Raw genomic sequence first — 53,769 nt, forward strand, 5'->3', positions numbered from 1 at the left:
ATTACCCGCACCGCGGGTAATGCCCCCGGCAAGCCGGGGGCATAGAGCACGAATTGCGCAAGCGCAATTCGGAATTCCCGCGTAAACGCGGGAATGAATTCCGTAAACGGAATTCTAGAGCGAACCTCTTCGCGCAAGCGCGAAGAGGCGAGATTCCCGCAAGCGGGAATCCGGGCGTCCGCTGCGCTCCCGCCCTACCGGCTCCGCCGGGCAGCAAGGGGTGAGGCATCGCGCCCCGGGAATGCTGGCGGCTCCACTGCACTCCTGGAACGAGGCTTCTGTGGGCGGTCTCGCACTGTGTGCGGGGCTTTCGGGCCACGTGTTGCGCGGCTCGGGGCTGGCGGCACCAGGGGGTCTCGGGTCAGTCTTGTTCGCGCTTGTCTGGTGGCGTCCACGTCCAGGGCTTCGCAGGGGGCGGCGGCTCTTCCAATAGACTGTGGAACTTTTCCTTCAGGCTTTTTCGCGGGGCTTCCTTCTCTTCCTGCGAATGCACAAGCCGGGCCGTGGTCACCCGTATGTGGCACTCCCGGTGACGCTGCCTCACAAGCACTACCCACGCACCGTCTTGAGCGAGGAAAACATGCCGGGCCGGCTCATCCCCCGGCCGCGCACGCCCGGCCAGTATGCCCGGTATGTAGTGCAGAGCCGCATCCTCGGCCGCTGCGACCGCCTCCGCCTGATCCTGGCCGATGTGATGCGTGCCGACGAGCATCCATCGGTGCAGATGCACATCCACGCCATCGGGGTGCTCGATTGTTAGGGTGTCCTCTTCGATCAGGACGTACCATTCCGCAGTCATGGCGGGAGCCTATCTTCCTCGACTGGTCGAACCGCGACGCCCCATCTGATCGAGGAGCGTGCGATCTGATGGGGCCAATCTTCTCGAACGTTCCGGGCCGATGTGATGCAGTGTGTAGGGTTTGGGTCTAGGCATCACCACATGGGGTCGCCGGACCGGACAGGGTCCCTCCCACTCAGTCCCGCCATTTCGTGAAGGGAACCGAATGTGGCCGTGAAACTGCGTGACCACCAGATCGAGGCTGTTGACGCCATTGTGCGCGGTCTGGATGTCCCGCCGGGAGGGATCCCGTCCGACGGTCTGCGCGGGCAGGTGCACGCCGCGTGCGGAACGGGGAAGACCATCATTGCTGCGGTGTCCGCCAAGCGTCTCGTTCCTCGTGGGCGTGTTCTCGTTCTGGTACCGACTTTGGAACTGCTCACGCAGACGGTCAAGGCGTGGCGGGCTGCGGGCCATAACGGTGATGCGGTGGCGGTGTGTTCGCTGGAGGATGATCCCGATCTGTGGAATCTGAGGGTTCGGGCGACGACGAATCCTGTGCGGCTTTCGCTGTGGCACGGGAAAGGCCCGGTGACGATGTTCGGTACGTACGCGAGTATCGGTGTGCTGGCCGAGGCTTTCGAGGGTGCGTACGGGCAGGAACTAAATCCGCTGGATTTGGTGGTGGTCGATGAGGCGCACCGCACGTCCGGTTCGCTCGGTAAGAAATGGGCCATGGTTCATGACCAGGACGTGATTCCGGCGGCGCGGCGGTTGTATCTGACGGCGACGCCGCGGATCTGGCAGGAGCGGCTGGCGCATTGGGAGGTGCGGGAGGGTGTGCGGGATGCGCTTCCGGCTGAGTTCGCGGCCTCGATGGACGATGAGGGGATCTTCGGGCCGGTCCTGTACAAGCTGTCCTTGGCGTCGGCGGTGTCGCGGGGGCTGCTGGCGCGCTATCAGCTGATCGTGGCTGAGCTCACGGACCCTGTGGTGACTCCGGCGCGGCTGCGGGGGCCTGAGGCGCGTGAGGAGGAGGTGCGGGGGGAGCGGATGGGGGCGCTTCAGGCGGCGTTGTTGCGGACGATGGCGGACCACGGTTTGCAGACCACGATTACGTTTCATCATCGGACTGTGGAGTCTCAGGCTTTCGCGGAGGGTTTGAAGTCGGTGGCTGTGCGGCTTCATGCGAGTCAGCCTGGTAAATATCCGTCGCGGATCTGGGCTGACTGGCTTTCCGGTGAGCACGCTCCGGAACATCGTCAGGAAGTGCTTTCGGGTTTCGGGAGTACGGCGCGGCGGGCTGTTCTTTCGAATTGTCGTGTTCTTGGTGAGGGTGTTGATATTCGGGCGGTGGATTCGGTCGCTTTCATTGATCCGAAGGGTGCGCCGCATGACATTGTTCAGGCGATCGGTCGGGCGCTGCGGCAGAAGCCTGGTGAGGGGAAAGTGGCTTCGCTCATCGTTCCGGTTTTCCTGAAGTCCGGCGAGGCGCCTGAGGACATGTTCACTTCCGGTTCGTATCGCCCGTTGATTCGGGTGCTTGAGGGATTGCGTGCTCATGATGAGGAGGCTGTCGAGTTGCTGGCCATTCCTCAGGAGCCGCAGAAGGAGGCTGTTCAGCCGTCCATGGATATCGGTACTCCGCCTGAGGAGGGTGAGGAGGAATCGCGTCTGCTGTTGCGGTTTGCTGCTCCGAGGGATCCGGTGATGGTCGCGAACTGGGTGTCGTTCAACGTGATCGATACGGAGCGGCAGGACTGGGCTCGGGGGTGGGCGGCGCTGCGCGGGTATGTCGAGCGGACCGGCAGCGCCCTGGTTCCCTACGAGCACCGCGAGGGCGCGGCGCCGCTGGGGCAGTGGGTGGCAGAACAGCGGCGGGCGTACGGGGCGGGGCAGTTGTCGTCTACGCGTGCGGAGCGGCTCGAGCAGCTGGGCATGGTGTGGTCGGTCGCGGATGCCGGGTTTCAGGAGAATCTGGCGGCGGCGGGGGTCTACTACGAGCAGCATTGGACGTTGTGTGCTCCGCGTACGGCCGTGGCTCTGGACAGGCCTTTGGGTACTTGGTTGTCGAATTTGCGGAGGCCGGGGGCGTTGGCGGGGTATCCGGAGCGGGCGGCGGCGTTGGCGGAGATCGATCCGGATTGGAACCCGGTGTGGCCGGCGGAGTGGCAGCGGCACTACGCGGCGGTGCGGGAGCTGCTGCGCGACGAGCAGGACACGCAGATCCTGCCGGGGACCACGGTGCACGGGCTCGATGTCGGGCGGTGGGCCGCGCGGCAGCAGGAACACGCGGTGTGGCACGGGCTGATGGACGGCCAGCGCGAACGGTTGGAGCGGCTCGGGTTCACCCCGCGGCCCGCGCAGCCCGAGACGGCCGTGAAGGCCCGCAAGGGCGGCTCTGACGCATTCGAGCGGGGGGTTGCGGCTCTGGCGCAGTACCGGGCTCGCACAGGCTCTGTGACAGTCCCCAGAGCCCACGAAGAGACCGTGGTGATCGACGGTGTCGAGCACCTGGTGAAACTGGGGGTATTTCTCTCCAACAGCCGTTCCAGGCGGGGGAAGCTCACCGCCGAACGCCTCGCCGCACTCGCAGCCCTCGGACTGGACTGGGCGGGGGCGTGAGCTCAGGGGATTACCTGTTTGTCCGCCAGGACCAGGAGGTCACCGCCGTCTGCTGGTTCTGTGACGGTGTGTCCGAGCTGGACCAGCAGTCCCGAGACCGCGGCCTGCACGGCCGCCTGCATGCTGTCGCCCGAGGCTCGGGGCTGGTCTTTCGCCAGCGAGGTGAACGCATCCGAGGCGGTCCACCTCACCAGCACCCCGGCCGGCGCCGCCGTCACAGCGAACCCGGGCCTGCCGTCCTCTGCATCCCCGCCGACTAGTACTCCAGCTGTAGATCGTGATCTTCATGTCCGGCTGCGGCCGGTCGGCAGTAGAAACTGGTCTGCGATCGTGCCTGGCGGCGGCATCGCCAGTCGGACGGGCCGAAGCAAATTCCGACGGCCTCGACTTGCCACCCGGCCAGTTGGGGCCCTCGGCGCTCAGACCAGGTGGTGGGTGGTCAGCTTCCCGCCTTTCGTCCCGGCCGCGAGGAGAGCGCTTCCGTCCGGCAGAGACGCCGCGGAGACATAAGATCCGATGAACGTTTGTTTGAACGATTCGCCGGACAGCAAGTCCCACTGGCGCACCATGTCCTGGTCTGCGGTGAACAGCCGTATCAGACCCGACACGGTCGCCGTCGCGATCCTCACGAATTCCCCCTCGGCCGGAATCGGCGGGCCTATCTCCTCCCCTGTCTCGGCGTCCCAGCGGCAGACGACCTCGCCCTCCTCCACCACGCCGACGATCAGCGGTCGCCCGTCGTCGTTGTACGCCGTAGTCAGCATGCCGACGTGCGGAGCGTTGATCTTTGCGCCGAACGACGACTCGCAGAGGTCGCCCTGCCAGCGCCGTACTCCTTCTCCCCGTACACGCGCAGGCCCCTGCGACGCAGGCCCTCGGTCACGGTCAGCGGGACCGTGTGCAGGGCCGGGCGGGTACGCAGGAAGTCCCCGGCGCGGTCGAGGAACGCGTCGAGGTCCTGGGTGAGATGCCAGCCGTCGGGGCGCATGCCCCATCGTCGCGCGTGGGGACCGCCCGCCGCCTCCCGTTTGTCCGGCCCCTCAAGGCCGGTTCCGGTGCCCGCAAGAGCAGTGAAGAAACCAGGTGAATCAGCCGTGTGCTCTTCGATTCGCCGGGCACCAGGAGCAGCGGAGGTTGATAACTATGGTTCCCCTGCTTCTCGTTCTGCTTCTGGCTCTGATCCTCTTCGGCGCGGGCTTCGCGCTGAAGGCACTGTGGTGGATCGCTGTCATCGTGCTGGTCGTCTGGCTGCTGGGCTTCGTCATGCGCAGCGCAGGCACCGGCGGCCGCAAGGGCCGCTGGTATCGCTGGTAACCCGGCCAACAGCAGTTGGCCGGTGGGCCCCCGGAGGCAGTCCGGGGGCCCACAGCCATGTCCCGCCACGCCACATCCCTTCCGACAAACCGTGTAACGACCATCTTCCCGGGCACCAGACCCCATAGCTGGGGCCCGGTGAAGCAGCGGAATCTGCACCTCCAACCACCGGACCCCAGCCACACCCCGGCCAGCTGCACTCGAGCGCGTGGGATCACGAAGCGTGGCCGATGGCGGCGGGGCTGGCCTTGTCGGGGACGCGGTCGACGGCTGCTTCGGCCACCAGCCGGGTTGCACGGGTGCTGTTGGCCGCGGGCGCTGGCCACCGTGCTTCCGGCCTGGCCACCCAGCAGACGCGTCATCGTCGGGCAGCCCTCGCGTCCTTGATCAACGGAGAACGCCCCCGCAAGGTGAGGACCCTACGGCCCGGTTCACCGGCTCCGCCTTCCCCTGGAGCGGTGCGGTGCGGTGCGGTATACGAACCCGGATTTTGTTGACGCTGCAACCGCTCATGCGCTTGCGTGGGGGAGGACACCGACTCCGTTTCGTGGATCTCCGGAGGAAGAACGAGGTGGTCCCATGCACGTGTCCCCCCTGGCCGTCTCCCAGCACACCACCCCTGCCGGCGTGCACGTCCTGACATTGATCGGGGAGATCGACCGCAGCAGCGTGCCCTTCGTGGGCTGGGCGTTCGACAACGGTGCAGGCGAGAAATGCGCGCCCTGCACGGTCATCGACTTCGCACACGTCACGTTCATGGACTGCAGCGGCATCTCCTTCCTCCTCTACGCCCACCGTGCCGCGCAGGACAGCGGCGGCTGGCTCCGCCTGGCCAACGTTTCCGCGTCCGTGCAACGGCTCATGCGCCTCGTCGGCCTGGACGACATCGTGCCGGTGTACGCCACGCTCCAGGCCGCCCTCCCCTCCTGAAGAAGGAGACCAGGCGTCCCCATAGCTGCATGCGTCGCAAGGATTCCCTCGCGTGCCCTGCCGGCCCCGGCCCCGAGCTCCCGTCCCGGCTCAAGGCACGGGACGGAACGCAGACGGAACAGGGCCGTTCATTGTCACGGAACCACGCTGTGCCGGCGCCGAAATAGGGTCCTCAACGTGCGCGGCATAGGCTTCCAGCGGCCGCGGATCGGGCGGACACGGCAGACAGCTTGGCCCTCACGGCGGCCAGGCAGTGGGAAGCGCCGCTGCTTGGCCTACCGCCGCCCCGAACCGCAATCAACACATCACCGCTCGCGGGCCTGCCGCGCACTCCGCCTGGTCGCCCGGGTTCCGGTCATGCGGAAGGAAGATCGCCCAGACGCTCGGCCATGTTCAACTCGAAGTCCCTGTCCTTGCTGAAACCGGCGGCGTTCAGCTTCGGCATCATCGCCTGCGCTTCGGGCCAGGCGTCCACCCCGGCAAGCACATGGTTCGAGACCCAGAGATCCCCTTCCGAGGGGACGCCGGCGCGCGCGTTGACCAGCTTCTTGCCGGTCTCCAGCGCACGCTTCTCGAAACCGCTCACGCGCTCGGCAAAGGCGTCGACGAACGCGTCGAGTTCACCATCGGGAACAGATCGGTTGACCCAGCCGTAGCGTTCGGCGATATCCGCGTCGAAGTCGTCCGCGCCCAGGACGACCTCGAGGGTCCTCGAACGTCCGATCAGGGCGGCGAGCCATTCGACGCCGCCGCCGCCCGGGATGGAGGAGCCCGCGACCTCGATCAGCGAGAACACCGCCCTCTCCTTCGATGCGAAGCGCATGTCCATGGCAAGGGCGAACTCGAACCCCTGGGCCCGTGCGCGGCCGCGCACCTTGGCCACGCTGATCACGGAGGACTGCGCGAGTCGGGTCACGAAGGTCGGCCAGTGGTCGAACGACGCCCCGCCCGGCTGGTCCGCCGCCCCGTGGCCGCGCTCAAGGTCGTGGTGGTTGACGAAGAAGTCCTCATCTCCGCTCTCGAACACGACGATCTTGAGATCGGTGTCGCGCTCGATCTCGTCCATCAGGACATTCAGTTCCGCGAACATCTCCGGGTCGAAGAGGTTGAACGGGGGATTGTCGATGACGACGCGCCAGTAGGCAGGCGATTGCCGGATGACGCTGAGTCGGTTGGTGACGGTCATGATGTGAACTCCGTTCAGAGGATTGTTGCGGGCGGGCCAAGGCGAGCAGGCCGGCGCAATGGGTGCGCCCTGGGGAGGCAGAGGAGGCCGCTAGCAGCCGGGGTAGCTGATCAGGCTGGTCTTGGGGCAGGAGGAGCGGCTGCGGTCTTGCGCGCGGCCCCCGGTGTGCGCGCGTCCGACGTCATCCGGACGCTGGGCTCCGGCGGCGGGCGCGAAGGGGCGCCGAGTACAGGACGGATTCATGTCCTGCGTCTGCCGGGATGCTGGCTGGAGCGCCGGTTCAGGCGCCGGCCTTCGACAGTGCTTCGAACTCGTCGTCGGTGAGCTCGATGGTCGCGCCGGCGAGGTTGTCTTCCAGGTGCGCGACGCTCGATGTGCCCGGGATGGGGAGCATGACCGGGGAGCGCTTGAGGAGCCAGGCGAGAGCGAGCTGTGACGGTGAGGCGTCGTGCTGCTGGGCGAGTTCGGTGAGCGGGCTGCCTTCGCCGGTGAGCTGTCCGGTGGCGAGCGGGAACCAGGGGATGAAGCCGATGCCCTGCTCTGCCGACCAGTCGAGCAGTTCCTCCGACGAGCGGTTGGTGAGGTTGTAGAGGTTCTGCACGGAGACGATCGGCGCGATCTCCTGCGCTGCCTGGACCTCGGCGACGGTGACCTCGCTGAGGCCGATGTGGCGGATCTTGCCTTCGTCCTGGAGGTTCTTCAGTTCGCCGATCTGGTCCTCGAGCGGGGTGTCGGGGTCGATGCGGTGGAGCTGGAACAGGTCTATGCGCTCCACCCCGAGGCGGCGCAGGCTCAGCTCGGCCTGCTGGCGGAGGTAGGCGGGGCGGCCGACGGGCGTCCAGAGATCGGGGCCCTGGCGGGTGAGGCCGGCCTTCGTGGCGATGACGATGTCGTCGGCGTAGGGGTGCAGGGCCTCGCGCAGGAGGGGCTCGGCGACGTCGGGGCCGTAGCTGTCGGCGGTGTCGAAGAAGTTCACGCCGAGCTCGACGGCCCGCCTGAGCACACGCACGGCTTCCTTGTGGTCCTTCGGCCCGCCCCAGACGCCCTTGCCGGTCAGCTGCATCGTGCCGTAGCCGAGGCGGTTGATCTCGAGGTCGCCGCCGAGACGGAAGGTGCCTGAAGCCTCTGCCGGACGGGTGTCGGTTGCCTTGCTCATGGGGGTGGTCCCTTCGGATCGGATATCCGGACCGGTCGCGTACCCGTTCATGGCCGGGGCACGATGACCTGACCGTGTGCCATGACCCCACGATGCAAGGTTGACATTTATGTCAGGGTCAAGCCGGGCGGGGGTGACCCGTCTCTCGGCAGGACACGTACGGCTTCCCGATTGACCTTCTACCAGTGTCAACGTTTGACCTGATCTTCCAGGGCGTCGCGACCGCGAACAGGGGTCGAGCGAACCAGAGAAGGAGCAGAGCATGAGCGCGCAGCCAATCCGGGTCGGGATCATCGGGACCGGCTTATGGGCCAGCTACGGACACATCCCGGCGTTGCGGACCCTCCCGGAGTTCGAGGTGGTCGCCGTATCGGCGCGCCGGAAGGAATCAGCACAACAAGCGGCCGAGAAATTCGGCATCCCGCGCGCCTTCGATGACCCCCACGACCTGATCAGGGACCCAGACGTCGACCTGGTGGCGGTGCTGACCCCGACCTCGTCGCGCGTGCCGCTCGTGAAGGCTGCCATAGAGGCCGGGAAGGACGTCTACAGCGAGTGGCCGCTCACCACCCGCACGTCGGACTCGGAGTGGCCGAGGCAAGGGGCGTGCGGCACGTCGTCGGCCTCCAGCGCCGCCAGGGACCCGCCGCCCGATACGCACAGGACCTTGTGGCGCACGGATACGTGGGGGAGGTACGTGCCGCCCGCATCTCGGTCGGCGTGGACGCCTTCCCGCCCGTCATGCCGGAGAAGACCGCCTGGACCTTCGACGTCGACGCCTTCACCCACGTGCTCTCCATCTACGGCGGACACTTCCTCGACGTGCTGTTCCAGATCGTCGGGCCCCCCAAGAACCTCACCGCACTCACCGAGACCCAGTTCCCGGACCTCACCAGACCGGCAGGACCGTGCGGTCCGCCAAGCCCGACGAGGTCATGGCCATCGGCACCCTGGAGAACGGCGGTCTGTTCTCGGTCCAGTTGGAAGGCGCTCAGAAGTTCCCGACGGGCCTGCAGATCGACATCACCGGCACCGAGGGCGTCCTGCGGCTCACCAACGAACGCGCCTTCGAGAACACCGAGGACAACACCGTCCACGGCATCAACGGAGACAGCGGCACGGCCGCGCTCGCGGTGCTGCCCGTTCCCGAGGAATACCGGTCCCTCTCGGACGCCTCACTCGACGAGAGCGTGCAGGACCTGGCCCACCTGTACGCCGCGTTCGCCCGCGACAAGGCGAACGGCACCACCGAGGCGACCACGTTCGCCGACGCCGTACGGCAGCACCATCTGATCGACCGGATCCAGCGGTCGTCCGAGGAGTTCTCGGCGTAGCCAGACGACCGGCCACGCATCCGCTGGGCAGGCCGGCACCGCACGACCTGTTCTTCCCCGTCAAGGAAATCCCACGGGTACACGAAGGCCCTCGGATACCGTCACGCAGGGTCGGCTACCTGGACGTGGCCGCGATCGGCCGGGTCCGTTGCGATGACTGGGTGGCTACGCGGCGCCGGCGGCGGACCGTGTCGAAGTCGCTTCGTTGACGGCGCCGATGTAGCTGTCGATGGCGTCCCGGTTCCGGGTGAGGCAGTCGATGCGGTGCGTCATCCGGTCGCGCTCGACGGCTAGGAGTTCGAGCAGTTCCGGTTCGGCGTCATCAACGACGATCTTCAAAGGGCTGCCGAGGCACGGCAGCATCTGCTTGATGATCCGGGTGGGAATGCCGCTGTCGATCAGCCCGCGGATCTGGGTGACCCGGCCCACCAGGTAGTCGTCGTACTCGCGGTATCCGTTGGGTAGCCGCCGCGGTTCGATCAGCCCCTGCGCCTCGTAGTAGCGCAGTGACCGCGCGGGTGTGTCCGTCAGCTTCGCGAGCTCTCCGATGCGCATGTGGCCGTCCTCACTTCCCGTCTGCGGCTCAGGGTTTGACCTTGACATCAATGTCAACCATGCACGGTAAGGTTATGACTCAAGTACAACAGGCGCCCGCCCCCGTTGACCAGCCGGGGCGGCTTCCGCTCAGCGGTCTGCTCGCCCTCGCGGCCAGCGGCTTCATCACGATCATGTTGGAGACGATGCCGGCGGGAATCCTGCCGGCGATCAGCGGCGACCTACGGATCTCGGAGTCGGCCGCGGGCCAGACAGTGACCGTCTTCGCGATCGGATCCATCGTCGGCGCCATCCCGCTGATCAGCGCGACGATGGGGTGGCCGCGCAGGCGGCTCCTGCTCCTGGCGCTGGCCGGATATGCCGTGACCAGTGTCGTCACAGCCCTGTCCGGCTACTTCGTCCTCGCCCTCGCGGCCCGGTTCGTCGCCGGACTGTTCGCGGGCGTGCTGTGGGCGATCATCGCGCCCTACGCCCGGCGCATGGCGGCACCGCGCCAGCAGGGCAAGGCCCTGACCATCGCGCTGGCGGGCACCCCGATCGCGCTCGCGATCGGCACCCCCGTCGGAACGCTCCTCGCCGACCTGATCGGATGGCGCGCCACCTTCGGAGTGATGACGCTGCTCGCAGCTCTGGTGATCGTCTGGGTGCTCGCGGCCGTGCCGAACTTCCCCGGCCAGGCCAAGGGGGAGCGCACCCCCGTCGGCCGGGTCTTCACTATCCCCGGCGTGGTCCCGGTCCTCGCCGTCGTCTTCCTGTACGTGATGGCGCACAACGTGCTCTACACCTACATCGCCTCCTTCCTCTCGCCCGTCGGCCTGGACGGCAGCGTCAGCGCCGTGTTGCTCGTCTTCGGCGTCGCCTCTCTGGTCAGCATCTGGATCACAGGCGTCCTCATCGACCGCCACCTGCGGCTTCTCATGATCAGCAGTACCGGGCTTTTCGCGCTGGCGGTGCTCGCACTCGGCCTGCTGGTCTCCCTTCCCGTCGTCGTCTTCCTCAGCGCCGCGCTGTGGGGACTCGCCTTCGGCGGAGCCGCGAGCCTGCTGCAGACCGCCGCCTCCAACACGGCCGGTGACGCCGTGGACTCCGTCCAGCCGGTCATCGTGACCGTCTGGAACATCGGCATCGCCGGTGGCGGGCTCGTGGGCGGACTCCTCCTCGGCGGCCTCGGAGCCTCGTTCCTGGCCTGGGGAACCCTCGTGCTCCTGGCCGTCGCGCTCCTCATCACCGTCGCCGGACGGCGCCACGCTTTCCCCGCCTACCGCGGGTGACCCGAGTCCATGCCGCGCACCACACCCCGAAGGAACCTCCGGTAGGTCCGCACTCACGCGAAGGAGAAGCACCGTGACGAAGCAGATGCACAGCGAACCAGCACACCCGTGGCAGGACCGGCGGCTGACCCCGGACGAGCGCGCTCGGCTCGTCGTCACCGCGATGACCGAGGACGAGAAGTTCGCCTGGCTCTCCGGGCCGATCGCGGTCCCGATCCCCGGCCGCCCGCCGATCCCGGACGGGGCGCTGGGCTCGGCGGCTTTCTACCCGCCGATCGAGCGGCTCGGCATCCCGGGCATCCAGCAGTCCGACGCCAGCCTCGGCGTGGTCAACCCCGGCGGTGTCCGCGAGGGCGACGAGGCCACCGCGCTCCCGTCCTCACTGCTGCTCGGCGCGACGTTCGACATCGAGACCGCCCGCGAGACCGGGCGGCTCCTCGGCCGGCAGGCGCGGGCGCAGGGCTTCGCGGTGCTGCTCGCCGGCGGCGCGAACCTGGTCCGGGAGGCCACCGGCGGCCGCAACTTCGAGTACGTCAGCGAGGATCCGCTCCTCACCGGCAGGCTCATCGGCGCGTCTGTCGCGGCGATCCAGGCCGAGGGGGTGGTGTCCACGGTCAAGCACTTCTCCCTCAACGGGCAGGAGACCGGCCGGGTGATGGCGGACTCCCGCATCGAGGAGGCCGCCCACCGAGAGTCCGACCTGCTCGCGTTCCAGATCGCGATCGAGGAGGGCCGGCCCGGGTCGGTCATGCCCGGCTACAACCTCGTCAACGGCCACTACGCCGGGGAGAACGCACACCTCATCAACGGTGTCCTCAAGGGCGAGTGGCGCTTCGAGGGATGGGTCATGTCCGACTGGGGCGCCACCCACAGCACCGAAAAGGCTGCACTCGCCGGTCTGGACGTGCAGTCCGGCGCCGACTTCGATACCGAGCACTATTTCGGCGAACCGCTGCGCGCCGATCTGCACGAGGGCCGCGTCCCGCCCGAGCGCATCGACGACATGATCCACCGGCAGTTGAGGACCCTGTTCCGGCTCGGCGTCATCGACAACCCGCCTACGCCCGGCGGTCTGATCGACCTCGCCGCGGGCCGCCGCATCGCCCAGAGGGCCTCGGAGCGCGGCCTCGTCCTGCTCAAGAACGAGGCCGACACCCTCCCCGCAGCACAGGGGCTCGACCGCATCGTGGTCATCGGCCGCCACGCCGATATCGGCGTGCTCGCCGGAGGCGGGTCCTCCGCCGTCACGCCCGAGGGAAGCCTGGTCGAGCCCTCCGGCCTGGACCGAGTCTGGTCCGATCGCGTCTACCACCCCTCCTCCCCCTTGGACGCCATCCGGGCCGAGGGGGGTGCCAGGCGCGTGGACTTCCTCGACGGCACCGACCACGACGCCGCGGTCACCGCCGCCGATGGCGCGGACCTCGTCGTGATACTCGCCGAGGAGTGGCGCGCGGAGGGCCTCGACCGGCAGGGTGTCGGACTCCCCGACGGGCAGGAGGACCTCATCGCGCGGGTGGCCGCCGCGAACTCGCGGACCGTCGTCGTCATCGAGTCCGGCGGCGCCGTCAGCGTGCCGTGGGCGTCGAACGTCGCGGCTGTCATCGCCGCGTTCTACCCGGGCTCCGGCGGCGCGGAAGCGATCGCCGGAGTGCTGTTCGGCCGGGTCAACCCCTCCGGGCGCCTGCCCGTCACGTTCCCCGCCCAGGCCGGCCAGCTGCCGCGCCCCGAGCAGCGGGACCCGGCCACGACGACGTCCAACCCGAACCAGGAACGGATCGGGGAGATCTTCGAGGTCCCGTACGACATCGAGGGCAGCGGCGTCGGCTACCGATGGCTCGCCCGTGAAGAGCTCACCCCGCACTACCCGTTCGGCTGGGGCACGGCGACGACTGACTCGGCCACGTGCAGCTGATGACCGGACGACCGGCCAGCAAGATCGACAAGGCCGCGGCCGCCATCGGAAGGCGTGGGACCTGGTGCCCAGGCCGGTGGTGGTCGACTCAGGCGGCAGCGGCGCGGAGCTCTGGGTGTACTACCGTCCCTCCGCCGCCCGGCACCACCGGCACCACCGGCTCCGGCGGCTCCGGTGGATGGGCGCCAGCCATCGCGGCAAGCTGGACGCCGCAGCCTGTTTCGACGGCGAGGCGAGTCACCTGCAGGACTGGGCGAACCGGTACGCGCACTCGTGGAAGGCAATGCGCGGTGGTGGTCCGGTCCACATGGGACGCTTCCTGCGCCGTCTGGCTCGCCTGGAGGCCGGGCTGACCGACTGCGCCTACTACGCCAAGCCCGGGGTCCTCGCCGGGATCGTGGAAAAGGCTGGCCTGCCCTACGAGGGCCTGTCCGAGGACGTCGCCTACGCGATCGGCATGACGCCCCGACGTCCGTCGGACGCGGCAGAGCACCCGGGCACCCGGCTGTGCACGCTGTGCGGAGCCGGGCAGGAGTTGACGCCTCTACTCCGTGGCTTCGACCACATCACCGACTCCGCCCCCGACGACTCCTGACCCCGGCCGCCGCGCCGTCGGCGGCCTGGGCGCGGCCGCTCTGCCCGGCGCGCAACACCGGCGAGCGCGCCCCGATACCCGGCTGCGTCCGCTCCGCCTATCCCGCCCCTCCCACTCCTCAACTCCAGCCAGGGCATAGGCGAAGGGGGTCGCAACGGGGATGTCAGCGGCCCGACCACGCCGTACGCCCGTGGTGACCTGGGCGGACTCCAGGACGCTGTGAAGACCTGCGCAACGTCTACCGCAACACACAGTGCAACCCGGGGCCCTACTCGGTCGGGTGAAGACGTCGGGATAGGAGAACTTCTGCGGCTCGCGGCGCGTAGTGCCAGGCATGAGGGAGATCACTGACGCGCACGTGGCAGAGCCGGGCCTGGCTGTGGTGGAGGTCGCGGCCGCCGATGATGCAACCGCGCTCGCGGTTCAGGAGCTACTCGCCGCGCGGTGCGCGATCGCACCGGCGGACCGTACGGTCCGCGAGCCCGGAGAGCCCGGTGTACGGCTGCGCTGCTTCCTGGATCTGCGCCAGGAGCCCGGCGCGTAGCACGGCGGGCGGCAACGTCCCGCTGACCAGCCGTGGTCCGGGTCATGGTCGGGGTTGGCGGCAGCGTGGTCTGGGGTGTGGTCGGTCTGGCCATCGGTGGGGGCGGTCGTCCAAGGTGGGGCGATGAGCGAGCTCCGACCCGGTGACATTACTGACGAAATGCGGCAGGCCGTGGACACGGCCCGGCGGCAAGGACTACAGAAGGACCTGCGCACCCTCGCGGCCAGCATCCGCGCCGACGCCGAAGGCCGGACCGCCGGCGCGGAACCCGGCTGGCAGGCCGGAGTCGAGTGGACGCTGCCGTGGATCGAGAACACCGCCAGTCAGCTGACCGAGGGCAGGCCGTAGTGAGCCGGTGGCGGTGGCGGGTGAGCAGCGCGCTGACCTGCCGTGGTCGGCCTGATGGTCGGGGCTGTGGTCAGGGCGTGTCGCCGGAGTGGTAGAAGCGGCAGCTGACACCCGGGCCCGGCGTACGCGCCTCGACGGGGCGCGGGTCGTACAGCGACCGGCCGCCGGGGAACTGCCCGAGCTCGGTGGACAGGGCCACCCCGTCGTCGACTTCCACGGTCCGCCATCCGTGGATGTCCAGCAGCAGGCCGTCCAGCGGTCCGCCGACCAGTTCGGCGTAGGTCCGGTGCGCGAGCGGGCCGGGGTTGGGGCCGTCGTGGTCGTGGCCGTAGACCCGGCCGTGGCGCAGCTGCTCGTCTCCGTTCATCCGTCCAGCGTCGCAGCCGCCACCGACAACGCGGGCTGGCCAGGAGCACATCGGGCTGGCCCGCGCCGCTGGCGGAAGGACCGACCGGGTCAGGTGCGCCAGCGTCCGAGCCAGCCGCCGGCCTTCCGTGCGGCCTGCTCGGCTTCCACATCCTGGCGAAGGCGCTCCTGCTCCTGGCGCCCGCGTTCTTCTGCCTTGGCCTGCCACTGGGCTGCAACCGCCCGGCTCTGGCAGTCCTCGCACAGATGCGGGTGCGACTCGCGCGGCTGCCCCCAGTCCCGTAGGTCGACCGCCGTCCATCGGTCGTCGCTGAACTTGTTCCCGCAGTCCGCGCACACGGGACGCCGGGCTTCTCGTTCCGCGGTTTCCTGCGCCTCGCGGCGCTGCTGGAATTCCCGGGCTTCTTGGCGACGGCGGGCGAGGGCGGCTTCCCGGCGGGGGTTGCCGATCGCGTCCAGTAGCGGCTCGCGGTGGTCACGGCCGAACCGCTGGAAGGCGGGCCCGGCCGGACCGTGCTCGCGCAGCAGCTCCAGCGTGGTCGCCAAGATCGGGATGCGGCCCTGGTAGGAGCGGAAGCCGTCCTCGCGGTCCCATCGGCCATGCCAGTGCGGACGGGTGAGGTCAGCGACGTGTTCCATCTGCCTCTCGGGGGAGCGCTTGCCGACCTGGTGGAAGACGAGCAGCACCGGCGGGTGTGCATGCTCATCCGTGCGTGGTGCGGACCAGCGGGTGCGCCACATCGGCTTCTCGATGCCGTCGGTGTCCTTCTCCTTCCGGTGGAAGAACCTCATGTACTTGTCGAACTTCCCGGCGATCAGCACCGCTTCCTCGGTGCAGTTGTCGACCTCTATGAACAGCAGCGGCACCCCGGCACCCGGCGCGGTCAGGACGACGTCGGCGCGGGCACTGCCGATCGCGGGGTTCTTCCAGGTGCCCTTCACCGGAAGTGCGACCTCGGTGGCGTAGGAGGTGAGGGTGCCGATCCCGCCGGGTGCGTCGACGGCGGCCTGCGCGGCGGCGACCGCTTCCGCCGGCTCTCCCGCGATCAGACCCAGGTCGGGCTTCGGGCGGATCAGCGCGATGACCGTCTCGGTCACCGTCATTGCGTGCGAGGCGCCGGAGCGGCCCCCGCTCTTGGGCATGCCGCCCATCTCCTCCGGCTCACGGTCCAGGTCGATCGCGGCGGCGGCCAGCCCGGCCGCGGTGAGCAGCCGGACCTCTTCCCCGCCCCGGGTGCGGCCACCGTCGACCGCCAGGCCGTGACGCCGCAGGTCGTTCACCGCGCCTCGGTGGGAGGCGGTGCGTGCCTCCTTCCGCAAGGCGGCCGTCTTCTTCAAGGTGTGCCGGTAGGTCAGGTGCGGCGAGGCCAGCCGCTGGATCTGGTCCGCAGTCGCGATCTTGAGCACACCGAGCACGCACAGCACGTCGCTACGCAGGCCGTTCGACGATCCCGCCTCGTTCTCCTTGCGCTTGCCCGCCATCAGGCCCGCCCTCCCGCCGCACGCGACCGGCCACCGTCCGGGCGCCGACCCCCGGCCGCGGAGGGTCCCGGACCCCCGGACCCGATGATCTCCCCTACCACCGACAACCAACTCAGGTCATAGGGAAGAGAAGAGGGTTGTGACAATCCGGGAGCGTCCCCGAAAGCCGTGGTGACCTGGGGAAATACGGAGTGCGCGGGTGCCGGGCACGGAAGTGGCATCGGAAGGGGGACCGTAAGCGCCGACGGCAGGAGCTCACCCGGGCTTGCCCAGCACTCCAGGCGGCCACGGCCGGGCCGGGCAGCAGGGGCAGGGCGGTGTCCGGCGCTCCCCGGTCCTGGACGGGTACGGCGGCGGGAAGTGGCGACGGGGCTGGGCACGGGCGGCGTGGGCACGGTGTCCTCGCGTTTCTCCGGCACCAGGGCCGGGGAGGGCGGCTGTCGGTCCGTCCCACGCGTATCCGGCACGCGCGGGACGGATGCCACCCTGCGGGATCACCCCTTGTCCGCGACCTGTTCACTCCGGCCCGCGGTGTCCGTTATGCCCCTTGACCACCCCTTGACCGGACGGTTCGCCCGTGGCCGACGCCACACCGCCCGGTGGCAGCTCAGCGGGCTGGGCGGGTGTTGGAAGGCGAGGATCCCAGCCGCCAGTCCGAGGGCTTGCGGGAGCGGAACGTCTGCCCGCTCTCGATCCTGGCCTTGTTCCGCTCGAACTCCCGCTCCGCCGCCGACAGCTGGCGCGGAGCGCAGCCGGGGTGTCCCCAGGCCTCCCCCGCCTTCGTGATGACCGCGCCCTTGTCGTAGTCCTTGAAGCAGGCCGGGCAGGTGCCCGGATACGCGGCCCGGACCGAGCCGCGCGGCAGCGGAACCGCCTTCTTCGCCGCGGTCTTCTTCGCGGCCGGCTTCCCGCCGACCGCCTTCTTCTTCGCCGCCTGCGCCTGCTTGATCGCCTCGCGCTGCGCCTTGCCGGGCCTCTTCTTCGGCTGCTGCCCGCGTGCCGCCTTCGCGGCCTTCTGTGCCGGGGTCTGTCCCACGGGCGGATCGTAGAGCCACCGCGCCGGGCACGGCCGCGCGCCACGCGCACCGGAGACCCGAGTCCGCAGGAGCACTGGCGTCCACCGGTGCGCACCGGTGCGCGCGGCGCGATGAGTTGTGCGCGATGCAGCGCACTCCCCCACCCGATGGTGCGCATCCGGTGCGGTTCACTCCCGCACCCGGTGCGCACGATGCCGTGCACTCCCGCCAGGCGGTGCGCATCGTGATGCGGGGTGCGCACCACACCACGCACCCGTTCACCCAGCGTGAGGGACTCAAGAGCGGGCGAGGGAGGGAGAGTTCTCCCCCGGATGCACAGCATCGCGCCAAAATAGGGGGACGATGCGGGCGGTAGCGAACCCTGTCTAGGGGAAACGCTGGCAGATCCGATGTCGACAAGGGTTGATTCTCAACTCGACAAGGGGTGCAACATCCGGTGCGGCACATCTCGATAAGGGGTCCGCACCGACCGCACCAGCCCTGCGCACCGTCACCGTGAGTGTCTGCATCGCGGTGCGGTGCGCACCGCCGGGCTTCACCGTGATGCGCACGGTGCGTCGGCCGGGAGTGAACGTCATCGCCGGTGCGCACGATGAAGTGCACCGCCGACATCGCGTGCGCGCACCGGATGCCGGGAGTCCCGCACACCTCACCGGCCGGACCCGCCGGAGCGGAGTCCACCCGATGTCGCGGTGGAGTCCACTCCCACCCGGTGCGCTCCGCGATGGGCTCCACTCCCACCGGGTGGATCCCCACGGTGGGCTCCACCCTCCGGGCTCACATCGTCCATCGCGCCCACCGGGTGCGCGGTGGAGAGTGGCGGCGCAGGCTCGCTGCGCGCCACGGGTTCGGCCGGCCGCCGGGGTACTGCCGGGAGCGGCGCCGGACCGGCCGCGGCTTCGGCGACGAGTACAGCGCCGTCCGCAGCCGGCTGGCGTCGGCAAGGTGCTCCAGGCGCTCCCGCTGCTCCGGCGAGAGCTGTATCAGGATCAGGTCGACCATGGTTCCTCCTCGTTCACGGGGGCGGTCCCCGTACTCTCGCCGCGCCCCGATGCCTCCGGGGCCGAGGCGCCGGGTGCGTGCCAGGTGCTGGCGCGGTTGCTTCGAGCTGCGTCCCGCCGGGCGGTCACGGCCGGGGCCCGGGACTCTGGCCGTGACCGGGCTGCTGGTGCTGCTGCTCGTGCTCCTGGCGATGGCCGTCGGCGGGGGCATCGGGCGCGACCGGGGACTTCTTGTCCTCGTAGGCGCGGCGGCGGGCGTCGGCGGCGCGGGTGAAGGCGGCGAGCCGCTCCAGGTTCTTCGGCGTGCGCAGCCACGTCGCCGCGTCGGTCGTACGGCCACCGAGGTACTCCTCGGGCATCGCGGCCCGCTGATGGGCGTGGACGGCGTCGGCCCGCTGCGCCGGGGTGAGGGCGGCGTCCCGGCCGGGGTGGTCGACGGCGCGCGGCGGCTCTGACGCCTGGTCGTGGCGCTGGTCGTAGGTGTGCGCGGCGGCCGACGTCGCGGCCGGAGCGACTGCCTGCCCGGCGGCCGCGGTGCGAGCAGCACGGATCGCGTTGCGTACGGCGAGGCTGGCGACCCGGGCCCGCTCGTAGCGAGACGACTCCCGGGGCGGCTTGCCGTCGGTGCCGGCGATCCACCAGGGGTCGGGCTCGGGGAAGTCGGCGGTGTAGAAGATCTGGTCGGCGGCGGGGGCCCGGCGGCCGGGCTGGACAGCGGTGGTCTGGCGGCCGTGGTCGGCCAAGGCGCGGTTCGCGATGTAGTCGTCCAGGCCGCGCGTGAACTCGCGGCCGCGCAGGGTCTCCAGCAGGTGCCGGCGCGCTTCGGCCAGGACGTGGCGGCGGGCGAACTTGCCGCGCACGGTAAAGACGACCGCGGCGACGTCGACGGCGGCTAACGCGGCGTCGACCACCGGGTCCACCCGCGCCCGGATCGCCGCACCCGCCGCGCGACAGCGGTGCAGGAGCCCGTCGACCACCCGCTCGCCGAACTTCAAGAGCGCGGACGCCTTCCACCACGCGAGCAGGTACTCCAGCGGGCGCGGGGTCTTCTTCTCGGGGCGGGTGTCCTGCGCCGCCCACCACCCGAGGCCGTGCCGGGCCTTTTCGCCGGGCAGCCGCCCGTGCTTCTGCGCGTACCTGTAGGTCAGACCCTCGAGGGCGTCCTCGATCCGCTGGCGGCGAGTGGAGGTCCAGTCGATGAGCTCGGAGTCGACACCGGCTATCTCCATCACCGGGCGCAGGCCCGGCGTCACCTCCCGGGGCACGGTCGCCAGTCCCAGCTCCTCACACACCTCGGTCGTCATCGCGAGGGTGTAGAGCGTCCCGGCCGCCACCACATGGCGGTAGAGACGGCGGGTGTCCAGCGCGCCCCACTTCGGCTCGCCGTTGTCGTCCAGGCGCTGCACGCGGTTGAGGACCAGGCAGTGGTCGTGCAGGAGCGGGAATCCGTCGCGATTGTCGAAGTGCCGGAACGCCGCGACCACCAAGGCCGGCGTCTTCGCGTGGCCGCGGCCGGAGGACCACCGGGTCTCCGCGACGTCGTCCTCGAGCCAGCGCAGCGCCCTGGCGATGGCCCTCTCGTGGGCCCGCTCGATAGTCCGGCGGATCCTGTCGTCTCCCAGCGCCCACAGCACGTGCAGGGAAGCCTGCGGGCGGAAGGTGAAGTCGATGGCGAGCAGCGGGGTCTGCTTGCGGGCCTCGATCTCTTCGATCGGCTGCCCGAGCACGGTCGCCCGTCGCGCGGTCGCCGCATCGACGCCGTCGTCCAGGAGGCCGCGCTCGATGCGGTCGGCGTCCGGGTGCCGGCCCTGCCCGAAGACCAGCTCCATCTGGCGCTCGGACGCCTCCGCGCCCTCGGTGAGCCCGAGCGCGTCCAGACCGCGCCCCAACCACCTCCCGGGCGGGAGACCGGCCATCTCCTGGGCGGCCTTGAGGGACTGGCTGGCCGGGCGGCGGCCGTCCCCGAATGCGACTCCGCGCACGTAGTAGCGCCAGGCGTTACGCCTCTGAACCTTCGCGACACTCAGCATTCCCACAGGGGACAACGGGTCTGACCTGCGGAAAAGCGCGATCCCGTACGGCGGGAGAGTTCACCGGACCTTCACCGCCGAACCCGTCGGGCGGGCGTACGCGGCGACGCCGTGCCCGCCCGGCGGACACCACCAAGGCCATGCAAATGCTGCGCGGCCCCCAGTCGCACCCACCTCACATGCCACGGAAAGCACCAGCAGACGACTCCACCGTCAACGAGCGCACATCTACGTACCGCTCCCCCACCGATGGCCAAAGACGTATCAGCCCGCACCACGTCACCGACTCCCTTCCACCCAAGAGAGACACCCACTGCCCCCGGCGACAGCCGGGGGCTTCGTGCTTCCTGGAGAACCGACGTGCCCACCTACGAGTCCACGCCCCGCTTCACCGCCGACCATCACCGCCTCACCCCCGAACAGCGTCGCCGCTTCCGCCAGGCCGTGGTCGCCTTCGTCGACGACCTGCGCACCGGCCGTTTCCGCGCTGGCCTCCGCGTGAAGGGCGTCCAGCGCGCTCACGGTGTCTTCGAGCTGACCTGGGACGGCAACGGCCGCGCCACGTGGTCCTACGGGGAGGAGATAGTCCGCGGCGAGCAGCACATCGTGTGGCGCCGGATCGGCACCCACGACATCCTCACCGGGCCCTGACCCGTCAGCACGGTGTCAGGTCCCGATGGAGACGGCAGACACATTCCCCTAGAATCGGATGTGTGTTCGATGACCTGCCGGAGGACCTGCCCCGCCTGGAGACGCTGCGGGTGTGGCACACCCTGTGGCTGGGCCGCATCGATGCGAAGATCGCCGCCGTGCAACAGCGGCAGGCAGAAACCGAGCAGGGCCGGCGCCGCCGCCCCGAGCCCCCGCAATGGACGGTCGAGCTGGGCATCGGCACCGGACGCCCGCCGATCCAGGTCCACACCGGTGACTGCCATATGGCGGGCAAGCGGCGCCGTCCCGTCGACCGTGACGAAGCACGCCGCCTCCTCACCGACGGCCTGCGGCCCTGCACCCACTGCCGCCCCGACACCCAGCTCGACATCCCCGCCTTACCCCGCGGCACCACACCAGCCCTCCCCCACCGTCCCCTGCCGCAAGGACACCGCCTCCAATGGGCACTCTCCCACCAGCGCCTCCCCTCGCAGACCCTGACCCGTCCGCGTTCGTCTGCCTGGGCAGCCAGGTCGGCCCCTGTGCCGCATGCCAGCGCAAGACCCACAAGTACGGCCACGGCGGCAGCCCCCTCTGCCAGTGGTGCATGACACCCGTTCTGCAAGGCTGGGGACTGACCGCCCGCCACACCAGCACCCGCGCCTAACCGGTCAGCGCAACCGCCGCGCCTGTGTCCGGCCGTTCGTGGCGCAATCGAGACGGCATGGCCGTCCGGTGGAAGAGATCTCCAGTGACGTGGCACCTGCCACAACCGATGCTGACCACCCCGGCCGCCGACCCCGCCCTGCCGCCCGGCTGGGTAGCGGAGCCGAAGTTATGGCGGGGGTTGGCAGTTGTCCGTTTGTCCACGGTGCCGCGAGCTGGAGTGCAGCGTCACCCCAGCGGTCTCGCGTAGCTGGCTGCGTATCTCTTGGTGGACTCACCGACAGAGCCACGCGTAGACGGCTGCGCTGTCCTGGCCTCGATATCGGTAACTGATGGTGCCGCTACGCAGCAAAAGTTGCCGCAGATCGACTCGCGCCGCTCGTGGATCAGTCGGGTGTCTCGGCCGAGTCGGCGGGCTGGGAGTCGGTGGCCGGCGCGGTCCGCTCGATGTCGTCGTTGGTCGCGGCCCAGCTGGCGAGCAGGTTCAGGGCGTCCTGGGTGGGTGAGTGGGGCTCGGGGGTGTAGGTGAGGAGGAACTGACTGGGGCCGTCGGGGAGCGGGAAGGTCTCGAAGGGCAGGTCAAGGTCGCCGACGACCGGGTGATGGAGGAGTTTCACGCCGGTGGTGTGCATGCGGACGTTGTGGGCCGCCCAGCGGCGACGGAATTCCTCGCTGCGGGTGGACAGTTCCCCGATCAGGTCCGTCAGCCGTCGGTCGTAGAGGTCGCGGCCGGCTTCGGCGCGCAGCATGGCGACCGTGTCATTGGCGACTTCGTCCCAGTGGCGGAAGAACTCGGTCGCGTGCGGGCTGAGGAAGACAAACCGGGCGTTGTTCGGCGGCCGTGCAGGATCGGCGTAGATGGGAGAGAACAGGACGCGCCCGAGGTGGTTGGCGGCCAGGATGTCCCCGCGTCCGCTGAGGATGAACGCAGGTGTGCCGGCCATCGAGTCGAGGACGCGCTGCACCGTGGGCCGTACGCGCTGCTGGGCCGGACGGCGGCGTGGCGGGCGGGTCGTGCCGGCGCCGCGCAGGAGATCGAGCAGGTGGATGCGTTCGGCCTCGTCGAGCTGGAGTGCCTGTGCGATGCCTTCGATGACGCTTTCGGAGACTCCGGTGGCGTTGCCGCGCTCCAGCCGGGTGTAGTACTCGCTGGAGATGCCCGCGAGGAGGGCGACCTCCTCGCGACGCAACCCGGTGACCCGTCGGCGCTCTCCGCCGTACAGGGGCAGTCCGGCTTGTTCGGGGGTGACCCTGGCCCGGCGCGTGCCGAGGAATTCCCGGATCTCCGCACGGAAATCATCGCGGATGTCGCGGTTGGTGCCTTGTGGGTCGTTTCTGCCTGCCATGCCTTTCACTCTACGAGTGCTTCCGCCGGGTTGGGGGGCCCTGTCAGTGACCCCCTCAGCAGGGACTCCCACACGCGCGTGACAAGCGGTTTTGTTGGTGGTGCACCGCCCACGGCGGTGTGAACCGTCCGGACGGACGGTGCTTGTGCCGCCGGTCCCAGCCCCCTCCGTGGCGCTGTCGGCGCCGCTTGCATCACGAACCTCCCCCGCAGCTAGCGGGAGCCGGATCACGGCGCCAGAAAGGAAACCCCCCATGAGCAAGGTCATCTTCGTCACCGGTGCCGGACGCGGTCTGGGCACGGACATCGCCCGCGAGGCCCTCGCCGCAGGCCACCGGGTCGTCGCCACCGGCCGCCGCCCCGAAGAAGTCGAGAAGACCCTCGGCGGGCCCCAGGACAATCTGCTGGTCACCAGGCTCGACGTAACCAGCCTGGAGGACGCCGAGGCCGCCGCGCAGGCAGCCGTCGACCGCTTCGGCCGCATCGACGTCCTGATCAACAACGCCGGGAACCTCTTCACCGGCTACTTCGAGGAGATCTCGCCCGCGCAGATGCGCCAGCAGTTCGAGACCAACCTCTTCGGCCCGATGAACGTCACCCGCGCCGTCCTGCCCATCCTGCGCAAGCAGCGTGCCGGCCACGTCATCACCATCACCTCGACCGCCGGGCTGGTCGGTATGGAGTTCACCTCCGCCTACGCCGCCTCCAAGTTCGCCGAAGAGGGCTGGATGGAGTCCCTGCGCTACGACGTCGAGCCGTACAACATCCACACCACGATCGTGGAGCCCGGCTACTTCCGCACCGAACTCCTCGTGGACGGCTCCACCAACTGGCCCAAGCTGTCCATCGACGACTACGCCCCGCGCACCGCCCCCCGGATCGAGGGCATGAAGAGCATGAACGGCAAGCAGCCCGGCGACCCCGCCAAGCTCGCCCGCGCCCTGCTCACCATCGCCGGACAGGACAAGCCGCTGCTGCGCTTCGTCGCCGGTGCGGACGCCATCGAGGCCGCCGAGGCCAAGGCGAAGGAACTCCTCGCCCAGGCCGAAGCCTCCCGCGAACTGGGCGACAGCCTGGCCTACGACGACACCCACGCCTGAGCACCATGCCCCGGCCGAGGCCGGAAGCCGCCGGGTGCGCCTACGGCGCTGATCCGCCACCTGGCAACGTCGCCCGCGCCGGCGCCGCGCGGCCCACCAGTTGGTGGCGCACCCCCAGACCATGACCACCGACCGGCCTGACGGCCGTCACGACAAGGAGTGTCTGATGAAGCACGTATCACTGGGCGGGCTCGATGTCTCCCGCATCGGGCTGGGAGCCATGACCATGGCCGGCACCTACACCACGGGCGGAGGGCTCGACGACGCCGAGTCGATCCGTACCATCCACCGTGCGCTGGACCTCGGGGTCACCCACATCGACACCGCCGAGATCTACGGCCCCTTCCACAGCGAGGAACTCGTCGGCAAGGCCATCAAGGGCCAGCGGGACGACGTCGTCGTGGCGACGAAGTTCGGGCTCGTCTCCCACGCCGGCGACGGCCCCGGCGTGATCGACAGCAGCCCCGAAAACGTGAAGGCCGCGGTCGAAGGCTCGCTCAAGCGGCTCGGCACCGACCACATCGACCTCTACTACCAGCACCGCGTCGACCCGAACACACCCGTCGAGGCGACCATCGGCGCGCTGGCCGAGCTGGTCGCCGAGGGCAAGGTACGCCACATCGGCCTCTCCGAGGCCGGTCCCGAGACGATCCGCCGGGCGCACGCCGTGCATCCAGTGGCCGCGCTGCAGACCGAATACTCGCTGTGGACCCGCGACGTCGAGGCCGAGATCCTCCCGCTGCTGCGCGAGCTCGGCATCGGATTCGTTCCCTACTCCCCGCTCGGCCACGGCCTGCTGACCGGGCAGATCCGCACCGTCGACGACTTCACCGACGACGACTGGCGCAAGACCAACCCGCGCTTCACCGGCGAGAACTTCCAGCGCAACCTGCGCATCGTCGACGAGGTACAGGCCATCGGCGCCGAGATCGGCGCCACCCCGGCCCAGACCGCGCTGGCATGGCTGCTGACCCGTGGCGACGACATCGCCCCCATCCCCGGCACCCGGCGGGTTACGCGCGTCGAGGAGAACACCGCCGCCGACGCCGTAGAACTCAGCGCCGCGCAGCTCGACCGCCTCAACAACCTCACACCGGCTGCGGGCGAACGCCACGACGAGGTCAACATGGCCAGCATCGATCGCTGACCGCCGGCGCCCCTGCGCCCGGATCAGCTCACGCGCCTGGACCTCGCGAGGGACTGACGCCCCGGCGAAGTCCCTGGCCCGTCGCACTTGACCAACCCGCATCCGTTCACCCATTTCACTGATCACTGAAAAGGTTCCTCATCATGTCCAAGGTTCTCCTTGTCGTAGGCCATCCGGACCTGTCGCAGTCGAAGGCCAACGCGGCGCTCGTGGACGCCGTCCGCGATCTGCCCCATGTCACCGTGCACGACCTCTATGCCACCTACCCCGACTTCCGGATCGACGTCCCAGCCGAGCAGGCGCTGCTGGCCGAGCATGATGTGATCGTCTTCCAGCACCCGGTGTTCTGGTACAACACCACCCCGCTGTTCAAGCACTGGCAGGACACGGTCTTCACCCTCGGCTGGGCCTTCACCATCGACGGATCCGCCTCGCAACTGGCCGGCAAGAAGGCCGTCGTCGCCGTCACCACCGGCGTCCCCGCCGACCACTACACCCCCGAAGGCGCGAACAAGACCACCATCGAGACCCTCCTCAACAACTGGGAGGCGACCCTGCGCCTGTGCCAGCTCGACTTCCAGCAGCCGATGTTCAAGGTGTACGGAACCGCCTTCGGCCTCTCCGACGAAGACCTGGCCACCGCCGCCAAGCAGTACAACGAACTGCTCGCCTCCTACGCTGCCTGACCACACCCCCCACCACTGCGACCCCTTGCCCTCCAGGTGCCGCGGTGGTGATGGGGCACACCAGGTCTCCGGTTTCCTCGATACCGGGGCCGCTTACGCCGTACTGGTCCGGCCGCGGTACGCGTCGGGCGGTCGCACGCAGGCGGCCCGCGCCACACAGTGGCGCTGACCGGTTCTTCCCGATTGATCAAGGAGTCACCCGATGCCAACGATGTCCGCTCCCCAGGAACTGGCCGCCATCGCACCGAAGCTGGTCGAGGTCAGCAACGAGGTCCTGTTCGACGATGTCTGGCAGCGCCCCGGGCTTTCCCCGCGGGACCGGAGCCTGGTGACCGTCAGCGCGCTGGTATCCCTCTACCGGGGTGAACAGCTCGGCTACCACCTCGGTCTGGCCATGGACAACGGGCTGAGTGTGGAGGAGCTGTCGGAGGCGATCACCCACCTGGCGTTCTACTCCGGATGGCCCACCGCCATGAGTGCGGTCACCCAGCTCAAGAAGATCGCCGAGGAACGCGGTGATCTTGCGGCCTGACTGCTGGCCCGGCACCCCGCCCCTCCCACTCCACTCGCACGAGACAAGGAACGACCATGGAGCTTTTGAGTAAGCAGCCGACGCTGAAGCTGCCGGAGAAAATGTTCACCGGCGATGCCTGGGCCGATGTGATCTACCGAGGTGAGGAGCCTTCCCGGGCCCGTGCGAACGCGGTCCGTTTCGCCCCCGGTGCCCGTACCGCCTGGCACTCCCACGGCCTGGGTCAGACCCTCTACATCGTCGAGGGCATCGCCCTGATCCAGTCCCGGGGCGGCGACATCCTCGAAGCCCACCCCGGCGACGTGGTCTGGACCCCGCCGGGCGAGGAGCACTGGCACGGTGCCGCGCCCGACCACTTCATGGTCCACATCGCCTTGTGGGAGACCGACGAGGTCGACTGGCTCAAGCACGTCACCGACACCGAGTACGCCGGCCCGCGCCGCAGCACCCGCACCCCCTGACCCCGGGCCCCTCGATTCCTCGGCCGGCTCTTGCCTGGGCAGAGACACGGAGCCGCTTTCCGCACAGCACAGAAAGGCAGCCTCACTATGCGCGGAGCAGTTCTCTACGCCCCCGGCGACGTGCGCTTCGAGGAGCGTGACGACCCGCAGATCCTGAAGCCGACCGACGCGGTCATCCGCACGGTCGCCACCAGCGTGTGTGGCTCGGACCTGTGGAGCTACCGCGGCGTCAACCCGGTCGAGGAGCCAGTGCCGTTCGGGCACGAGTACGTCGGCATCGTGGAGGAAGTCGGCGCCGAGGTCGCTCGCATCAAGCCGGGCCAGTTCGTCGTGGGCTCGTTCTTCGCCTCGGACAACACCTGCCCGAACTGCCGCAACGGGTACCAGACCAACTGCCTGCACCGCGAGTTCGTCGGCGCGGGCGGCTGCCAGGCCGAGAAGATCCGCGTCCCGCTGGCCGACGGCACCCTGGTCGCCACCCCCGACCTGCCCGCCGAGGAGCACATCGCCAGCCTGCTGGCGTGCTCCGACGTCATGGGCACCGGCTGGTACGCCGCCGTAGCCGCCCAGGTCCAAGCCGGTGACACGGTGGCCGTGGTGGGCGACGGCGCGGTGGGCCTGTGCGCGGTTATCGCGGCCAGGGAACTCGGAGCGGAGCGGATCATCGCCATGTCCCGCCACACATCGCGGCAGAATTTGGCCCGCAAGTTCGGCGCCACCGACATCGTCGCCGAGCGCGGCAACGAGGGCGTGGCCCGGATCAAGGAACTGACCGGCGGGATCGGCGCGGACCGCGTACTGGAGTGCGTCGGCAGCGCCCAGTCCATGCAGCAGGCCCTGCACGCCACCCGCCCCGGCGGCAACATCGGCTTCGTCGGCGTGCCCCACGACGTGCAGATCGGCGGCACCGAGCTGTTCCACTCCCACGTCGGCCTGCGCGGCGGCCCGGCCCCCGTCAGGGAGTTCCTGCCCGACCTGATCGACCGGGTCCTGTCCGGCCGCATCAACCCAGGCAAGGTCTTCGACCTCCAGCTCCCGCTGTCGCAGGTCGCCGAGGGCTACCAGGCCATGGACGAGCGCCGCGCCATCAAGGCCCTACTCACGCCCTGACCCGCTCAGACTGGTCGTGGTGCGGCACCTGTGTCGCACCACGACCGACCCTCCATTAATTGGCACATGACGCGAGGAGTCCCATCGTGCACACGCGCACTCTCGGGCAGGGTCTTGAGGTCTCGGCCATCGGCATGGGATGCATGGGGATGTCGCAGAGCTACGGCCCCAACCCCGGCGACCGCAGCGAGATGATCGCGGTCCTGCGCGGCGCTGTCGAGCAGGGCGTCACGTTCTTCGACACCGCCGAGGTCTACGGCCCCTACGTCAACGAGAAGCTCGTTGGGGAAACCCTCGCGCCGGTCCGCGACCAGGTGGTGCTCGCGACGAAGTTCGGCTGGCGCATCGAGAACGGGGCCTCCACTGGCTTGGACAGCCGCCCCGAGCAGATCAAGCGGGTCGCCGACGCTTCACTGCGGCGGCTGCGCATCGAGACGATCGACCTGTTCTACCAGCACCGGGTCGACCCCGAGGTGCCGCCTGAGGAGGTGGCCGGCGCGGTCGGGGAACTGGTGCAGGCGGGCAAGGTCCGCCACTTCGGCCTCTCGGAGGCGGCCGCGGCCACCATCCGCCGAGCCCACGCCGTGCACCCGGTGACCGCGGTGCAGAGCGAGTACTCGCTGTGGACCCGCGACCCCGAACCCGAGGTCCTGCCGACACTGGCCGAACTGGGCATCGGGTCCGTGCCCTTCAGCCCGCTGGGCAAGGGTTTCCTGACCGGGACGGTGGATGCCGGGACCGGGTTCGCGGAGGGCGACGTTCGCACCACGATTCCCCTCTTCAGCGCGGCCAACCGGACCGCCAATCAGGCCCTGGTCGACCAGGTCACCGCCCTGGCCCAGGCCAAAGACGCCGCCCCCGGGCAGGTGGCGCTGGCCTGGCTGCTGGCCCAGCAACCCTGGATCGTACCGATCATCCCCGGCACCCGCCGCATCACCCGCCTCAAGGAGAACGCGCAGGCCACCCAGGTGGCACTGTCCGCCGACGAGAAGGCCGCCCTAGACCAAGCCGCAGCCCGCCTGGGCGTGCACGGCGACCGCTACAACGAGCAGCACATGAACCTGGTCGGCAAGTAGCCAGCAACCTCCTGGCCGCACCAACCGTCCGCCCCGAACAGAGTGGGTGAGCCGCCGCAGGGCCGAGCAACGACCATGCCCAAGAGTCCATTCGTCCCGGGCTAGCGCACACCACCGACGACCCGGCCGCGCTGATCGTCGCGAGCCAGGTCACCCGCCAGCGGAATCAGCAACTGCCCGGCCACCGTGGTCACGATGTCGGTCTTGGCGATGCCGTGCTGGCACTGCGGGTCGAAGACAGGTGACCGTTCGGCGCTTCGGACCCGGGAGCGCCGACCGTCCCACTCGATGTGTGGAGAAGCCATTCAGCCAGGGCCAAGACGCTGGGTCGCCGTGGTGACACGCCGCTCGACCGCTTCGGCGATCGCACGGTACTCGGCCTCGCAAGAACTCACTTGTAGCTGCTCGTAGGTGCAGGTGGTGAAGCGGAGTTCGATGAGGCCTGTCCGGGCTGTGTCGTCCAGGCGGATCCAGTTCTCCATGGTCTCCGGTGGATAGATGGCATCCAGGTGATCAGCTCGGGTGACGGGCAGCCCGAACTCCGCGTCCGTGACCGCTTCGATCAAGGCTTGCTTGCGGCGCCGGATGCCGGCTCGATGGATGATGTCCAGGCACCAGCGCACCGGGCCGCTGCCTTCGTACCCGTTGATGCCTAGCCCCTTGTAGCCGGTGACAGCGTCGGCCGCAGTGAGGGTGTGGAAGAGCCCGAGACGGCGCAGCAGGCCGCTGGCGCTCCACGCTCCCGCCTGGAACTGCCGCGCCCACTCCCCCGTGTTCCATTCATGCTCGAAGGCGATCTCTTCCGCCGACCAGCGCTCCGGGCCGCGCCACAGTGCCTTCCATCCCCGGTCCGCGACACGTTCGAGGCTTTCGGTCTCCGCCCCCTTCCATGTCTCGCGGGGCGGGCCGGTCAGCCATGCGGAGGTGCGCTGGCCGGCAAGGTGCAGTTCCACGCCTCTCGTCGTGCGCTGCCGGATCCGAAGCCCCAGCAGGCCGTGGACTTCGCCGTCGGGCTCATAGCAGGGCAGCAGCCATGACAACAGCCTCCTGGCGCACTGCTCACTTTCGACGACCAACTCGATTGTGCCGGGCTGCGGACTGACGCGCCGGATGCCGAAGGGATAGGCGGTGAAGTCCCGGTTCGACTCGAGGAGCTGGTAGAAGAGGTCGGCCTCGAAGTTCCGCTGCTCGACGCAGTCCGCATCCGGGATGGGCGGACGCCCCGGGCGGAGCAGGTTGTGGGCCTGCTGGTAGGTCTCGTTGGTGTACTGCTGGCGGCGGGCAGCAAGTCGGCTGATTCGTCCACTGCGCATGGGAGGTCCTGATTCTCCGTACCAGTCGGCCCTCCGGTACGGCGATCGGGCCGTCAGCCGGGTTGATCGTGCGCGTGGTTGCAGTGTGAAGCTGAGCTCCTTCGCTGCCCGTGGATGAACGCCGGTGGGCCGATGGCGTTCAAGGGAGCACGGCCTTGCCGCTGCCGTTTGAGGGGGAGCATAGCCAACTCGCTGAGCGAATTGTCCTGGTGTCACTCGATCGTGGGAGCGTCGAATCGCAGCGCGTTCTTTGGCCTTCCCGGCGTGTGCCTACGTGTGGCGTGCGGTGTGCAGCAGCGTGGGAGAAGTCGAAGCGCACAGGGATGGTTTGGCTTGTTGTCCGCGGACAACAAGCGACGTTGATGAGGCCCTTGCTGTCCAAGCAACGCAGAGGTAAGTAAGGTAGCGCCATGACCGCTCCATACGACCCGAGTGATCGGGAAAAGGTAGTAGCCAAACTGCCTTCTGAGCTCCGGAAAGAGCTCAAGGTCCGCGCTGCCGAGCTGGATAGCGACATCCAGGACGCCGTGACTCAGGGCGTGGAAGCGTGGAGAAAGACCAGGAGCCGCCCCACCGTTGACACAACGGGCGGCACTTCGTTCGCGACCTACCTGCCAGCCGGGCTGTACGACAAACTCAAGCTGGACTGCAAGTCCCGCTCGATCACGTACAACCAGGGCATCGCCCAGTCGGTCCGGCTGTGGCTGGACGAGCATCCTTCGCCGCGGCCCAAGCCGCAGCGGGTCACAGGGGCGCGGCGCATCATTTTCGGCAATCAGAAGGGCGGTGTCGGCAAGACTTCGGTGTCTGCTGGTGTCGCTCAGGCTCTGGCGGAGTCCGGACAGCGCACTCTGCTGATCGACTTCGACCCGCAGGGCCACCTGACCAAGCAGCTCGGCCATCCGCTCATCGAGATCGACAGCCCGAGCCTGGCCAAGCACATGCTCGGGGAGGTCAAGGACGGCGCGCTCGCAGACCTCCTGGTGCCGATAAAGGGTGGCGACTTCGAGGACCACCTCTGGCTGCTGCCTGCTTGCAAGGACGCCTTCCTGCTGGACGCCAAGCTGGCCACGAGCCGTGTTGTGCGGATCAAGGAGACGGCGCTGGAGAAGGCGTTGGAGCCCTTGGAGCACGACTTCGACTTCATCGTCGTGGACTGCCCTCCGAGTCTCGGCTACAGCATGGACACGGCCATCTACTACTGCCGCACCCGGGACGGTGAAGACGCCGACTCGTCGGGCATCGTCATCCCGGTGCTGGCGGAGGACTCGTCAGCTGACGCCTACGACATGCTCGAGGAGCAGATCCAGGATCTGATCGAGGACCTCGACATCCGCCTTGCCCAGCTCGGTTTCGTGGTCAACATGTACGACAGCCGCAAGGGCTACGTGGCGACTTCGTCCCTTGAGGAGTGGCAGAAGATCGGTGAGCCGTCGGTGCTGGCCATCGTCCCGGAGCTGAAGGACCAGCGGGAGGCGGTCCGGGTGAAGGCGCCCCTGCTGGCGCACGCCCCCTACTGCGAGCAGGCAGAAGCAATGCGGACCATCGCACGGAGGATCAGCGGATGAGCGTCGCCGACCGGCTGGGAACCGGCTCTTCTTTCACTGAACGGCGCGGCCGCAGCGCCCGCGGCCGCGCGAAGGCAGTGACCCAGGGAGACGTCCCCGTTTACGAGCTGGTCCGGCTACGGCTGGACGAGGTCTCCCCCACTCCCCTCAACCCGCGCCGCAACTTCGGCACCGACGAGGACAAGACGCGCTTCGGCGAGGAACTGCGCCACGCCCAGCTGGCCGCGTGCGTCGCCGTGACCCGGGCCGCCTATCTCGCGCTCTGGCCCGCCCACGAGGAGCGGATCGGCGACGCCGCTCATGTCCTGGTCAACGGTGAGCGGCGCTTCCAGAGCGCTGTGCACGTCGGTTTGGAGGCGCTGGACTTCGTCGTCCGCGACGATCTGGCCTCAGACCGTGAGGCGTTCATCAACCACCTGCTCAAGGAGAACCTCGAGCGGGAAGACTTCGACGTGATCGAGCGGGCCCGTGGTGTGGAGCAGCTCGTGGCTGTGTGTGCCGAGACGTCGGAGCGAGGGGCCCGGACGCGGGCAGCGGAGCAGCTCGGCAAGGACCGCTCGTGGGTGACCAACCAACTGGTGCTACTGGAGCTGCCGGCGGAACTGCAGGCCATGCTGAGCGCAGGGTCGCTCCCTGAGCGTGATGGGCGATCGCTCGCCCGGCGTGCCAAGGACAGCCCTGGATTGGGGGCGGCCGCTCTGCTGGAGCATCTGCGAGCGGAAAAGGAAGCAGTAGCCCTGGCCAAGGCGGAGGAACGCCAGCAGTTGCAGACGCTGCGTGCTGCGGGAGGCGCCGCTTTGTTGTCCGCGGACAACAAGGTTGACGGTCAGGAGCTACCCGCCGCGGTCGCCCCGCCGGCTGCTTCCGTAGCAGGCACGACTGACCGGAGTTTGTTGTCCGCGGACAACAAGAGCGGGGTGCGGCCGGCGGGCTCGCAGTCCGGTGAGGGTTTGTTGTCCGCGGACAACAAACCCGTCGAGACGCCTGCTCAGGATGTGGCCAAGCCACCAGCCCAGCGACGGTCCGCGTCGGAAGGCGTCAAGCCCGCTAATCCCGAGCCCGTAAGTGCCACGAGGACGCACTCTGACGAAACAGGGTCCACCGGAGAAGAAGGGCAGGGACAACCCCGTCAGCTGCCGTATGACGACGCCTTCTACGTCGTCAATCACTTGCACCGAAAGATGGAGCCGCCGGTCTTCGCAAAGAGTGCTCGCCTGTGGCTTGAGATCCTGCGCGAACAGCAGCCGGCCGCGTACAGCGCACTGCTGGACGACCTGGTGCGTCAGGCAGAGCACACCTCAGCCTGACCTCGTGCCTCAAAACGCAAAAGGGCCCCTCCGCTGAGCGGAGGGGCCCTTTTGCTGTGCAGGGTGGTCAGGTGTGGTCGGGTACCGGGTGGGTGTAGCGGATCGGCTTGCCAAGGCTCTGGGCGTAGGCGATCTCGCGGCGGGTGCTGTCGCCGATGTAGCCGCCGGGGTTGACGATCAGGACGTCGTCGGCAAGGTCGATCTTGCGCAGGTGAAGGTCGCCCAGGAGGCGCTTGAGCCGGTCAGCGCGGGCGGGGTCGGCCCACAGCGGATGCGGGGTCGCGGGGTTGCCGACGGGGGCGAGGACGATCCGGCCGGCCGCCGTCTCGTACAGGGCGGCTTCGGTGAGCGCGTCCCAGAACCGGGTCGACCCGCACAGGACGACGATCGGCGGGCGCGGCGGGATGGTGTCAGCAGTCATGGGTGGCCTTCTTGTTGGTGGGGATGGTGGCGGCGAGGTGGGCGGCCAGGACACGGGGGTGGGCGCTGGTCTCGAGCGTCCACAGCCGGACGGGGATGCGGTCGACGGTGGTGTCGAGGTAGAGCAGGCGCCACCACAGCCAGTCCGGGGAGCCGGGCAGGCGGGGTTCGCTCGTGCCGTAGCTGCTGCGGCCGGTGCTCCGGACGGTGGTGTCGAGGGCGCGGGCCCATGCCTGGAGGGTGGTCCGGTCCTCGGTCTGGATGAGGGCGGTCCGTCCGGGGCCGGGCACGTCGACGGTGTCGACGGACACGGCGGTGAGATGGGGGTGCGCGGCGAGCAGGAGGGCGGCCGCGTCGGCGGCGCGGATGGAGGGGGCGGGCGGGATGGTGGTCATCGCACAGAGGTCCTCTCCGGGCCTGTCTTCCCCCGAAAGCAGGGAAAGCGGGCCCGTTTGTCTGTGAGGGGTGGTCAGGCTGCCCAGGTCGTGGCGCCCTGGTCGGGGTCGGGGAGAAGGGATGCGGTTGCAGGGATGGGCAGGGGCGCCGCATGGCGGTGATCGGGACGGCACCGGGTTCGGCGGACGATGCCCAGCGATCCGCCAGGTGCTCTCCCTTTCACGGCCGCCTCTCAGTCATGGCGCGTGTCCCGGCCCGACGGGCTCGGGACGGTGCACGCTGTGCGGGTCAGAGGATGGCGAGGGCGTCGCGGCCCTGGCGGTGCTCGGTAACCACCGGAGTCGGTGCAGAGCTTGGGGTGTCGACGACGGGCCACTGGTGCCGGCAGATCGGTGAAGGGCAGCCGTGTACGCGCTCCCCGGTCTCGGGGTGGTAGTCCAGGCCGCGGCTGGGGCGTCCGCAGGCCGGGCAGCGGTCGAAGTCGAGGTCCTGGGTGTAGCCGTCTTGGGCGTACATCCAGGTGACGGGGAGGGCGCCGGGGGTGTCCGGTGGCACAGTGCGGATCCGCCAGTCGGCGCGGGTGGGGTAGGCGACGAACCGGCACCATCCGCGGGTGATGCTGTCGGCGAGGATGTGCCCGTCGAACGGGCGCAGGCGCTGGCCGCAGGTGTGGCGGTAGTAGGCGCTCGTGGTGGCCAGGACCTCCCGCGCGGGCGGGTGGCCGAGGAAGAGCAGGTCGCCGTCCTCCCCGAACTCGGTCACAAGCAGGCCCCGGTGAGTGAAGCTGACGTCGTCGCCGGACGGAATGAACACCGCCTGGTCCATGTCGTAGGCGTCTTCGGGAATCGTGGCCGACCCCCATATCCCGATGCCGTCCAGGGCGGTGTCCAACCGGTAGCGGGCGCCGTCGATGACCGGCTCGGTGCCCAGGGCATGCGCCCAGGCGGTGATGCCGGCCGTGTCGTGTTCGCCGACGCGCAGGATCAGGCTGTGCCGGGGGCGGCCCGGCTCCGGGCACATGCTGTGGGAGATCGCGAAGCCGGTGAGCGGCAGTTCGGGGTGGTCCGCCAGGAGGCGTCGGCCGACGGCGAGCTGCCCGTTCTCGCGGGACCCGAACCGCTCCAGCTGCGCGAGTAAGTGCTGGGCTCGTTCCGGTGCTGGTGAGCTGATGGGCATCTGTGGCTCCTTGACGAAGGAGGGAGCACCACGCCCGCGCGGTGGCGGGCACGGCGCTCCAAGGTGGCGGCTGCTACGTGCTGGTGGTGCTCACGGGTCGATGTCCTCCACGCCGGGGAGGGCGATGTCGCCGAACATGTCGTCCAGCGCTTGGATGACCCGGGCCCGGGCTTCGGGCCTGGTCTCGTCCAGGACGGTGCGGGTGAGGTCGACCAAGTCCAGGCCCGCGAACAGGTCGGTCAGGTCAGCGATGGTCTGCCCGCCCAGGTCGGCCGGCTCTTCCGCCGGCGCAGACAGCGGTGCTGCCCACAGCACCTCGAGCGTGGTGACGTCCAGCCACATCGGCTCATCCGGGGTGCGAGGCAGGCGAAGGTAGCCGGTGATGCGGAGCTGGTCGCCGGGGACCAGGTCGTGCAGCACGGCGACCGCGACCGCGGAGGTGGTGGCCGTGCAGGGCATGACCATTTCGTCCGCGCGCTCGTCGGTGGGGGAGACGACGAGCCGGAACCGTGCGCTCGTCTCATGCGGGCTGCCGGGGACGGTCTCTTCGTCGAGGAAGCCGTCCAGGGTTATCGCGACGGCGTCCATGTCATCCCGCCTTCCTGGCCGGTGCGCCGGCAGCGGCCAGGAGCCGCCTCATGTTGAGCCGCTGTTCGTCCGGCGTGAGCCTGCGCGGCCGCCGTGGCAGGGGGCCATTGACGTCGCGGTCCAGGCGGACGATGCGGGCTTCGCGGACCGTGAGCGGGGTATACCGGGCGGCCTGGCGCAACTGGCGCAGCCGCTGGTCGTGGTCGGCGACGACGGTCACCCAGTCGGTGCCGAGCCGGTCGGCCAGGCGCTGACGCAGGTGGGTGCGGTGGCGGGCGGTGGTGCCTGCCCACACGCCCAGGCGCGCCTCGCTCGGGTGGGCCAGTGCCCACTTGAGGCAGCCCGCTGCGATCGGGCAGCCGGAGCACAGCAGTTTGGCCTGCTCGATGTCGGCCTGTGCTGCCGGTGTGCTGGTCGCCTCGTGGGAGAAGAGGTCTGGCTGGCGCCGGCAGGCGGTGGGGGAGGCGGTGAAGGGGAAGGTGATCCGGTCGGAGGCCGGCAGGGCGGATCGGAATCCGGGCATGGCAGAGCTCTCCAAAGAAGGGGCGGGTCAGGCGTGGTCGTCGTCGCGCTGGCGCTTGGGCTGGACGTCGGAGGCGAACCTGCCGAGGCGGGCCTCGGTGGCGTGAGTACTGATCCAGTCCTCTGCGCAGACTTTGTGGACGGGCTCGCCGTAGTGGGAGCGCATCGGCGTCGGCCGGTGGCACAGCACGCAGGGCACGTTCTGCCAGCGGTCGAAGTGCCGGGCGTCGCGCCAGTCCAGCAGGCCGCCGGGAGCCGGGACGCAGCCCGGTTCCCACAGCGGCGTCTTGCGGACCCGGCGGGTCACGCGAGGGGCAGGTGCGTGCCGGGGCGGCCGGGGCGGCGCCCGTGGACTGCGGGTGTGTAGGCGTCGTGGCGGGTCGCCAGGTAGCCGGGCGGCTGTGTGCCGGTCTTCACCCGGTACATGGCCATGTCCGCGCCGCGTAGAAGGCGGGAAGCGTCGGCCGCACGGGGCAGGTCGGCGGCGCGCGCGGTCCCGATGGACACGGCCGGGGTGAGTATCTGCCCGGCGTGGTCGACGGGCTGCGCGAGCAGCTCGCGCAGCGCGGTGACCTCCCGCAGGGTCGCGGGCGGAGAGAGCCGCACTGCGACGGCGAACTCGTCGCCTCCGAGCCGGGCGGCGAGGCCTCCGCGGGCCTGCGCCCATGCCCCGAGCCGGTGGCCGACGGTGGCGATGAGGGTGTCGCCGGCGGCGTGCCCGAGGGTGTCGTTGACCGTCTTCAGTCCGTCGGCATCGGCGACCAAGACGTGCAGGAGGCCGCGGTGCGCACGTGCCAGGTACGCGGTGCGGGTCATGAGGGCGTCGCGGCCGACGAGTCCGGTGAGGGGGTCGCGGCGGGCCGCGTGCAGATGCCGGCGGACCCTGACGTCGTCGGCGACAGCGACCGCCAGAGGCACCGCGACGGCAGCGAGCGCGAGTATCCGGGAGCGCTGCCGTAAGGCGGAGTCAACGGGCATGATGGTCTCCGATCTGCCCTTTCGAGGGCGATTGAGAGAGGCGCACCCCGAGTGCTTCCAGGCTTCAGGGGGTGCGCCTCTTGCTGTGTGATCACGTGTGGCCCGGGCGGTGCCGGACGTCGGGCATGCTGGGAAGTGCGCTCGCCCCTCGTGACGGAGAAGTGCTGAGGGGCGAGCGCCGCTCCCCGTGTGGCCGTATCCGCGCCCGTCTCCGGTACGGCGGGCGGGGCGCCTGCTACTGGGGGTGAGCCAGCGACGGTATGGCCGGGATGCTGTGGCAGTCGGCCGCGGTGTCGTCGTGTACCGACCGGCCGTGCGTCGGCGCCAGTTCCGCGAGCAGTTCGAGCAGCGTCTCCTCGCTGTCGAGCGTGATGCCGGTATAGCGGCCGCAGGTGCACGGCACGACCAGCGTGAGGACGTCGTGGGCGCCTTCGTGCTCGGTGATGCGCAGGGTGTGGTGCAGCCACAGGCCGCCGTCCAGCCAGGCCACGGCCGACGGCTCGACCCGGCGGCCGCCGCTGTCCGTGGCCGCCGCCCCGTGCCAGTCCGCGGCTTCCACGGCCTGCGCGAGGGTCTGCGGGTAGGCGGCGTAGGTGTGGTGGGCGGCGGCGGTCTCCGCGTCCTCGCGCTGTTCGTTCTCGTCGGGGCCGCACGTGTCGGCGGCGATCTCCAGCAGGAACGCGAGCGGACTGCCGGGCGCGTAGGGGCGGCCGGTGGTGTCAGGCATGGGTCGGCACTCCTGCGGTGTCGGCGACGATGATGGTGGTGAAGCCTTCGGCGGCCAGCTGCTGGTGTGACCGGGCTGCCGCCTGGTGCTGAGCTCGGACGACGTTTTCGGGCACGCGCCGGTTGTCGGGCCGCGGGTGCTGCCGGTGCAGGCAGACGTCCAGCGGTGTGGCGAGGATGACCGCGGCGGCCGGCATGCCGTGCCGCCCGGCGGCCCTCAGCAGGTCGGCCCGCACCCCCTCTTCGACGTTGGTGGCGTCGATCACCGTGGTGAGCTTGCGGGCCATCCGGTACTCCAGAATCAGCGCGAGGACGTCCGCGGCGTCGCCGGTCGCGCCCTGGTCGCCGGGATCGTCGCTGACCGTGCCGCGCAGCCCGTCGAGGGAGAGGACCTGGGAGGCCGGCCAGGTGCGGGCCAGGGTCGACTTGCCCGCGCCGGAGGCGCCGATCAGCACGATCAGCCCGTTCTCGGGCAGGTCCGGGTACAGCACCGAGGTCATTCGGGGTCTCCTTGCGGGTCGAGGGAGCGGGCAGCCCAGTTCAGGCGCTGCCCGGCGTTGTCGGTGAGCAGCGCGGCGGCCTCGTGCAGGGGGCAAGAGGCGTCACCATCGCGGTCGGGCTCGATCTGCTCCACCCGCCGCGCGGCGGCACTGACCACCTGCGCGAGGGCGGGGAAGAGGCCGCCGGGGACGTCGACGTCCTCCTGGAGCTCGCGCAGGATCACGGCGAGCTCGAAGGCGTCGACGTCGTCGGCGCTCAGGTCGTCCTCGATCTGCTGGAGGGCGAGCTGGGCGATGCCGACGGAGGCGCGCACCCGTTCCAAGCGCGTGCGGGAGCAGCTGGTCATCGGGTGGTCGCCTTGGTGGTGGCGACCACGGCGGCGACCGTCTCCCAGCCGCGGTGCCAGGCCGAGTCAAGGTGGAAGGCTCCGTTCATGCCGAAGTCGGCGAGCTTGTAGAAGCCGCCTTTCCCGGTCTTGGTGGCGATCCTCTCCAGCAGGCCCTTGCCCGGGACGCGTCGGTCCGCGGCGTAGTGGGTGCCGAAGGAGATGGCGAGCGCGGCCGCGGCGGCGGCCGGGTGGACCCGGATGCCGAGCGCGCGGGCGCCAGCCCCGGCGACGATCGCCTGCGTGGCCGTGTAGGTGAGGCAGTGGTGCAGGCACGCCTTGCGGCCGTCAGCCGTGCCGTGGGTGGTCTTCTCCTTCGTGGCCGGGTCCTCGTAGGTGACCGGGTGGTCGTCGGAGGCGCCCTTCACCCGAGCGCAGAAATCGTTCTGCACCCAGAAGTCACCGAGGGCGCTCCCGGCGCGGGTCAGTCCGAGAAGGGCGGCGAAGACTGCGGGGCGATGCGTCATGCTGGGTTTCCTGATCTCGAAACGGGGTGAGGGAGCGGGCGGCCGGCCTTTGCCGGTGCTGCGGCCGCCCGGGTTGTGCGGGCCCGTCCCGGCCGGCGCGGTCGGGACGGGGCCTGGCTCACGCGGCCAGCCTGTGAACGGCCGGGGCCGGGAGCGTCATAAGGCTGCTGGGGTCGACGGGGGTTCCGTCGAAGCACTCCAGGCAGCAGCCGAGCTTCTTCGAGAGGCAGATGTAGAACCGCCTCCGGCACTGGCCACAGGTCTGCCTGGCGGCCATCGCCTGATCGAGGGCCCACTCCTGAGCGAGCGTCGACGTCCTCTTGGGCTTGGCCAAGTCGACGCGGAGCAGGAAGCCGCGGGTGGGGTGGGTGCACGACCACTGCGGGCGGGTGGCGCACAGCTTGCAGCGCAAGATCGCGACCGGGCCCTCGTTGTCGCCGGGGCTCAGGCCCATGTCCCGTAACTGCCGCCTGGTCACGAGCCCTTCGGGCACCGTGCTGCGGTCGTACTCGGGCAGTCCTGCGTCGCCGCGCGGCACCCGGTTCACCTCGCGGCGGCGGCGGCGCTTCTTCCTCAGACGCGGCATCACCTGCTCCAGGCGTCGGGCAGCCGGTCGGGGCGGTGCGGGTAGCGGGGGCCGGGACGCTGCGGGCGGGGCCGGCCGATCCGGCGGCGCGGGCGGGGGATGAGCACGAGCAGTTCCTCCAACGGTCGGTGGACAGCGCTGCGCCCCGCCGACGTCGTGCTGGTGTCGGCGGGCGCTACGTGCGGCCGGGCGGCCTGTCCGGTCCTCGCCCGGCCCGGGTGCGGGGCGGGCGAGGACCAGGCAGGGCGTCAGGTCAGCGGGCGGTGCGGAAGCGGCGGGCCTCGACCGCAGCCGGTCGAAGCGGGTCGGGTGGGCGTGCGGTGGTGGTGCTGGTCAGCGCTGGAGCGGGTGGATGTTGTCGGGACCGAGGTCGTCGCCCGCCGGGGTGGGGGCAGGGATCGTGGCGTGCAGGTGGAGCGCGGGGTTGAACTGGTACTGCGGCGGGTGGTTGTGGACGACGGGCCGAAGCGTCAGGCCGCGCAGGGCGAACATGCTGGCTAGGGCCCACATGAGGGCGGCGAGCCCGGTGGCGGCGGCGCGGCCCCCGGCCGGGGCGGTGGACCAGATCATGGCGAGGCTGCCGATCCCGAACAGCAGCCAGGCGATGCGGGCGCCGGCGTTGCCGAAGAACCCGCCGACCAGGCCGAGCAGCCCGGTCAGCTGCCAGAACGCGTACAGGGCGGCCGGGGCGACGGACAGGTGCGCGGCCTGGTCGGCGAGGAAAGCGTGGACGGGGTGGTCGACTGTGCCCCACAGGCCGCCGCCGTCGCTGCTGCTGGTGGCCGGGACGGCGGACAGGCCCTCGAGCGCGGCGGAGGCGATGTCGCCGGCGGCGTCCAGCATCAGCACGATGAGGCTGAGCCCGCCGACCAGCGCGGCGGCCTTGATCCAGTTGGCGACCTCGTGCCAGCTGGCGTGCCGGGCCTGGAAGACCTCCTCCCACCGCTGGTAGAGGAAGCCGCCTTCCTCCCACGACGCCTTCCACGCGGCGCGCAGCCCGGCGAAGCGCTTCGGGTGGGGCCAGTCCTTCGCGTCGACCGGCGGGGGCGTCTGGTTGAGGACGTCGACGAAGGACGGGTTGTCCTGGCCGTTGACCGGCTTGTCGTTGTGCGTCATGGCGTGGCTGCTCCTTCTGCTGGAGGGCGGTGGTGGGCGGGTCAGCGGATCTCGTTGCGGGTGCGGGCGAAGAACGCCCCGCGCGTGGTGCTGTTGTTGTGGATCTCGGTGTGGTGGGTGACCGGACCCTCGAAGACGTTCTTGGTGACGGCCGCGCGGGCCTTGCTGATCGCGCCGCCGATGGCGGTGGCGGCCATGGCCAGGCCCGCGAACGGCAGGGTGACCATGAGGACGCCGTTCAACGTGACCGAGGACAGGCCCTGGAGCACGAGCCAGGCACCGCAGCCGATGCCGGTGATCCCGGCGCCCACTCCGATGGAGGCCACCGCGATTCCAGCCGCCCAGGCCGGGACGATCCGGTGGTCCTCCTGCCGCACGGGCGGGGTGGTGCCGAAGGCCGGCGGCTCGGTGTCGTCGCGGAACGCGGTGGGGTGGTGGCGCACGGGCTTGCCCGCCCACTCGTCGAGCAGACGACGGGCTTCGGCCGCGGCCTCGGACTCGGGCATGCCGGACTGGGTGGTGTTCAGGGGGTCCATCGGGGTTCTCCGATCACGCGGGAAGGGGCGCGCGCCCTCCTGGCCGTGACGGCTGGGAGGCGCGTGGGGGAGTGGCCGCGCGCAACGGCGAGGGGCGTCGCCGGAGTCGTGTCCGGCGGCGCCCTTCGGCGTTGTTCAGCAGGTGAGTTGGGTCTGACGGGTGGGTAGTCACCGCACCGGCGCCCCGGGCATCCTCGATCCGACAGGCGCGGGGGAGGGAATCGGGTGGAGTTCGTCTTCGAGTGCGGATGGTGCGGCGGGGACAACTACTTCGTCGGCAAGCAGGTCGGCTTCTGGGTCGACAAGTGGGAGATCCCGTCGGAGTGGGACTGCCGCTTTTGCGACGGGCTCAACTACACGCCCGACCCGCCGTGGACCGAGGCGTAGGTCACAAGTTGGAGATCAGTCCGGCGAGCGAGGCCAGGCCGCTGTTGATGGTCGGGGCCAGGCCGGTTGCAGCGAGGGTGAAGCCGAACAGCGTGCAGGTCAACGCGGAGCCGACGCGGACGTAGCCGCCCTTGACCAGGACGACGACGATGATGCCCAGCAGCGCGGCGGCGGAGATGGACAGGGCCACAGTGGTGGTGCTCCTTCGCAAGGGATGGGGCGGGGCCGGCCGCGCTGGGGCGGTCCGGCCCCGTGACGGGTGGGTGGGTGTGATCAGGCGTCGGTGAGGCTCTTGATGGCTTCCAGCGCCTGGCGGGGAGAGGCGACCTGCTCGGAGCGACGAGCGCCGCCCCTAGAGCTGCGGCCGCCGCCCTTGCCGCCTCCGCCTCCGCCGCCGCGCCGGCGGGAGCGGCCGTCGCCGTCGTCGTCCTCGTCGGGCTCGGGCCAGAACTCGCCGGGCCGCACGGGCTCGTTCCAGTCGAACCACAGGCCGCGCTTCTCCAGCTCGCTGATCTCGTGGTCGGTGAGCCGGTTGACCTCGTCGGGGAACAGCTCGGAGAGGTCGGTGTCGAAGTCCGCGTACAGCGACCGCATCAGGACGGCGCGGCCGTTGTCGAGGACGATGACCGCGACGCCGCCCGTGGAGACGCCGTTCTCCGGGTCGGCCTCGCCGCGCATGGCCCGCTCGATCGCGGAGCCTTCGCTGCGGGAGTAGCGGGCCGGGATGGTCGGCACGTCGTAGGCGTTCTCCATGGTGCCCTCCGCCGCCTTGCGGGTGGCGCCGGGCGAACCCATGTTGAAGATGACCGGCCTCGAGTTCTGCCGCAGGTTGTCCTTCATCTCGGTGGAGAACCCGTTATGCGCGAAGGGGCTCTGTCCGGCGGGGTTGAAGCCGATGCCGTACTTCAGGCCGGTGACCGTGAGATCCTCGCCATCCTTCTGGATGAACTCGCCAAAGTCCGCGTCCTGCGCCGCAGTCATGAACTCATCGCCGTAGACGTTGAGCTGCCGGTAGGGGCAGCGCGGGTCGCCCGGCTTGTAGTCGTGCGGCTGACCGTCGTGCGGCCAGGGCATCTCCGCCCTGATCTCGCACAGCGCCTTCGCCGCCCGCAGCGAGCGGGCCATCCACAGCGCGTTCGAGCCCTGCCGGTCGATGTACCGGCCGAGCACGGTGGTCTTCTCGTCCTTGCGGACGGTGCCCAGCCACACGACCTCCCCGTCCAGGGACTGGGCGGCCATGTGGATCGCGAAGAACTGCGTCTTGCCGGACCGGCTGACCCCGAGGGTCAGACCGTGCGCCGGGGCGTTCTTGTCGTGCTGGTACACCATCGTCTTCACCGGCTGGCCGGTGATGGTGAACCCGCATGCGTACATGCCCTTGTCGTCCGGGGTGAGCAGCTCGCGGGTCGCCCGGAAGATCTGCGACAGCGGCGGCTCATCGAACACGCTGATCAGGAACTCCGAGCCGTCGATGAGGACGAACACGCAGGAGTCGTCCTCTGGCAAGCCCAGTGCGCGGCAGACCTTGGGCAGGTCAATGCGCGGGGTCTCGGTGGAGTCGGCCATCTTGGCCCGGTAGAAGGTCACCCCGCGTTCGTCGTCGCGGGTCTTGTGGACCAGCTCGGAGCCGGGGGCGCCGCCCTTGGACCCGCCGACCCGGTCCGTCCAGCGCTCCTGCGCGGTCGGCTTGGTGCGCCGCCGGGCGTTGGCGTCGGGGGTGATGCGGGCCTCCATCCAGCCAGGGCCGCCCTGGCGACCGGGCTGGATGGCGACCTCCGCCAGGACCACGTCGCTGGAGTGCACGCCGAACGGCGCGGCGACCGCGGCCTCGGACAGGCCGGTGATCGGCCGTCCGGGCTCCGAGGCGCGCAGCAGGATCGTCATGTCGTGCTGCATGCCGGTGTGCCGGGTGGCCTTGACGATGTGCGTGCGGGCGGGCATCCCGGCCTGCTCCCACAGCAGCCGCGCGTCGCGGGTGAGCAGGTCGGCTCCGTCGTCCGGGACGGCCGGGGACGGCTCGGGCACTTCAGCCGGCGCCGGGTGCGGGGCCGGGGCCGCGACGGAGGGACGGTGACGGCGGCGGGTGTGCCGGGAGAACGGCATCACCAGGTAGCCGGCCGCCACCCATCCAGCGGCGAGCAGCCCGTCCAGCCAGTACGGGCCGAAGCCGCCGGTGTGCCCGGCAGCGACGTCGACGGCGGCGGCCAGGACCAGCGGGGACCAGCGCAAGATCCTGCGCCCGGCACCGGGCTCATCGCTCTTGCAGGCGAGGAACCATGCCCCGGCCCCGGCCACACCGGCAAGCTGCACGACATGGTTGACGGGACTGTCGGGGTAGACGTTGGGCGCCACGGCCAGCACGGGCGCGGCGAGAGTGTAGGCGAGGCGTTCGAGCGCGACGCTGCGCGGCGTGGTCACCGGTATCTCCTTCGGCGAATGGAACGGGCGGCCCTGCAACATCTGCGGGGCCGCCCGTGACGGGGGTGGGTGGGGGAGCGGGGTCAGCGGTTGAAGAACCCGGGCCGGGGCGTCTTCTCGCGTCGGCCTGAGCGGATGTCGTCGAGCGCGCCGTAGAGCTTGGAGTGGGTGCGTTTGGTCTCGTGGGTGAGGTTGGCGGTCTCCTGTGCGGTGTCATGCAGCTTCTCGACCTGCACTCCGGCGCCCCCGAGGGCGACACTGACGTTGCTGGTCAGTTCCACGAACTTCGGGTCGAGTTCGGCGTTGTCGACGTCGCGGGCCGCGTCCTCGGCACGCTTGGCGTTCTTCTTGATGCTGCGTAGGAGTTCCTCCAGATCGAGCCCGGCGTCGTCGAGCGCGCGCCCGAGGATCTCGAGCTTGGCCTGGACGGCCTTGTAGCGGTTGTCGCCGTCAGTCGGGGCGAGAGCTTTGTCGGGGCCATAGGGGGCGTCGATCCAGTAGCCGGGAGGCGGGAGGTCGTTCATCAGCGAGCCTTTCTGCTCAGTCGTGGTGTGCGGCGGCCGATGTGTAGTTCAGGCCCGCGTCTTCCTTCGCTGCCATGTCCTGGCCGTAGATGCGGGCGACCATGGTGGCCGCGAGCATGGCTGCCTCCAGGGCCAGCCCGCACTCGCTGGCGCATCGTTCGGCGAGCTGCTTCAACCGGGCCGCGGCGTCGGCCAGGTCCGAGATCAGCTCGGTGACCTCGGTGGTGACGTTGTGGTCGCCGATCAGGTCGGTGGCCATGTCGCGCAGGGCGTCGGCAACCTTGTCGAGGGCCTCCGCAAGGGCTTCGGCACGCTCCTGGTCGGAGGCGGCCTGGACGGCGATGTTCGCCATCTCCATCAGGTACTCGTCGAACGTGATGTCCGTGCGGTGCTGGGCGGCGAGGCCACCCCCACCGGACGGCCTGCTGACCTGCGAGCTGCTCACGCTGCTCCCTTCCGTGCTGGTCGGTCGGCTGGTGCCGGGCCGTGCGTTGTGCGGCTCCGGCGCGGGCGGCATGTCCCTCACGCCGGTCGTCATGGCCGCCGGGCCGTCGGGGACGATGTCGGCGTCGACGATGTCGTCCTCGCCCTTGGCGTCGGTGCGCGGCGGGCGGGCGGGACGGTCGGGCCACTCCACCGTGGGGGTGGAGTCCTCCGGGCCGAACGGGCTGTCCGCCGGACGCCCGCGCCCCGTACGACCGGTGCGACCCGTACGATCGCGCCCCGTCCGGCCGGTGCGACCGGTGCGACGGCGGGTGCGTCCGCGCCGTCCGGCCCGGCCCGTGGTGCCGGTGCGCCGGAGCCGGAACCGGCGCCGCTTCCTCGCACCGTCACCGGCCGTTGAGTCGGTGCCCGGCGTATCACCCGCCTTGCCGTCCTTCGCGGCGCTGGAGGCCCCGTCAGGGGCGTCCTTGGCGTCCTTGCCGTCGGTGCCCCTGGCCTTGGAGCCCTTGTCCTTGGTCAGGTTCACCCTCTCGGTGCCGGCCGCCTTGGCGGCCTTCGCGTCGGCGCGGCGCTTGTCGAAGCGGCGCTGGGCTTCCTCGCCGATGGCCTTGCCCAACGTGGTGCGGCCCGGTTCGGCCGACGCCGCGGCTTCCCGCTTCGCCTCCCGAGCCTCCGCCCGCTGCGCCTTCCTGGCCCGGCGGTCCTCCCACGCCTGCTGCCGCTGGGCGCGGGCCTGGTCGCGGTCCTTGCTCCGGTCCGCGACACCGGCGGCGCGCCGCTCCTGCCGCCCGGTCTGCCGGGCCCCGGCGCGCTCCTGGCGGCCGCGGGCCCGCTCTGCACGGGCGCCGGACGCCTGACTGGCGCCGTCACCCCGGGAGTTGCCGTTCCGGCCGGAGCCGCCAGAACCCGTCTGCGGGCCTTTCGGCCCCCCGGGCTGACCGCTGCGCCCGGAACCGGCTGCGCGGCCGCCAGAGCCCGACTGGGAGCCCTTCGTGCCGCCCTTGCCGCCTCCACCGCCTCCGGTAGATCCAGACCCCGAACGACCCCCGGGGCCGCCGGAGTTGGAGCCGCGCGAGGCCCCGGACCGGTTCGGCCCGGCGCCGGAGTTGTTGTGGGACGGCCCGCTGCCGCCCCCGCCGCGCAAGGACCCGCCCCCGCCGCCGGCCTTCGAGCGGCCCTTGTCCGCCCCCAGACCGGAGGCGGACGACTTCGCGCGGTCGACATCGGCCTTTCCGCGTGCCGCCGCCTTGTCGCCCTTCGCTTTCAGCATCGCGGCGTGGAGCTTTCCGTTCTGCTCCATCATCGCGACTTCCTGCGCCGTGCGGCCCTCCAGCATCGCCGCCTTCCGTGCTATTTCAGCCTCACGGAAAGGCGCTTCGCTTTCATGGTTGGCCCGCGCCATTTCTAGTCGGAATTCCAGCCAGTCACCGAGACGGTCAGCGAGAGAACGAGGCTGTTCGTATTCACCTTCCTCGTATTCGCCTTCGTCCTCACCGGCTTCCGGTGCGGCGATTCCTTCGGAACGCAGCGCCGTTGACGGGTCCGGGGCGGCCGGAATCGGCGGCAGTTCCATCGTCGTCTCCTCCGGGGTCTCCGGGGGAGCGGCCGGAATGTCTTCCGGCGGCGGAATGGTGTCGATGAAATCCGGCGTCGGCGGCAGCGAGTACGTGGAATCGCCGCTCCACGGGCCGTGGACCAGGGTTCCGCCGCCGGTGCGGTCGGGGTCGTCGGACACGGGCACCTCCCTTCCAGGGACTTGACAGACAGTGGGGTCTCGTGTGCATGCGCGTGCACGTGCACGTGTGCACGTTTTACGCGCGCGAGGCCCCGCCGGAGCCCAGCGGGGCCTTCGTGGGTGACGGTCAGTTACGCGGGCCGTGCTGCTTGATGACGGTGTCCGCGTACTGCATGAGGTGGTCGAACAGCCGCGGGTCGCCCGCCTGCCGCCTCTCCAGGACGAGCTTGAAGAGGCGGCAGACCAGCGTGAAAGCGGCGATGACATCGCCGCGTCCGGCCTTGGTTTCCCTGCTGATTTCGGACCGAGTAACGCGGAGCCAGAATTCCATCCGGCCGATTTCCCCGCGACTTTCGATCGCCCTGCGCTCTTCGTCCCGCAGCCAGCTGTTCCGCCCTTGAATGGAGCGTTCGGCGCTGCTGAGGGGGCGCGTCACGCCGACTCCCTATTACCGAGGTCGTAAATCGACGTGGGACCACCATACCCGGAATTCTGGCCCTGCACACCCTGCTGCGGTCGATTGGGCGCGGCCTGGAGGCTCGGCGGGTTCTTCTTACGCTGCTTTTCCAGCTCCTTTTCCTTCCTGCCCTTGGCCGTATTCACCACGGTCTCGTCGTGGGCGCGGCGCTTATAGGCGCTCTTTTCCAGGCCCTCGGTGAGGTTGTTCAGGTTCTTGAGCACGTTCCCGAGGGCCTTTTCGACGGGCATCGCGCGCATCCTGGCGTGGTACCAGCGGTCGCCCTCCACGTGCGTGTCGCGCAGGTGAACGCGGGTCTCGTGCGCGAGGGTCTCCAGGTTCTTGCCGATGTCCAGCAGGACCCGCTGAACGTCGGCCAGGTACCGGGCGGTTGCCTCCGGGCTCTGCGCGACGTCGCGCAGAGGTGCATAATTCGGGTCGTTGTTGCTGTTCACGGCGGGGATTCCCTCCTGGTGTACTGGTGGGGCTGTCGACTGCTTCCGGCAGTCGCAGCGAGGGCCAGCCCACTTCCGATGGGCTGGCCCTCACTGCTGTGTGCCGGACGGTGGATCAGGTCAGGTACTTGTCCGCGTCCTCGGGGCGCAGCAAGCCAGCCTGGGAGAGCAGGCGCACCGCGCGGGGCTGGTTGACGCTGAGCTTGGTGCGGGCCTGGTAGAGGGTGACGAAGCCGTCCGCGTCACGCGGCAGGTCCTGTACGAGTGGCAGGAGTTCAGCGTCCGTGCGTACAGGCGTACCGAGACGGTCCGTACCCGCCGTACCGCTGGTTCCGGTTGCCGAAGGGGATGCGGCGCTCGTACCTGTACGGGCCTCCGGTACGCCGTCGCCGGCGGTCTGTGTACGGACGCTGACGGCACCGGTGCGTGCCTGTACGGCCGCACTGGTCGTACCGGTGCGTCCCGCAGCCGCTGTACCTGTACGCACCGCCCCGTCGGGGGTGGTGCGTACGCCACCTGTACGGTCGCCGTACGGCCTGGTCACCGCCACTTCGGTCCCACCCTCGTGCGGCGGGTGCGGGGCGGCGTGTACAGAGTCTGTACCGTCCCGTCCGAGGCCCGTCCCATCCAGCCGTACCGAGCCGTGAGCGGTGTACAGGTCGCGGCTGGCAGCCCCTGTACGGCTGGACGACGTGCCGTCCGTACCGTCGGGACGCCGTTGTGTACCTGTACGGGCGGGCGTTCCGTTTCCGCTGTCCGTACCGGTACGGCCGCCCGCAGCAGCCGTACCGGCGTGTCCGTCCGTACCGTCGTCGTGCATGAGTGCGTGGACGCGCCAGATGACGGCCACGAAGATCAGTACGACGAACGTGGTCAGCTGCCACGGTGCCGACTGGCCTTCCTTGACGATGTGGGCCTGCTCGGACAGGTGGTACGTCACGTTCGCCGACGCCATCAGCAGCAGCGCGTAGGGGATGTCCTTCTTGGCGCGGAACGCGGTGACGCAGTAGACGTCGATGCTGACGGGCAGCAGCGGGGCGACGTACTGGTTGATGCCGACCATGCGGGCCAGTTCGTACTCGCCGGAGGCGGCGAGGCCAACGCCGGCGGCGAGCGCGATCCACGGGGCGGTCGTCCATGCCTTGCGGCTGAGGTTCTGCTGCCAGCCGCGCCAGCGGGAGTTGGCCCGCTTTGCCTCCCGGGCCTCCTCGAGGAGCCGGCGGGCGCGGGACTCATCCGCCTGTGCCCGATCGGTGATGCCCTTCGCCTTGCGCTCCGCCTCCGTAGTGATGCGGCTCGCTTCCTTCTGGGCGGCCTCCCGCAGCTGCGCCGCGACGATCTTGGCTTCCTCCCGCAGCCGCTCGCGCTGCTTGTCGCACGCCTGCTTGAGCCCGGCGAGCTCGTCGACGAGGGCCTTGCGCTTGGTCGCGGCCTCCGTGTCGAACTGGTCGGTGAGCTCGCGCAGCTTCTCGCGCAGCGCGGTGCGGGCCTGCTCCGCCTCGGTGTGCGCGGCGGCAACGTACCGGTCGGCTTCGCGGCGTCGGTGGTCGGCGGCCTTGACCGCGTCCGCGTACAGCGCCGCCGCCTCCGCGCGGCGGCCGTCGTACTGCTCAGCCGCCGTCACCCCCAGCTGGGCGAACCGCTCACGGGCCTGGTCGACCTCCTGCTGCGCCGCGGCCACCAGTTCGTCGGCCTGCTCCTGCGCGCGGGCGAGGATCCCGCCGGCCTCAATGCGGCGCTGGTCGACCAGGGCGCCGATCTCGGTGAGGTCGGCCTCCGCCAGGCGGCGCAGCTCGGCAACCGCCTTGCCTGTCGCCTCACGGTCGGTGGTGACCAGCTCGGTCAGGTCGGCGACCTGCGCGCGGGCCTCCTTCACGAGGGTCTCGGCACGGTCGCGGGCTTCCGTCAGGAGCCTGTCGGCCTCGCCGCGCGCCGCCTCCAGGTCATTCTTCGCCGCCGCGCGCTGGGCGGTGGCCTCCTGGTCGGCGTCGGCGGTGATGTCCGCGGCGCGGGTCTGCGCCTCGGTCATCAGCACGGTGACCTGCTTGTGCGTGTCGGCGACGGTGCGCGCGGCCGCCGTCTCGGCTTCCGCTTGGAGGGCGTCGGCCTGCTCGCGCGCGGTGTCGATGACGTCGACGGCCCGGTCCCGGGCGTCCGCGACGCGGGCCAGCGCCTCGAAGTCCACCTCCGTCTCCGTGATCCCGGCCGGGGTCTCGGAAACGCCGGGGGCGGGGGAGGCGGTGGGCTGCACATCCGGACGGGTTGCCGCCGGCTTCTTGCGGACGGTGGGCCTCTTACGGGTTCGGCTGGCGGCCACGCCGCCTCCTCTCGGATCAGGCCGCCGCCCCGAAGAGGAGGCGGCGGCCGGGGTGTGCGGGGTCAGTTCTGTGAGGCGGGAGCGATCAGGGCTGCGGCTGGGGGCGACGACGCCGGTGCGCCCGGACTCGTCGAGCCGCCGTTGGACTGTCCGGCTCCCTGTCACCGCCCGACCCGGCCGCCAGGGTTCGGCGGCCGGTGCGGGCGGATCGGGCAGCCGTCAGGCCGTGGCCACGAGAGGCCGGCGAGGGGCGATGACCCGGCCGTCGGGAAGCAGCTCCCCGGTGTCCTCGAAGAGCAGGAGGCCGTTGCACAGCAGGCTCCAGCCCTGCTCCGGATGGGCGGCCACGACGTGCGCGGCCTCCCGGTCCGGACTGGCGGCGGTCGGGCACTTCGGGGTATGCGTGCACAGCGAGTCCGGCAGCCGGGTGGCAGTGACGGCGGTCGTCGCGGTGTCGAGCTGGGTGCTGCTACGCATGGGCTCTCCTGCGGGGAGGAAGCGAACCCAGGATTTTCCCGGGCTGGAGACGCACGAATAGACCGGAGCCCGCCGTACGGACAGCCGGTCCCTGGGGGTGTTGCGCGGCGGGCCGGAAGTTGCTCGCCGCTCCCGTGAGGCGGGAGTCAAGCGGAGTTTTTGCGGGCGACGCGGCGCTTCATCCGGCGCCGGTCGCCCTCGTCGGTGCCGCCCCACACGCCGTGTTCCTGACCGTTCTCCAGCGCCCACTGCAAGCAGCGCTCCATGACCGGGCAGCGACGGCACGCGGCCTTCGCCTCCTCGATCTGGAGCAGCGCGGCGCCGGTGTTGCCGATCGGGAAGAACAGGTCGGGGTCCTCGTCCTTGCAGACCGAGGCGGCCCGCCAGTGGGTGTTGACCGGCAGGCCGGCGGCGGGGGCTTGGGCGGCGCGCGTCGCCTGGAGGGTGGTTGCGATGACGGAGCGGTTCATATGAGGCCTCCCATAAGTTCCGTGCGCAACAGCCCCCGGGGTGGCCGCCCGGGGGCTGTTGCATGTGTGTCGGTGGTGGTCTGTGGCTGGCGGTTCGTCAGTGCCGTTGCTGTCGCTGGCGGTTGAGGTAGGCGTCCTGCAGCCGGGTGAAGCTCTCGAACAGCCGCTGTCCCTGCGGGCAGCGGGTGGTGTCCGTGCAGGCGGTGCAGGTGGCGTGGTGCTGGCGGTGTGCGGCGGCCGCTTTCTGGTAGCGGTCGTAGAGGTCCTCAGGCACGCGGGGGTTCCTCGTGGTGGTGTCGGTGGCGCGGGTGGCGGTCGGCGACCCGATGGCCTGCCTCCCATGCCGTGATGGCCGCCACGGCTGCGGCGGCGAGCAGGACGCGGGCGCGGGGGTGTCGGGTGCCGAGCAGGGCGGCGGCCCGGACGGCGTGGTGCTGGGCTGCCCGGGCCGCCTGTATGAGGTGCGGCATCAGTGCCCGGCGGCCCGGCAGGCGTCACAGACGCCGCCGTTCCAGTCCGAGAACCAGCAGTGGCACCAACTGCATTGACCGCCCGCCGCGAGGATCAGGCGGCGGGCGAGCGCCGCCATGCAGGCCCGCATCAGGCGTGTCCCGTTCCCTGGCAGGTGCCGCAGCGCATCCAGCCCTGCCTGGTGATTCCGCCGCTGCTGGTGTCGACGGTGTGGCCGCCGGTGCCCTGGCAGGAACCGCAGGCCTGCTGTCCGCTCGCCGCGATCTGCCGGGCGCGCATCTCCGCGACGGTGCGCGGGGCGCGCCGGCCGGCGGGGACCGCGGCGTCCTGTCGTCGGACGACGTCCAGGAGGTGCTGCCCGAGACGGCGGTGGGCGTCCTGGTCTGCCGGGGTGGGGCGGGTGCGTGTCATGCTGTCGATCACAGGAACTTGCCTTCCTGTACTGGCGGTCCCGGAGCTCTCAACCTCCGGGACCGCCGCCCTTGACTGGCCGGACAGCCAGCCACGGCCCGCCTCCCACCCCCTATCGCTCTGGCGGGGGTGGGAGAGGGACCGTGACGGATCGTCAGGCAGCCGGGGCGTAGGCAGTCTCGGTCCGGCCCTCACGCAGCAGGTAGTCAGACGTCGCCCACACCGATCCGACCGCGAACGGCTGGCCATCGGGACGCAGGGTGTCGCGGACGATGACCGCCCACCGTGCGCTGGCGCGGCGCAGCAGTTGCGCGGCCTCGCGGGGGTTGGTGATGAGCGCCAGGACCTCGAACCGGCCGTCGCTGTTCTGGTAGATCGCGCCCGGGCGGCGGGGGCCGATCTCGTCGGCGGCGGTGCGGGGCAGGGTGATGAGGGTGGGGATCATGCTGCGGCTCCGATCAGGCGGGCGAGGGTGGCGTGCCGTGCGGTGTGCTGCGGGTGGGGCCGGCCGCCGGGCTGCTGGGGCTGGCGTCCGTCGCGCTCGTGCGGCTGGGGCCGGATCGGGAGTGGCGGCCTGGTGTCCGCCAGGGCGGGGGCTGCCATGCTGTGCATCAGTGGGTCGTCCTCTCGGAAAGGGCGGACCTGCGAAAGGACCCCCGGGGTAGCCGCCCCGGGGGTCCATCGCGTGAGTGCGTCCTGCGCACTCCGCCGCCGACCGAACGCCGCTCGAAGCGGGGCGGTCGTCGGCGGGCAGCGCAGGCTGCGGAGTCAGGCGCTGATGCGGCGCGACTGCTCGGTCAGGGTGTGGATGCGGTCGGCGATTCGCGCACGCTCCGGTCGGGACAGGCCCTCTCGAGTCAGCTGCCGGCGGGCGGCATCCAGCTGGTCGCGGACGCGCTGCTGCGGAGTACGGGGGTCAGTCGGAATAGACATGGGAGTCTCCTGCGGTGGGAGCCGGCTGTCGTACGAGCAGCCACGGCCCCGGCCACCCCGATCGCTCGGGGTGGCCGGGGCCGTGGGCGTTCGTCCGAAGCAGGTCAACTCGCGCGGCGCTCGGGGTGCAGCGTCGTATGCGGCACCGTCGGCGCACCGAGCGGCGCGGCACCCGCGGGCAGCTGCGCGCGGCGGGTGTCGGCGTCGCGGACTGCGGACGCAGTCGCCGCCCACTGTTCCTTGCGCAGCAGCCACAGGGGCCGGCCGTTGCTGCGCTCGTCATCCGTCGGCGTCTGCTTCTGCGCGGCGATCTGGCTGACGGCCGGGGCGACCGCGACCTTGGGTTTGCGTCGCACGGTTGTCTTGCGGCGGTAACCGGTCTCCGCGTGACCGTCCTCCAAGCGCTCCTGCCACTTCCGGACCGTGACGTCGACCGTGATCAGGCGG

General features: G+C 70.2%; 65 protein-coding genes and 3 pseudogenes (1 of these 68 only partly in view). 23 read left to right on the forward strand and 45 right to left on the reverse strand.

Annotated features, from left to right (window positions below):
• Positions 1-361 precede the first annotated feature (361 nt).
• A complete protein-coding gene (locus tag ABT070_RS40260) occupies positions 362-799 on the reverse strand; it encodes a hypothetical protein (RefSeq protein ID WP_351767910.1) in 438 nt (145 codons plus the stop codon).
• A gap of 207 nt (positions 800-1,006) precedes the next feature.
• On the opposite strand from ABT070_RS40260, the gene ABT070_RS40265 reads away from it, so the two are divergent.
• Positions 1,007-3,403 carry a DEAD/DEAH box helicase gene (locus tag ABT070_RS40265; RefSeq protein ID WP_351767911.1) on the forward strand — a complete coding sequence of 799 codons (2,397 nt, stop codon included), beginning with the start codon at positions 1,007-1,009 and terminating at the stop codon, positions 3,401-3,403.
• 419 nt (positions 3,404-3,822) lie between these two features.
• Here the strand turns inward: ABT070_RS40265 and ABT070_RS40270 are convergent, their stop codons facing one another.
• Positions 3,823-4,167: a hypothetical protein gene (locus ABT070_RS40270; RefSeq protein ID WP_351767912.1), complete on the reverse strand. Its 345-nt coding sequence runs from the start codon at positions 4,165-4,167 to the stop codon at positions 3,823-3,825.
• Positions 4,168-4,238: 71 nt separating this feature from the next.
• A pseudogene (locus ABT070_RS40275) lies at positions 4,239-4,391 on the reverse strand (GNAT family N-acetyltransferase); the annotation flags it as partial.
• A gap of 155 nt (positions 4,392-4,546) precedes the next feature.
• On the opposite strand from ABT070_RS40275, the gene ABT070_RS40280 reads away from it, so the two are divergent.
• Both ABT070_RS40280 and ABT070_RS40285 read left to right on the forward strand, forming a co-directional pair.
• Positions 4,547-4,717, forward strand: a complete 171-nt coding sequence (locus tag ABT070_RS40280; RefSeq protein ID WP_020131495.1) for a DUF5670 family protein — start codon at positions 4,547-4,549, stop codon at positions 4,715-4,717.
• 579 nt (positions 4,718-5,296) lie between these two features.
• A complete protein-coding gene (locus ABT070_RS40285) occupies positions 5,297-5,647 on the forward strand; it encodes an STAS domain-containing protein (RefSeq protein WP_351767913.1) in 351 nt (116 codons plus the stop codon).
• A gap of 355 nt (positions 5,648-6,002) precedes the next feature.
• On the opposite strand, the gene ABT070_RS40290 is transcribed toward ABT070_RS40285, so the two are convergent.
• Both ABT070_RS40290 and ABT070_RS40295 read right to left on the reverse strand, forming a co-directional pair.
• Positions 6,003-6,833, reverse strand: coding sequence for an enoyl-CoA hydratase/isomerase family protein (locus ABT070_RS40290; RefSeq protein WP_351767914.1), 831 nt, complete (start codon positions 6,831-6,833; stop codon positions 6,003-6,005).
• 280 nt (positions 6,834-7,113) lie between these two features.
• Positions 7,114-7,989, reverse strand: a complete 876-nt coding sequence (locus ABT070_RS40295; RefSeq protein ID WP_351767915.1) for an aldo/keto reductase — start codon at positions 7,987-7,989, stop codon at positions 7,114-7,116.
• Between the two features lie 262 nt (positions 7,990-8,251).
• On the opposite strand from ABT070_RS40295, the pseudogene ABT070_RS40300 reads away from it, so the two are divergent.
• Positions 8,252-8,512, forward strand: a pseudogene (locus tag ABT070_RS40300) (Gfo/Idh/MocA family protein); the annotation flags it as partial.
• Positions 8,513-8,535: 23 nt separating this feature from the next.
• On the opposite strand, the gene ABT070_RS40305 reads toward ABT070_RS40300, so the two are convergent.
• On the reverse strand, positions 8,536-8,667 hold the full coding sequence (locus tag ABT070_RS40305) for a hypothetical protein (protein WP_351767916.1): 132 nt from the start codon (positions 8,665-8,667) through the stop codon (positions 8,536-8,538).
• A gap of 6 nt (positions 8,668-8,673) precedes the next feature.
• Between ABT070_RS40305 and ABT070_RS46325 the strand changes: the two are divergent.
• Both ABT070_RS46325 and ABT070_RS40310 read left to right on the forward strand, forming a co-directional pair.
• A pseudogene (locus tag ABT070_RS46325) lies at positions 8,674-8,820 on the forward strand (hypothetical protein); the annotation flags it as partial.
• 77 nt (positions 8,821-8,897) lie between these two features.
• Complete coding sequence (locus tag ABT070_RS40310; protein WP_351767917.1) at positions 8,898-9,323, forward strand: hypothetical protein; 426 nt, start codon at positions 8,898-8,900, stop codon at positions 9,321-9,323.
• A gap of 165 nt (positions 9,324-9,488) precedes the next feature.
• Here ABT070_RS40310 and ABT070_RS40315 read toward each other — a convergent pair whose 3' ends face one another.
• Entirely contained in the window at positions 9,489-9,878 is a 390-nt protein-coding gene (locus ABT070_RS40315) for a MerR family transcriptional regulator (RefSeq protein WP_351767918.1), read from the reverse strand.
• Positions 9,879-9,952: 74 nt separating this feature from the next.
• Here ABT070_RS40315 and ABT070_RS40320 point away from each other — a divergent pair, with 74 nt between their 5' ends.
• From ABT070_RS40320 to ABT070_RS40340, 5 genes are all read left to right on the forward strand, one after another.
• Positions 9,953-11,149, forward strand: coding sequence for an MFS transporter (locus ABT070_RS40320; protein WP_351767919.1), 1,197 nt, complete (start codon positions 9,953-9,955; stop codon positions 11,147-11,149).
• Between the two features lie 73 nt (positions 11,150-11,222).
• The gene (locus ABT070_RS40325) at positions 11,223-13,061 is read left to right on the forward strand and encodes a glycoside hydrolase family 3 protein (protein WP_351767920.1); all 1,839 of its coding nucleotides are present in this window, start codon (positions 11,223-11,225) and stop codon (positions 13,059-13,061) included.
• Between the two features lie 76 nt (positions 13,062-13,137).
• Positions 13,138-13,656 carry a hypothetical protein gene (locus ABT070_RS40330; protein WP_351767921.1) on the forward strand — a complete coding sequence of 173 codons (519 nt, stop codon included), beginning with the start codon at positions 13,138-13,140 and terminating at the stop codon, positions 13,654-13,656.
• A gap of 334 nt (positions 13,657-13,990) precedes the next feature.
• Positions 13,991-14,200, forward strand: coding sequence for a DUF6207 family protein (locus ABT070_RS40335; RefSeq protein WP_351767922.1), 210 nt, complete (start codon positions 13,991-13,993; stop codon positions 14,198-14,200).
• Positions 14,201-14,323: 123 nt separating this feature from the next.
• Entirely contained in the window at positions 14,324-14,548 is a 225-nt protein-coding gene (locus ABT070_RS40340; RefSeq protein WP_351767923.1) for a hypothetical protein, read from the forward strand.
• Positions 14,549-14,618: 70 nt separating this feature from the next.
• Here ABT070_RS40340 and ABT070_RS40345 read toward each other — a convergent pair whose 3' ends face one another.
• The 5 genes from ABT070_RS40345 to mobF all read right to left on the reverse strand — a co-directional run bounded on the left by ABT070_RS40345 (position 14,619) and on the right by mobF (position 20,464).
• Positions 14,619-14,915 (reverse strand): hypothetical protein, encoded by a 297-nt coding sequence (locus ABT070_RS40345; protein WP_351767924.1) that lies wholly within the window; start codon positions 14,913-14,915, stop codon positions 14,619-14,621.
• Between the two features lie 89 nt (positions 14,916-15,004).
• Positions 15,005-16,396, reverse strand: a complete 1,392-nt coding sequence (locus tag ABT070_RS40350; protein ID WP_351767925.1) for a replication-relaxation family protein — start codon at positions 16,394-16,396, stop codon at positions 15,005-15,007.
• 607 nt (positions 16,397-17,003) lie between these two features.
• Positions 17,004-17,432, reverse strand: a complete 429-nt coding sequence (locus ABT070_RS40355) for a hypothetical protein (protein ID WP_351767926.1) — start codon at positions 17,430-17,432, stop codon at positions 17,004-17,006.
• A 778-nt stretch (positions 17,433-18,210) separates the two neighbouring features.
• Complete coding sequence (locus ABT070_RS40360) at positions 18,211-18,435, reverse strand: hypothetical protein (RefSeq protein WP_351767927.1); 225 nt, start codon at positions 18,433-18,435, stop codon at positions 18,211-18,213.
• A 124-nt stretch (positions 18,436-18,559) separates the two neighbouring features.
• Entirely contained in the window at positions 18,560-20,464 is a 1,905-nt protein-coding gene (mobF, locus tag ABT070_RS40365) for a MobF family relaxase (protein WP_351767928.1), read from the reverse strand.
• Between the two features lie 360 nt (positions 20,465-20,824).
• Between mobF and ABT070_RS40370 the strand changes: the two genes are divergently transcribed.
• On the forward strand, positions 20,825-21,115 hold the full coding sequence (locus ABT070_RS40370) for a hypothetical protein (protein ID WP_351767929.1): 291 nt from the start codon (positions 20,825-20,827) through the stop codon (positions 21,113-21,115).
• A gap of 62 nt (positions 21,116-21,177) precedes the next feature.
• On the forward strand, positions 21,178-21,726 hold the full coding sequence (locus tag ABT070_RS40375) for a DUF6233 domain-containing protein (RefSeq protein WP_351767930.1): 549 nt from the start codon (positions 21,178-21,180) through the stop codon (positions 21,724-21,726).
• Between the two features lie 441 nt (positions 21,727-22,167).
• Here the strand turns inward: ABT070_RS40375 and ABT070_RS40380 are convergent, their stop codons facing one another.
• A complete protein-coding gene (locus ABT070_RS40380) occupies positions 22,168-23,127 on the reverse strand; it encodes a helix-turn-helix domain-containing protein (RefSeq protein WP_351767931.1) in 960 nt (319 codons plus the stop codon).
• Between the two features lie 253 nt (positions 23,128-23,380).
• Here ABT070_RS40380 and ABT070_RS40385 point away from each other — a divergent pair, with 253 nt between their 5' ends.
• The 7 genes from ABT070_RS40385 (at position 23,381) to ABT070_RS40415 (ending at position 29,238) form a co-directional block, all read left to right on the forward strand.
• Positions 23,381-24,226, forward strand: a complete 846-nt coding sequence (locus tag ABT070_RS40385; protein WP_351767932.1) for an SDR family oxidoreductase — start codon at positions 23,381-23,383, stop codon at positions 24,224-24,226.
• A 166-nt stretch (positions 24,227-24,392) separates the two neighbouring features.
• Positions 24,393-25,373, forward strand: coding sequence for an aldo/keto reductase (locus ABT070_RS40390; protein WP_351767933.1), 981 nt, complete (start codon positions 24,393-24,395; stop codon positions 25,371-25,373).
• Between the two features lie 143 nt (positions 25,374-25,516).
• Positions 25,517-26,059 carry an NAD(P)H-dependent oxidoreductase gene (locus ABT070_RS40395; RefSeq protein ID WP_351767934.1) on the forward strand — a complete coding sequence of 181 codons (543 nt, stop codon included), beginning with the start codon at positions 25,517-25,519 and terminating at the stop codon, positions 26,057-26,059.
• A gap of 202 nt (positions 26,060-26,261) precedes the next feature.
• Positions 26,262-26,591 (forward strand): carboxymuconolactone decarboxylase family protein, encoded by a 330-nt coding sequence (locus ABT070_RS40400; RefSeq protein ID WP_351767935.1) that lies wholly within the window; start codon positions 26,262-26,264, stop codon positions 26,589-26,591.
• 56 nt (positions 26,592-26,647) lie between these two features.
• Positions 26,648-27,052, forward strand: coding sequence for a (R)-mandelonitrile lyase (locus ABT070_RS40405; protein WP_351767936.1), 405 nt, complete (start codon positions 26,648-26,650; stop codon positions 27,050-27,052).
• Between the two features lie 87 nt (positions 27,053-27,139).
• Positions 27,140-28,162, forward strand: coding sequence for a zinc-dependent alcohol dehydrogenase family protein (locus ABT070_RS40410; protein WP_351767937.1), 1,023 nt, complete (start codon positions 27,140-27,142; stop codon positions 28,160-28,162).
• An 86-nt stretch (positions 28,163-28,248) separates the two neighbouring features.
• The gene (locus tag ABT070_RS40415; RefSeq protein ID WP_351767938.1) at positions 28,249-29,238 is read left to right on the forward strand and encodes an aldo/keto reductase; all 990 of its coding nucleotides are present in this window, start codon (positions 28,249-28,251) and stop codon (positions 29,236-29,238) included.
• A gap of 101 nt (positions 29,239-29,339) precedes the next feature.
• Here ABT070_RS40415 and ABT070_RS40420 read toward each other — a convergent pair whose 3' ends face one another.
• Both ABT070_RS40420 and ABT070_RS40425 read right to left on the reverse strand, forming a co-directional pair.
• A complete protein-coding gene (locus ABT070_RS40420; protein WP_351767939.1) occupies positions 29,340-29,543 on the reverse strand; it encodes a hypothetical protein in 204 nt (67 codons plus the stop codon).
• Entirely contained in the window at positions 29,544-30,551 is a 1,008-nt protein-coding gene (locus tag ABT070_RS40425; RefSeq protein WP_351767940.1) for a hypothetical protein, read from the reverse strand.
• A gap of 410 nt (positions 30,552-30,961) precedes the next feature.
• Here ABT070_RS40425 and ABT070_RS40430 point away from each other — a divergent pair, with 410 nt between their 5' ends.
• Both ABT070_RS40430 and ABT070_RS40435 read left to right on the forward strand, forming a co-directional pair.
• Complete coding sequence (locus tag ABT070_RS40430; RefSeq protein WP_351767941.1) at positions 30,962-32,119, forward strand: ParA family protein; 1,158 nt, start codon at positions 30,962-30,964, stop codon at positions 32,117-32,119.
• Complete coding sequence (locus ABT070_RS40435; RefSeq protein WP_351767942.1) at positions 32,116-33,426, forward strand: ParB/RepB/Spo0J family partition protein; 1,311 nt, start codon at positions 32,116-32,118, stop codon at positions 33,424-33,426. Before ABT070_RS40430 ends, ABT070_RS40435 begins: the two co-directional genes overlap by 4 nt.
• A 67-nt stretch (positions 33,427-33,493) precedes the next feature.
• Here ABT070_RS40435 and ABT070_RS40440 read toward each other — a convergent pair whose 3' ends face one another.
• The 14 genes from ABT070_RS40440 to ABT070_RS40505 form a co-directional block, all read right to left on the reverse strand.
• On the reverse strand, positions 33,494-33,847 hold the full coding sequence (locus ABT070_RS40440; RefSeq protein ID WP_351767943.1) for a hypothetical protein: 354 nt from the start codon (positions 33,845-33,847) through the stop codon (positions 33,494-33,496).
• Positions 33,837-34,241 carry a hypothetical protein gene (locus ABT070_RS40445; RefSeq protein ID WP_351767944.1) on the reverse strand — a complete coding sequence of 135 codons (405 nt, stop codon included), beginning with the start codon at positions 34,239-34,241 and terminating at the stop codon, positions 33,837-33,839. The genes ABT070_RS40440 and ABT070_RS40445 overlap by 11 nt, the downstream gene beginning before the upstream one ends.
• A 289-nt stretch (positions 34,242-34,530) precedes the next feature.
• Complete coding sequence (locus tag ABT070_RS40450) at positions 34,531-35,418, reverse strand: hypothetical protein (protein ID WP_351767945.1); 888 nt, start codon at positions 35,416-35,418, stop codon at positions 34,531-34,533.
• Positions 35,419-35,508: 90 nt separating this feature from the next.
• Positions 35,509-36,006: a hypothetical protein gene (locus tag ABT070_RS40455; RefSeq protein ID WP_351767946.1), complete on the reverse strand. Its 498-nt coding sequence runs from the start codon at positions 36,004-36,006 to the stop codon at positions 35,509-35,511.
• A 1-nt stretch (position 36,007) separates the two neighbouring features.
• Positions 36,008-36,529 carry a WhiB family transcriptional regulator gene (locus tag ABT070_RS40460; RefSeq protein ID WP_351767947.1) on the reverse strand — a complete coding sequence of 174 codons (522 nt, stop codon included), beginning with the start codon at positions 36,527-36,529 and terminating at the stop codon, positions 36,008-36,010.
• A 27-nt stretch (positions 36,530-36,556) separates the two neighbouring features.
• The gene (locus tag ABT070_RS40465) at positions 36,557-36,835 is read right to left on the reverse strand and encodes a hypothetical protein (RefSeq protein ID WP_351767948.1); all 279 of its coding nucleotides are present in this window, start codon (positions 36,833-36,835) and stop codon (positions 36,557-36,559) included.
• Positions 36,832-37,506, reverse strand: coding sequence for a GGDEF domain-containing protein (locus tag ABT070_RS40470; protein ID WP_351767949.1), 675 nt, complete (start codon positions 37,504-37,506; stop codon positions 36,832-36,834). The genes ABT070_RS40465 and ABT070_RS40470 overlap by 4 nt, the downstream gene beginning before the upstream one ends.
• A 235-nt stretch (positions 37,507-37,741) precedes the next feature.
• On the reverse strand, positions 37,742-38,233 hold the full coding sequence (locus ABT070_RS40475) for a hypothetical protein (protein ID WP_351767950.1): 492 nt from the start codon (positions 38,231-38,233) through the stop codon (positions 37,742-37,744).
• Complete coding sequence (locus ABT070_RS40480) at positions 38,226-38,732, reverse strand: AAA family ATPase (protein ID WP_351767951.1); 507 nt, start codon at positions 38,730-38,732, stop codon at positions 38,226-38,228. The genes ABT070_RS40475 and ABT070_RS40480 overlap by 8 nt, the downstream gene beginning before the upstream one ends.
• A complete protein-coding gene (locus ABT070_RS40485) occupies positions 38,729-39,079 on the reverse strand; it encodes a hypothetical protein (protein ID WP_351767952.1) in 351 nt (116 codons plus the stop codon). Before ABT070_RS40485 ends, ABT070_RS40480 begins: the two co-directional genes overlap by 4 nt.
• On the reverse strand, positions 39,076-39,585 hold the full coding sequence (locus ABT070_RS40490) for a hypothetical protein (RefSeq protein ID WP_351767953.1): 510 nt from the start codon (positions 39,583-39,585) through the stop codon (positions 39,076-39,078). The genes ABT070_RS40485 and ABT070_RS40490 overlap by 4 nt, the downstream gene beginning before the upstream one ends.
• A gap of 118 nt (positions 39,586-39,703) precedes the next feature.
• A complete protein-coding gene (locus ABT070_RS40495) occupies positions 39,704-40,171 on the reverse strand; it encodes an RRQRL motif-containing zinc-binding protein (protein WP_351767954.1) in 468 nt (155 codons plus the stop codon).
• Positions 40,172-40,504: 333 nt separating this feature from the next.
• On the reverse strand, positions 40,505-41,287 hold the full coding sequence (locus ABT070_RS40500; protein WP_351767955.1) for a hypothetical protein: 783 nt from the start codon (positions 41,285-41,287) through the stop codon (positions 40,505-40,507).
• Positions 41,288-41,328: 41 nt separating this feature from the next.
• On the reverse strand, positions 41,329-41,823 hold the full coding sequence (locus tag ABT070_RS40505) for a hypothetical protein (protein WP_351767956.1): 495 nt from the start codon (positions 41,821-41,823) through the stop codon (positions 41,329-41,331).
• Between the two features lie 225 nt (positions 41,824-42,048).
• On the opposite strand from ABT070_RS40505, the gene ABT070_RS40510 reads away from it, so the two are divergent.
• Positions 42,049-42,210: a hypothetical protein gene (locus ABT070_RS40510; RefSeq protein ID WP_171053419.1), complete on the forward strand. Its 162-nt coding sequence runs from the start codon at positions 42,049-42,051 to the stop codon at positions 42,208-42,210.
• Position 42,211: 1 nt separating this feature from the next.
• Here ABT070_RS40510 and ABT070_RS40515 read toward each other — a convergent pair whose 3' ends face one another.
• The 16 genes from ABT070_RS40515 to ABT070_RS40590 all read right to left on the reverse strand — a co-directional run.
• The gene (locus ABT070_RS40515; protein ID WP_351767957.1) at positions 42,212-42,400 is read right to left on the reverse strand and encodes a hypothetical protein; all 189 of its coding nucleotides are present in this window, start codon (positions 42,398-42,400) and stop codon (positions 42,212-42,214) included.
• 83 nt (positions 42,401-42,483) lie between these two features.
• Positions 42,484-44,628: a chromosome segregation protein ParM gene (locus ABT070_RS40520; RefSeq protein ID WP_351767958.1), complete on the reverse strand. Its 2,145-nt coding sequence runs from the start codon at positions 44,626-44,628 to the stop codon at positions 42,484-42,486.
• Positions 44,629-44,711: 83 nt separating this feature from the next.
• Positions 44,712-45,152 carry a conjugal transfer protein TraB gene (locus ABT070_RS40525; RefSeq protein ID WP_351767959.1) on the reverse strand — a complete coding sequence of 147 codons (441 nt, stop codon included), beginning with the start codon at positions 45,150-45,152 and terminating at the stop codon, positions 44,712-44,714.
• Between the two features lie 16 nt (positions 45,153-45,168).
• Entirely contained in the window at positions 45,169-46,899 is a 1,731-nt protein-coding gene (locus tag ABT070_RS40530; protein WP_451102725.1) for an ATP/GTP-binding protein, read from the reverse strand.
• Positions 46,900-47,458: 559 nt separating this feature from the next.
• On the reverse strand, positions 47,459-47,767 hold the full coding sequence (locus ABT070_RS40535; RefSeq protein ID WP_351767961.1) for a hypothetical protein: 309 nt from the start codon (positions 47,765-47,767) through the stop codon (positions 47,459-47,461).
• Positions 47,764-48,243, reverse strand: a complete 480-nt coding sequence (locus ABT070_RS40540) for a hypothetical protein (protein WP_351767962.1) — start codon at positions 48,241-48,243, stop codon at positions 47,764-47,766. The genes ABT070_RS40535 and ABT070_RS40540 overlap by 4 nt, the downstream gene beginning before the upstream one ends.
• Before the next feature lie 115 nt (positions 48,244-48,358).
• Complete coding sequence (locus tag ABT070_RS40545) at positions 48,359-50,560, reverse strand: coiled-coil domain-containing protein (RefSeq protein WP_351767963.1); 2,202 nt, start codon at positions 50,558-50,560, stop codon at positions 48,359-48,361.
• Positions 50,561-50,779: 219 nt separating this feature from the next.
• The gene (locus tag ABT070_RS40550) at positions 50,780-50,971 is read right to left on the reverse strand and encodes a DUF5999 family protein (RefSeq protein ID WP_351767983.1); all 192 of its coding nucleotides are present in this window, start codon (positions 50,969-50,971) and stop codon (positions 50,780-50,782) included.
• A gap of 212 nt (positions 50,972-51,183) precedes the next feature.
• Positions 51,184-51,507 carry a WhiB family transcriptional regulator gene (locus ABT070_RS40555; RefSeq protein ID WP_351767964.1) on the reverse strand — a complete coding sequence of 108 codons (324 nt, stop codon included), beginning with the start codon at positions 51,505-51,507 and terminating at the stop codon, positions 51,184-51,186.
• A gap of 97 nt (positions 51,508-51,604) precedes the next feature.
• The gene (locus ABT070_RS40560) at positions 51,605-51,781 is read right to left on the reverse strand and encodes a hypothetical protein (protein ID WP_351767965.1); all 177 of its coding nucleotides are present in this window, start codon (positions 51,779-51,781) and stop codon (positions 51,605-51,607) included.
• The gene (locus tag ABT070_RS40565) at positions 51,774-51,977 is read right to left on the reverse strand and encodes a hypothetical protein (RefSeq protein ID WP_351767966.1); all 204 of its coding nucleotides are present in this window, start codon (positions 51,975-51,977) and stop codon (positions 51,774-51,776) included. The genes ABT070_RS40560 and ABT070_RS40565 overlap by 8 nt, the downstream gene beginning before the upstream one ends.
• A gap of 130 nt (positions 51,978-52,107) precedes the next feature.
• Entirely contained in the window at positions 52,108-52,389 is a 282-nt protein-coding gene (locus ABT070_RS40570) for a hypothetical protein (RefSeq protein WP_351767967.1), read from the reverse strand.
• 154 nt (positions 52,390-52,543) lie between these two features.
• Positions 52,544-52,834, reverse strand: coding sequence for a hypothetical protein (locus ABT070_RS40575; protein WP_351767968.1), 291 nt, complete (start codon positions 52,832-52,834; stop codon positions 52,544-52,546).
• The gene (locus tag ABT070_RS40580) at positions 52,831-53,001 is read right to left on the reverse strand and encodes a hypothetical protein (protein ID WP_351767969.1); all 171 of its coding nucleotides are present in this window, start codon (positions 52,999-53,001) and stop codon (positions 52,831-52,833) included. The genes ABT070_RS40575 and ABT070_RS40580 overlap by 4 nt, the downstream gene beginning before the upstream one ends.
• Before the next feature lie 156 nt (positions 53,002-53,157).
• Positions 53,158-53,322 carry a hypothetical protein gene (locus ABT070_RS40585; RefSeq protein WP_351767970.1) on the reverse strand — a complete coding sequence of 55 codons (165 nt, stop codon included), beginning with the start codon at positions 53,320-53,322 and terminating at the stop codon, positions 53,158-53,160.
• 104 nt (positions 53,323-53,426) lie between these two features.
• Positions 53,427-53,769 carry the 3' portion of a hypothetical protein gene (locus ABT070_RS40590; protein ID WP_351767971.1) on the reverse strand. It continues 266 nt past the right edge of the window, so the window shows 343 of its 609 coding nt (coding positions 267-609); its start codon lies beyond the right edge, outside the window; the stop codon is at positions 53,427-53,429.

It is taken from the genome of Streptomyces sp. NPDC002884, from assembly GCF_040295245.1.
Lineage (GTDB): Bacteria > Actinomycetota > Actinomycetes > Streptomycetales > Streptomycetaceae > Streptomyces.

Coding starts and splice junctions, on each gene's coding strand:
- ABT070_RS40395 (WP_351767934.1), top strand. CDS start 25,517: ATGTCCAAGGTTCTCCTTGTCGTAGGCCATCCGGACCTGTCGCAGTCG.
- ABT070_RS40570 (WP_351767967.1), bottom strand. CDS start 52,389: ATGACACGCACCCGCCCCACCCCGGCAGACCAGGACGCCCACCGCCGT.
- ABT070_RS40285 (WP_351767913.1), top strand. CDS start 5,297: ATGCACGTGTCCCCCCTGGCCGTCTCCCAGCACACCACCCCTGCCGGC.
- ABT070_RS40315 (WP_351767918.1), bottom strand. CDS start 9,878: ATGCGCATCGGAGAGCTCGCGAAGCTGACGGACACACCCGCGCGGTCA.
- ABT070_RS40475 (WP_351767950.1), bottom strand. CDS start 38,233: ATGCCTGACACCACCGGCCGCCCCTACGCGCCCGGCAGTCCGCTCGCG.
- ABT070_RS40480 (WP_351767951.1), bottom strand. CDS start 38,732: ATGACCTCGGTGCTGTACCCGGACCTGCCCGAGAACGGGCTGATCGTG.
- ABT070_RS40260 (WP_351767910.1), bottom strand. CDS start 799: ATGACTGCGGAATGGTACGTCCTGATCGAAGAGGACACCCTAACAATC.
- ABT070_RS40335 (WP_351767922.1), top strand. CDS start 13,991: ATGAGGGAGATCACTGACGCGCACGTGGCAGAGCCGGGCCTGGCTGTG.
- ABT070_RS40580 (WP_351767969.1), bottom strand. CDS start 53,001: ATGCACAGCATGGCAGCCCCCGCCCTGGCGGACACCAGGCCGCCACTC.
- ABT070_RS40445 (WP_351767944.1), bottom strand. CDS start 34,241: ATGACCACCATCCCGCCCGCCCCCTCCATCCGCGCCGCCGACGCGGCC.
- ABT070_RS40425 (WP_351767940.1), bottom strand. CDS start 30,551: ATGCGCAGTGGACGAATCAGCCGACTTGCTGCCCGCCGCCAGCAGTAC.
- ABT070_RS40455 (WP_351767946.1), bottom strand. CDS start 36,006: ATGGACGCCGTCGCGATAACCCTGGACGGCTTCCTCGACGAAGAGACC.
- ABT070_RS40380 (WP_351767931.1), bottom strand. CDS start 23,127: ATGGCAGGCAGAAACGACCCACAAGGCACCAACCGCGACATCCGCGAT.
- ABT070_RS40390 (WP_351767933.1), top strand. CDS start 24,393: ATGAAGCACGTATCACTGGGCGGGCTCGATGTCTCCCGCATCGGGCTG.
- ABT070_RS40360 (WP_351767927.1), bottom strand. CDS start 18,435: ATGGTCGACCTGATCCTGATACAGCTCTCGCCGGAGCAGCGGGAGCGC.
- ABT070_RS40585 (WP_351767970.1), bottom strand. CDS start 53,322: ATGTCTATTCCGACTGACCCCCGTACTCCGCAGCAGCGCGTCCGCGAC.
- ABT070_RS40470 (WP_351767949.1), bottom strand. CDS start 37,506: ATGCCCGTTGACTCCGCCTTACGGCAGCGCTCCCGGATACTCGCGCTC.
- ABT070_RS40485 (WP_351767952.1), bottom strand. CDS start 39,079: ATGACCAGCTGCTCCCGCACGCGCTTGGAACGGGTGCGCGCCTCCGTC.
- ABT070_RS40400 (WP_351767935.1), top strand. CDS start 26,262: ATGCCAACGATGTCCGCTCCCCAGGAACTGGCCGCCATCGCACCGAAG.
- ABT070_RS40435 (WP_351767942.1), top strand. CDS start 32,116: ATGAGCGTCGCCGACCGGCTGGGAACCGGCTCTTCTTTCACTGAACGG.
- ABT070_RS40495 (WP_351767954.1), bottom strand. CDS start 40,171: ATGCCGCGTCTGAGGAAGAAGCGCCGCCGCCGCCGCGAGGTGAACCGG.
- ABT070_RS40490 (WP_351767953.1), bottom strand. CDS start 39,585: ATGACGCATCGCCCCGCAGTCTTCGCCGCCCTTCTCGGACTGACCCGC.
- ABT070_RS40500 (WP_351767955.1), bottom strand. CDS start 41,287: ATGACGCACAACGACAAGCCGGTCAACGGCCAGGACAACCCGTCCTTC.
- ABT070_RS40290 (WP_351767914.1), bottom strand. CDS start 6,833: ATGACCGTCACCAACCGACTCAGCGTCATCCGGCAATCGCCTGCCTAC.
- ABT070_RS40555 (WP_351767964.1), bottom strand. CDS start 51,507: ATGAACCGCTCCGTCATCGCAACCACCCTCCAGGCGACGCGCGCCGCC.
- ABT070_RS40410 (WP_351767937.1), top strand. CDS start 27,140: ATGCGCGGAGCAGTTCTCTACGCCCCCGGCGACGTGCGCTTCGAGGAG.
- ABT070_RS40575 (WP_351767968.1), bottom strand. CDS start 52,834: ATGATCCCCACCCTCATCACCCTGCCCCGCACCGCCGCCGACGAGATC.
- ABT070_RS40405 (WP_351767936.1), top strand. CDS start 26,648: ATGGAGCTTTTGAGTAAGCAGCCGACGCTGAAGCTGCCGGAGAAAATG.
- ABT070_RS40350 (WP_351767925.1), bottom strand. CDS start 16,396: ATGGCGGGCAAGCGCAAGGAGAACGAGGCGGGATCGTCGAACGGCCTG.
- ABT070_RS40565 (WP_351767966.1), bottom strand. CDS start 51,977: ATGCCGCACCTCATACAGGCGGCCCGGGCAGCCCAGCACCACGCCGTC.
- mobF (WP_351767928.1), bottom strand. CDS start 20,464: ATGCTGAGTGTCGCGAAGGTTCAGAGGCGTAACGCCTGGCGCTACTAC.
- ABT070_RS40430 (WP_351767941.1), top strand. CDS start 30,962: ATGACCGCTCCATACGACCCGAGTGATCGGGAAAAGGTAGTAGCCAAA.
- ABT070_RS40340 (WP_351767923.1), top strand. CDS start 14,324: ATGAGCGAGCTCCGACCCGGTGACATTACTGACGAAATGCGGCAGGCC.
- ABT070_RS40345 (WP_351767924.1), bottom strand. CDS start 14,915: ATGAACGGAGACGAGCAGCTGCGCCACGGCCGGGTCTACGGCCACGAC.
- ABT070_RS40530 (WP_451102725.1), bottom strand. CDS start 46,899: ATGATGGAGCAGAACGGAAAGCTCCACGCCGCGATGCTGAAAGCGAAG.
- ABT070_RS40280 (WP_020131495.1), top strand. CDS start 4,547: ATGGTTCCCCTGCTTCTCGTTCTGCTTCTGGCTCTGATCCTCTTCGGC.
- ABT070_RS40525 (WP_351767959.1), bottom strand. CDS start 45,152: ATGAACGACCTCCCGCCTCCCGGCTACTGGATCGACGCCCCCTATGGC.
- ABT070_RS40440 (WP_351767943.1), bottom strand. CDS start 33,847: ATGACTGCTGACACCATCCCGCCGCGCCCGCCGATCGTCGTCCTGTGC.
- ABT070_RS40420 (WP_351767939.1), bottom strand. CDS start 29,543: ATGGCTTCTCCACACATCGAGTGGGACGGTCGGCGCTCCCGGGTCCGA.
- ABT070_RS40450 (WP_351767945.1), bottom strand. CDS start 35,418: ATGCCCATCAGCTCACCAGCACCGGAACGAGCCCAGCACTTACTCGCG.
- ABT070_RS40270 (WP_351767912.1), bottom strand. CDS start 4,167: ATGCTGACTACGGCGTACAACGACGACGGGCGACCGCTGATCGTCGGC.
- ABT070_RS40320 (WP_351767919.1), top strand. CDS start 9,953: ATGACTCAAGTACAACAGGCGCCCGCCCCCGTTGACCAGCCGGGGCGG.
- ABT070_RS40295 (WP_351767915.1), bottom strand. CDS start 7,989: ATGAGCAAGGCAACCGACACCCGTCCGGCAGAGGCTTCAGGCACCTTC.
- ABT070_RS40385 (WP_351767932.1), top strand. CDS start 23,381: ATGAGCAAGGTCATCTTCGTCACCGGTGCCGGACGCGGTCTGGGCACG.
- ABT070_RS40505 (WP_351767956.1), bottom strand. CDS start 41,823: ATGGACCCCCTGAACACCACCCAGTCCGGCATGCCCGAGTCCGAGGCC.
- ABT070_RS40460 (WP_351767947.1), bottom strand. CDS start 36,529: ATGCCCGGATTCCGATCCGCCCTGCCGGCCTCCGACCGGATCACCTTC.